Consider the following 57,285-nt stretch of genomic DNA (forward strand, 5'->3'; position numbering starts at 1 on the left):
GCTCGAGTACACGCTGAACACGGCTTCCCCGCACGCGCCGGACCGCTTCCGCAGCATCCTGTTCGAGCCCGGCGGCGACGACTTCTACGGCGTCATCCGCGCCGACGTCCTCCGCCGCGTCAAGCCGCTCGACAGCTACCACCACGCCGACCGGACCTACTCCGCGGAGATGGCCCTGCACGGTCCGTTCCACCAGGTGCCCGAACTGCTCTACTTCCGCCGCGACCACCCGGGCCGCGCGGAACGGGCCAACCCGACCATCCGGAGCCGGTGCGCGAATCTGGACCCGCGGCGCGCGAACCGGCTCCGGAACCCCACCGTCCGCCTGCTCGGCGAGTACGTCTTCGGGTTCGCGGACCTGATCCGCCGCGCGCCGATCTCGGCCGCCGACAAGCGCGAGTGCTTCGGCCACCTCGGCAACTGGCTGACCAACCGGGCCCGCTCCGGCCACGGCGAGCGCGTCGAGGACCGGGCGCCGACCGCCTCCGACGTCGCCACGGTCAACGAGATCGTGGCCGGCCGCGAAGGCAGGCTCGCGTGAAGCGTGCCCCGCGCGTCGGCGTCTTCGGCCTCCTCGGCTCGGGGAACCTCGGCAACGACGGTTCCCTCGAAGCCGTGCTCGGGTACCTGCGTGCCGAGTACCCGGACGCGGTCCTGACCGGCCTGGTGGGCGGCCCGGACCTCGTCCGCGAGCGCTACGGCGTCGACACCACGCCCCTGCACTGGAACCAGGCCGAGTACGAGACGGCGTCCGGCCTCCGGTCGATCGTCCTCAAGGGACTCGGCAAGCTGGTCGACGTCGGCCGCACGGCCGCGTGGGTCCGCAAGCAGGACGTCGTCATCGTGCCCGGCATGGGCGTCCTCGAAGCGACGCTTCCGCTGCGTCCGTGGGGTTTCCCGTATTCGCTCTTCCTCCTTTCCGCCACCGGGCGCCTCTTCGGTACCAAGGTGGCACTCGTGTGCGTCGGCGCGAACCACATCAGCGCGCGGGCGACCCGGACGCTGGTCCGCTGGGCCGGCCGTCTCGCCGCCTACCGCTCCTACCGGGACGACATCTCCCGCGACGCCATGCGCGCCATGGGCGTCGACACCAGCCGCGACGAGGTCTACCCCGACCTCGCGTTCTCCCTCCCCACCCCGGCCGCCGACGGCGTGCCGGGCACCGTCGGCGTCGGCGTGATGGCCTACTACGGCGGCAACGACGACCGCGCCGACGGCGACCGCATCTACCGCCACTACGTCGACACGATGAACCGTTTCGTCGCGTGGCTCGTTGACCAGGGCAGACCCGTCCGGCTGTTCATCGGCGATCAGATCGACCGGCAGGTCGTCGACGAGATCATCGAGAAGACCGCTTCCCCGCTGGTGACGGCGGCTTCGGCGGAGACCCTGGACGAGCTGATGCACGAGATGGCCGCGGTGGACAGCGTGGTGGCCACGCGCTACCACAACGTGCTCTGCGCCCTGAAGGTCGCGAAGCCGACCGTCGCGATCGGGTACGCGCCGAAGAACGACGTGCTGATGGCGGAGCTGGGCCTCGACGGTTTCACCCAGCGGGCGAAGGACGTCAGCTTCGACAAGCTCGTCGAACAATTCACCGAACTGGAGAACCGTTCGGCGGAACTTCGCCAAACGCTCCGGGAACGGAACGAGATGAACGCGCAACGGCTCAAGGACCAGTTCGCCGCCCTTTCGGCGGCCCTCTTCGGGGGTGGGCGATGAAGGCCATTCCGGTGCCCGAGATCGAGGGCGCGTATCTCTTCGAACCGACTCCGCACGGTGACCGGCGCGGCTTCTTCAGCCGGACGTTCGACCGGGACGTCGTCGCGTCGGTCGGGATCGACCCGGACGGCTTCGTCCAGGACAGCCTTTCCCGCTCCCGCAAGGGAGTCGTCCGCGGGATGCACCTGCGCGGCGGCGCCGGCGAGGCGAAGCTGGTGCGGTGCTCGCACGGCGCGGTCTTCGACGTCGTCGTGGATCTCCGACCGGATTCGCCGACATTCCGGAATGTCAAAACCTTCGAACTTTCCGGTGAGACACAGGTTTCCGTGTACATCCCCGCGGGGTGCGCGCACGGATTCCAGTCACTCACGGACCCCTCGGATGTTGCGTACCGTATCGATCGCGCGCATGATCCGTCCGAAGACATTACGATTTCGTACAAAGACCCTGAATTGGACATTTCGTGGCCACTGTCGGTCACAATGGTCAGTGACCGAGACGAACGTGCGCCGTCTCTCGGAGAGGCGTTGAAACCAACGAGGTGACCCACATGGGAACGAACTTGCCCCGCTCCACGCAGGCGAACGAGCGGCTGCACCGGGTCGTCCCGGGTGGTGCGCACACTTACGCCAAGGGCTCGGACCAGTATCCCGCAGGGATGGCTCCGGTCATCTCCCACGGCCTCGGCGGCCACGTCTGGGACGTCGACGGCAACGAGTACGTCGAGTACGGCGCCGGGCTGAGAGCGGTCAGCCTGGGCCACGCCCACCCGAGGGTCCTGGAAGCGGTCCGGGCCGAGCTCGGCAAGGGCAGCAACTTCATCCGCCCGTCGATCATCGAGGCCGAGGCCGCCGAGCGGTTCCTGGAGAACGTGCCGACGGCCGAGATGGTGAAGTTCACCAAGAACGGTTCGGACGCGACGACGGCCGCGGTCCGGCTGGCCCGCGCGGCGACCGGTCGCCGGCTCGTCGCCAAGTGCGCCGACCACGCCTTCTTCTCGACCGACGACTGGTTCATCGGCACGACGGCGATGAACGCGGGCATCCCGGACGAGACGACGGAAGCGACGGTGTCCTTCCCGTACGGCGACCTGCAGGCCGCGGAGGAGCTGCTGCAGCGCCACGAGGGCGAGATCGCGTGCCTGATCCTGGAGGCCGCGGCGGCGGTGGAGCCGCCGCCGGGGTACCTGCAGGGCCTGCGCGAGCTCGCCACCCGCCACGGCGTCGTGCTGGTCTTCGACGAGATGATCACCGGCTTCCGCTGGTCCGCCCAGGGCGCCCAGGGCCTGTACGGCGTGACGCCCGACCTCTCGACGTTCGGCAAGGCCCTCGGCAACGGCTTCGCGGTGTCCGCGCTCGCGGGCAAGCGGGAGCTGATGGAGCTCGGCGGGCTGCGCACCGACCGCGAGCGGGTGTTCCTGCTCTCGACGACGCACGGCGCGGAGACCCACTCGCTGGCGGCCGCGATGGCGGTGATGGACATCTACCGCGACGAGGACGTGATCGGCCGCATGCACGCCCTCGGCGACCGGCTCGCCACCGGCGTCCGCGAGGTGGCGGCCGGGATCGGCGTGGAGGACCACGTGGTCGTCCGCGGCCGGGCGAGCAACCTGGTCTTCGGCACGCTCGACGAGCAGGGCAAGCCGTCCCAGCCGTACCGCACGCTGTTCCTGCGCGAGCTGATCGGCGGCGGGGTGCTCGGACCGTCCTTCGTGGTCAGCGCGGCGCTCACCGAGGCCGACATCGACAAGACGATCGACGTGGTCGCGCAGGCGTGCACGGTGTACCGGAAGGCCCTCGACGCCAACGACCCGACGCCGTGGATGGGTGGCCGGCCGGTGCAGCCGGTGTTCCGCAAGTTCGCTTGACCGCCCGGCCGGCCGGGGAACGCTTCCCGGCCGGCCGGGTTCACCGTCGGCCGCCAGTCCCCGCTCGAGCGGGCCGGATTCACTCCACGGGTCCGATGAGGACACTCCAGGGTGACTGTTTTCCGGCCCGATCGTGCGTAACTTCCTGCCATGGGCAGATCCCGTGCGGTCCTCGTCGCCGCTTGCTCGCTCCTGATCGCCGTGGCCTGCCCGGTGGTCGCGCGGGCCACCGACGGGCCCGGGCCGGTGTGCGACCACCAGCCCGCGGAGCACGAGGAAGCGCCTCCCGGGGCCGTCTCCGTCGATCCGGGCGTCGACGGAGACCTCTCGGCCAAGACGGCGGCGAACCCGCCCGGCACGACGTTCTGGCTCCGCCCCGGCACCCACACGCTCGGCACCGACGAGTTCGGTCAGGTCGCCCCGAAGGACGGCGACGTCTACCTCGGCGCGCCGGGCGCGATCGTCGACGGCCGCGGCGTCAACCGCGCCGCCTTCACCCAGCGCGCCCGGGACGTCGAGCTCCACGGGCTCACCGTCCGCGGGTTCGCCGCGCTCCAGGACCAGGGCGTGGTGAACCACGACTCCGGCGACGGCTGGCTCATCGAGAACACGACCATCGAGGACAACGCCGGCGCGGGGCTGATGGCCGGCGCGCGCCAGGTCGTCCGGCACTCCTGCCTGCGGAACAACGGCCAGTACGGGCTGAACGCCTACCAGGCGGGCGACGGCATCACCGGGCTCGTGCTGGAGGGCAACGAGATCACCGGCAACAACACCGGCGACTGGGAGGCCAAGGTGCCGGGCTGCGGGTGCAGCGGCGGCGCCAAGTTCTGGGCCGTGAACGGGGCCGACATCACCGGCAACTGGGTGCACGGCAACCACGGCGCCGGCCTCTGGGCCGACACCAACAACAACGACTTCCTCGTCGAGGACAACCTCTTCGAGGCCAACGACGCCGAGGCGCTGTTCTACGAGACCAGCTACAACCTCGTGCTGCGCGGCAACACCTTCCGGCGCAACACCGTGGTGCAGGGCCGCGCGTTCGCGGCGCGCGGCGACAACTTCCCCGCGGCGACGGTGTACCTGTCGGAGTCGGGCGGCGAGCCGCGCGTACCGGCGCGGACGTCGTCGATCGACATCAGCGGCAACACCTTCGAGGACAACTGGGCCGGGATCACGGTGTGGGAGAACGCCGACCGCTTCTGCAACAGCCCGGCGAACACCTCCACCGGCTATTGCACCAAGGTGACGGCCAAGTCTTCGTGCGTGGCGGGCACGATCGAGAAACCACCGGCGTACGACGACTGCCGCTGGAAGTCCCAGCGCGTGGAGGTGCACGGCAACACGTTCCGGTTCGATCCCGGGCGGGTCGGCTGCACGAGCCTCTGCGGGCGGATGGCCCTGCTGTCGAACTACGGGACGTTCCCGGACTGGTCGCCCTACAAGGGAACCGTCGTCGAAGAGGCGATCACCTTCCGGCAGGGCAACCGATGGCACGGCAACTCCTATGCCGGGCCGTGGACCTTCGTCGTGCATGACACCTCCAAGACGGTCGACCCTGCGGGCTGGCGGGCGGAGCCCTACTCGCAGGACGAGTGTTCTTCGTTCGACGGCGGGACCGCCGGCTGCTGATCAGGAGCTTGCCGAGGGGGTCCGACAGTTTTTGCCGCGACCCGTGCCACCGGTAGAGGTTTTCCTTGCTGTCAAAGGAAAAAGTCGCGAACGGAGAATTTCGGACAGCCTGCACATCACCCGTTTCAGCGATGGCGTTCGCACGCGTGTTCGGTACCGTCGGAGACATGCCCGCCATTCCCGCACCCCTCCACCGAGACGCGATCGACGTCGTCCTGTTCGACGCGATGGGCGTCCTCTACACACCCGCCGACGACGTCGGCGAGCTGCTCGTCCCCTACCTCCGCAGTCACGGCTGCGTACTGCTCCGGGCCGAAATCGCGCAGCTGTACCAGGAATGCAGCCTCGGCAAGATGTCCTCCGCGGACTTCTGGGCGATGTCCGGCGCGTCCGGGGCGTCGGACGAGGAGTACTGCCGGAAGCACCGCCTGACCGAAGGCGTGGTCGCGCTCCTCGCCGAACTCGACGCCACCGAGGTGCGGCTCGGCTGCCTGAGCAACGACGTCAGCGAGTGGTCGAAGCTGCTGCGTGAACGCTTCGGCCTCGGCGAGTACCTGACCGACTGGTTCATCAGCGGCGACACCGGCGTGCGCAAGCCGGCGCCGGAGGCGTTCACGATCCTGTGCCAGCGCTTGGAGGTGGTACCGGACCGGATCCTCCTCATCGACGACCGCGCCGACAACGTCGCGGCCGCGCGAGCCGCCGGGCTGCAGGCGTTGCGGTACGGCACGGATCAACTGTCCACAATGGATCAACTGCGAAAGGAACTCAGACCGTGGTGAAGCGCGCGCTCGGCTCGCCCCGAAGACGTCCGGCCGGCAGCCGCCGGTTGCAGAGGACCAGGAGCAGATCCTGGGCCAGTCCGGTGACCGGAGTCCCGGTGCCGTACGACCAGTCGAGGTCGTCGGCACGCAGGCAGACTCCGCTCAGGTCGGTACCGAAGTACTTCACCTGCTTCAGCTTGATCCCGCCGAGAACGATTTCGAGCCGTTCCGAAGGCACGCGCCGGTCCAGCCCGAGGGCGGTGGTGATGTCGAGGCCGTGGATCACGTCGTGGCTGAGAGCACCCGCCGGCCCACCGCCGGGCGGCTGCCAGGGATGGCCGGCGTTGTCCCGCAGCGAGGCGATCAGCTCGTCCCGTGACAGCTTGGCGGCTTCCTCGCGAGCCAGGCGGTCGGCCATCCGGTTGAAGCGCCCGCCGGACTTCACCATCTCGCGCACGAACCGCCCGGTCGAGAACCGGAAGGGCATGGTCACGTGGGCGACGACTTCGGCAACCCGCCAGCCCGAGCACAGGGTCGGCGACGCCCACTCGGCCGTCGAAAGGTCACCAAGCAGCGCGGCCATCTCCCGCCGCTCGGCGGCGATCAGGTCAGGGATCATGGGTCTCTTCCTTCGCAGGTAGGTCACCCCACCGACGAACAGCCTTCGCCCGGACAGACACCCCGAAACCAGCCGGCTAGCGAGCACGATCCCGGTTCGCTCACCTGAACCAAGCGGTCGCCCGGTCGGTCAATCGCCGCAGCGCCGGACCATGGCCTCCACCGCCGGGCAGTGCGGCTGCTGGAGCGATTCGGGGCCATCTGGTCGGAAGGCTCGAGCCAAAGCGGGAGTCGGCGAGCCGATCCCTCCCCGACCCCACCAACTCGACCGCCGCCAGAAGTGGACCCGTGCATTCTGACCGGCGCGAGAGGCGCCACGGCGAGGCCGGCGCGCGGCGACTCAAACGCCACCGCCGTCGCGAAGGCGGCGCTCCCCTGCAGCCGCGGCGTCAGAGCCGGTCGGCCGCCCGGTCCACCAACCACCCCGTCACCGGAACCGCGGCCAGCGCCGCACAAAACCCGCCCATGGCATCCGTCGGGTAGTGCGCCCCCAACGCCACCTCAGCCCACCCCATCGCCACCCCGGCGACCAAAGCCAGTCCCAGGACCAAAACCACCCCAGCCACCCGGCCCAACCCCAGCCGGTCGACCAGCAACAGCCCGATCACCAACGCCAGCGCGGTGGCCAACGCCGTGTGCCCGCTCGGATACGAAAGGAACTCGCCATGGATCGTGCGGCCCACGATCGGCTTCAGCACCGTCGTCACCGCCACCGTGACCACCACGCCGAGCACCGTCAACACAGCCGTCCGGAGCCGGTGGACCAGGAAGCACACCGCCGCGAGCAGCGCGACCAGGACCGTCGATCCCACCGGTTCGCCACCGAAGTCGATGACCAGCGCCACGTACCGCCACGGCGGCTGGACGCCGTCGATCGACGGGAGCACCGCCGCGTCGATTCCGGTCAAGCCCGAGTCGTGGAAGTGGAGGATGCCGAGCGCCACCAGGACCGCCGTTGCCAAGGCAGCCGTCATCGCCAGCGGGGCGCGCAACACGGCCGGCATGGCCGCGGGCGCCGCCCGGACCTGCTGCCTCACCCGTGCGCCTCGATCGCTGCCTCGTACCCGGCGATCAACCGGTCGAGCCCCACCGCCGGGGTGAAGTCCTTCTCGTACCGGACGCGGGCCGCGTCGCCCATCTCGCCGTTGCGGTCGCCGACCACCGCTCGCAACCGGTCCGCGAGCGATGCCTCGTCGTTCGGGGCGTGCAGGAGCCCCGTCACGCCGTCGTCCACCAGTTCCGGGAAGGCGCCGTGGGCCGCCGCGACCGTGGGCACTCCCGCGGCCATCGCCTCGACCACCACCAGGCCGAACGCCTCCAGCCAGGTCGACGGCGCCACCACCGCCACCGCGTCGGCCGTCAGGGCCCGGCACTGCGCCTTGTTCTGGAGGCCGACGTACGACACGTCAGCGCGGCGGGCCGCCCAGGTCGCGACCTCGTCCTGCATCGGGCCGGTGCCGGCGATGACCAGCGGCACGCCCAGGGCGCCGCCGAGGCGGTCCCACGCCCGCATCAACAAGCCGACCCCCTTTTCCTCGGTGACGCGGCCGAGGAACAGCACGTGCTTGCCGTCGCCGGTGCGGCGGACGCCGGGGTCGGTGACGAAGTTGTGCTTCACCGCCATCCGCTCGCCGGGCATCCCGGCCGACACCAGGAGGTCACGTTGGGCCGCCGAAATGCAGAAGAACCGCGAAACGCCCGTCCACCACCGGCGGCGGTTCGCGGCCGTGCTCGCCGCCATCGGGAGCGTCGCGACGCGCGAACCGCGGTAGCAGCCGTGCTGGACCGCCGGTAGCGGTGCGCCGCCGACGCAGTCGGTGCAGATGCGGCCGTCGCGGTGGAGCGTGCCGGGTGGGCAGACCATTCCGTAGTTGTGCAGGGTCGCGACCGCGGGGATCCCCGCGTCCGCGCAGGCCGCGACCACCGACGGCGACAGCAGCGGGAACGTGTTGTGGATGTGCACGACGTCCGGGCGCGAGGCCTGCAGCCGGGCGGCGAGCTCCTTGCGCACCGCCGGGTTCCACGGCACGGTCAGCGGCACCGCGGCCTTGCGGACCGTCGGCATCGACGAGATGTCGTCGCTGCGGCGTTCGAACAGCGACACCTGGTGCCCGCCCTCGGCGAGCAGCGTCACCTCGGCGTCGACGACGTTGTTCTCGCCGCTCGGCTGCTCGGACCGGTACCGGTTGTGCACCACGAGCACCTTCACGCGACTGTCCCCTTCGCCGGGATGAATGCTTCTTCGTCGGACTGCGGCGCCCCGCGGACCAGCAGCGACGCGGCCACGGCCAGGTGCAGCAGGTACGGCGACGCGTCGCCGAGGCCGGCTTCGGTGTAGGAGGCCGAAAGGCAGTAGGTGATCAGGAAGATCGCGCACGCGCGAGCCAGCGACGGCGGCCGCAGCACGGCCACCACCACCAACGTGAGGAGGAACCCCGCCACCAGCGCGATCCCGACGAACCCCTGCTCGTGGTAGATCGCGAGCCAGCTGTTGTCGATCGGGAGGCCGTCGTAGGACTTGTCCGTCAGCCCGACCCCGAAGATGTACTCCGACGTCGTCCGCGGGGCCTCCAGCAGCGCGTCCCACACCTTCGCACGGCCGGTCAGGCTGGAGAAGTTGTCCGCGCTCTGCCCGCGCAGGAACCACGTCTGCAACGCGCCCGCCAGCACGACGCCGGCGACGCCGCCGACGCCGACCGTCCACGCGAACACCTTCCGCGCGCGGGCGCTGGTCAGCAGCATCGACAGGAAGGCCACGGCCAGCCCGGCGACCAGGCCGAGCGTCGCCGTGCGGGTGTGCGTGAGCATCAGCAGCCCCACCACCGGCACCACGATGAACACCGCGCTGCGCCACGTCGTGCGGCGCCCGAACCAGAGGAGGAGCGTGAGCCCGGCGATGACCGCCGCGTACTGGCCGATCTGCGGCGGGGTCAGCGGCCAGATCGCGCCCGAAAGCCGGCCGCCGTAGATGTCCGGCATCGCGTTGCCCGGGGAGATCACCAGGCCGATCGCCACCGACGCGAGCACGATGCCGTACGTCCGGATGTGGTAGCGGACGAAGCTGAACCCGCCGTCCCACCAGCGGGTCAGCAACCAGAGCGTGGAGACGAACACCGTGAGCCGGAAGCACCGGAACAGCGCGCCGGCGCCCTCCTTGAGGTCGATGCTGGCGAGGATGCTCGACCCCAGCAGCAACGTCAGGAGGAGCAGGTACGCGCTCGGGCGGATCCGCAGGTGCTTGTTCAGCACCAGCGCGATCACGAACGCCGTCATGAGCGAACCCATGGTCACCAGCTGGCTGACCGACCGCGGGAGCGGGATGACCGTCTTCGCGCCGGTCGAGCCGAGCGTGTTGAGGATCAGCAGCGCCCACGCCAGGCCTGCCCACTTCGGCGTCGCCGAGGCGGGTTCGGCCGCGGCGTCGCCGCGGATGCCCGCGATGCCGGTGTGCGTCGCCATGTCAGCCCCCGCCCTGCGCGGTGAACGTGCTGCCGGTGTCCTGCGAGTACGGCGAGCCTTCCCACTCGCCGATCTCGAGGACGCGGTCGGTGGTGTACGCGATGAACGTCCACGGGCCGGCGTAGCTGTTGTCGTGCCAGTGGTTGTCCTGCTTGTAGGTGATCGCCTCCTGGACCGCCTCGCCCTTGTACGGCGACCAGTCCGGGTAGCTGCCGAAGTTCGACAGCAGGCCCATCCGCCCGCACGAAGCCTGGCAGCCGACCACGGCCGGGTCGAGGACGAACTTGTTGTCGTGGATGTCGACGTGCTGGGTCTTCCAGCGGCAGTCGCTCAGCAGCGGCCCGCTCGCGATGGCCGGGTCCGCGCACTGCTTCACGTTCGGGACCAGCCGGGTGCAGTCGCCGGAGGAGGTGTTCGCCGGGCTGTTGCAGTAGCGGTCGGCGTTCTCCCACAGCGTGATCCCGGACCAGTTGTTCTCCAGGTAGTTGCGGGAGATCTCGATCTTCGCCGTCCGCGCCTTGATCCGCGGCTCGCCGCCGGACTCGGAGATGTAGATCGCCGGGGTCGGGAAGTTGTCGCCCTTGTCGGCGTACCGGCGGCCGTCGACCCAGTTGTTCTTGCGGATCGTGTTGTCGCGGATGACCGCGTTGTAGCTGATCTCGTAGATGAGCGCGGCGCTGTCGTTGTTCTCGATGAGGTTGCCCTCGATGAGGAAGTCGTTGTTGTTCGTGTCGGCCCACAGCCCGGTGCCGTGGTTGTCGTGCACCCAGTTGCCGCGCACGTCGGCGCCGTTGACGTCCCAGAACTTGACGCCGCCGGTGCAGCCGCAGCCGTCGATCTTCGCTTCCCAGTCGCCGGTGTTGTTGCCGGCGATCTCGTTGCCCTCGACGACCAGCGCGGTGATCGGCGTGCTGCCGGAGAAGGCGTTGATCCCGTACTGGCCGTTGCGGCGCAGGCAGTTGCCGCGCACCTGCTGGCGCGCGCCCGCCATCAGGCCGGCGCCGTCGTTGTCCTGGATGGTCGAGTGCTCGATCACCCAGCCGTCGCCGGAGTCGTGGTTGACCACGCCCTCGTCGCGGGGCGCCGCGAAGCCCTGGACGGTCAGGTAGGTGAGCTTGACGTTCTGGCCGTGGCCGGTGAACGCGTACTGGTTGATCTTGCGGCCGTCGACGACCGCACCGGGGGCGCCGATGTAGGCGTCTCCGTCCTTCGGAGTCACCTGGTCGTACTTGTCGTCGCCGAGGATGTGCTTGCCCGGCTTGAGCCAGAACGTCGTGCCCGGGCCGGCCGCCCGCGTCTTCGTGGCGAGGTCGCCCGGCACGGCCGGGTCGACGATGACCGCGCCCGCCGGCGCCGCGGCCGGGCCGGCCGGCTCCTTGTCGCACACCGCCGCGACCGACCCGCTGGGTGCCGGGGTCGCCTGCGCCGGGCCTTCGGTGTCGGGCCCGCTCGAGCATGCCGCGACCGTGAGGAGGACGCCGAGCAGCGGAGCGGCACGGCGGAGTCGGAGGCGGCGGGCTGTCACGGGCGGGTCCTAACTGAAGCGGAGCAGGGTGGTGAGGTGTCCGGGGGGTCCGGAGCCGACCAGTGTGGTCGACGGTTCCTTGCGGCCGAACCCCGCGGAGTACCAGCCGAGGGGCGGCTCGATCTCACCGCGGTGAGCGGTCCACGACAACTCGGCGGGCAGTTCCATGACCGCGGTGTGCACCGGGGCCACGGAACCCGTGGCGGTCCCCTCCCAGCTCAGGTGGGCCACGTTCCCCTCGACCCGCGCGGTGATCGCCGGGCCGAGGTGGAACGCCAGGCGCGCGGCCGGGCGGGTGTCGCCGAGCACTTCGTCGACGATCTTCAGCACGTCGCCGTCGAGCTCGACCGTGCGGCGGTGGACCGCGGGCGCGTAGCCGTCGTGGGCCGCCGTCCAGCGGGAAGGCCCGCTCGACGGGGTCTCGACGGCCAGCACCTTCGTGACCGCGTGCCGCGTCCACAGGAACGGGCCGCCGGACACCGACTGGTCGGTCCCGCCCAGCTCGAGGGTGTTGTGGCCGAGCGTCGAGCGGAAGTACGACCGCCACCGCGGCTCGCCGTGGTAGCAGAAGGTGCCCGGGTCGGCGAGAACGTCGACGCCGTCGTGGCGGACCTCGACCGACAGCGCGTCGGCGTGGGCGTGCGCGGCGATCGAGAGGAAGCCGTGCGGCCCGCCGTCGCAGCGGGCCCAGACGCGGCCCGAGCGCAGGATCGTCATGCCCGCGTCCCGCAGGTGCGCGGGCCGGCGGGCAGGCCGGACGCCCGAGGCCCGCGGTGTCCGGGAGACCAGGGAAGCCAGCAGCGGCGTGCGGACGTCGTCGGCAGGCACCGGCGGCCACCAGTCCAGACGGCCGAACAGCGCTTCGCCGGTCGCCAGCAGCGACGCCCAGCGGTCGGTCTCGTCGCCGTCGACGATCAGGCCGAAGCCGTCGTCGGCGTCGCCCTGCCGCGGCGGGCGGAATCGGTTGTCCACAATGGACGCGAGGGCGTCGGTCATCCGGAGCAGGACGTCCCACGTCGAGTCCGGCACCGGCGTGCCGGCCGCGTCGGCTTCCACCGCAGCCGCGAGGCCGAGCTCGAGCACCAGGCCGTGGTACTCGGACGCCAGTTCGGCGTTGAGCCCGGAGGGAAAGGTGTTGCGGGCGAGCTGGACGTCCAGCGACCGCATCGCCTCGGTCCGCCAGCCCGCGGACTCCGGGAACCAGCCGAACGCGCAGGCAGCGGCGAGCAGCCCGGCGTCCTCGGCGATGACGTGGTTGTTGGCCGACGAGCCGTGGCTGCGCAGGGTCGCCAGCCAGTTCTGGTGGTGCCACAGCTGGAGGTGGAAGTCCGGGTTGTCCTCGAACAGGTCCGCGACGCCGTCCCAGCCGTCGAGCAGGCGGCGCGTCCAGACCCAGGACAGGAGCCGGATGCCCAGCTCGATGCCGCTGATCCAGTGCGGGCCGCGCAACGGCGGGTTCTCCCGCCACCAGGACCGCAGGTGCTCGGCCACGCGTTCCGCATAGGCCGCGGAGCCGGTCAGGGCGAACGCCGCGGCCAGCACGGTCAGGTGCTGGTGGCGCGAGGGTTCCCAGATCTGCTTGATGTCGCCGACCGTGTCTTCCGACCGGTAGGGCACATCGAAGGCGTAGGGCTCGCCCGGCGCCCGGCGGCCGGTTTTGGGGTCGAGGAACCAGTCCGGCGCATCGAGGTCCGCGCGGACCACGCCGAAGTACTCGGCGCGGCCGGCGAGCAGCTCGTCAGCGGTGGCGAGCAGCCGCTTGACGGCCTCGCCGGACACCTGGTCGAGCGCGCCGGAGGGGAGCACGGCGGTGAAGCGCGGGTGCGACGGCCAGTCGGGAGGGGTCGGCAGCGCGGTCCGCCACTGCCGCTGGACGAGGGCGTGCCGAGCACGCCCGACGACCTCCGCCGGCCCCATCCGCGAGAGGCGGCGCAGGTACCAGCCGGGACCCATCACGGCCGTGCACCTGCCTTCGGCAGCAACGCCAGCCGAACCGGGACCGCGCTCAGCAAGCGCGGGGCCGGGGCCTTCGGCAGCAGGCGGAGCGGTGCCTCGCCCGGCATGGCCGCGCGCAGCACCTTCACCCCGCTCGAGGCGACACTTCTCATGCCGGGGCACCCGCCTTCGTCGGCAGCTCGATCCGGACCGGGGCCGCGTTCGCGACGCTCGTCTGCGCCGCCAACGTCGCCAGCGTCGTCGCCGCCAGCGAGGCCACCGAGATCGGCATCGGCCCACCCGTCCGCACTGCCTCCAGGAACGCGTTGACCTCCGCGGCCTGCCCCTTGTCGCGGCCCTTCGGGATGCGCGAGCTCGCCCACTTCTTGCGCGAGTACACCGATGCGCGCACGAAGTCGTCGAACTTCAGGACCTTGCCGTCGGCCGTCACGTCCAGGGTCTCCTTCGGGAAGCCCGATGAGCCCGTCTCCGCGTACGTGATCACCGCCGTCGAGCCGTCCGGGTAGCCGAGGGTCACCTGGAGGTCCCCTGTCGCGTACACCGAGACCGGGTCGGCGTCGAGGAGCCAGCTCACCGTGTCGATGAAGTGCCCGCCCTCGCCCGCGAAACGGGAACCTTCCGAATCCGTCTGGTTGTACCAGCTGCCGTGGTCGAGGCGACCCGCGTTGACCAGGTACCGAACCGTCGCCGGGCCGACTCGGGGGCCGAACTGGTCGCGGGCCTCGTGCAACAGCGGTGCGAACCGGCGGTTGAAGCCGACCTGCAGGCGGTCGTTGCCCGACTCTTCGATCGCGTCCAGGACCTTCTGCAGCTCCGCCGGCGACAGCGCCAGCGGCTTCTCGACGAACACCGTCTTGCCCGCCAGCAGCGCCTGACGGGTCAGCTCCGCGTGCGAACTGTGGCGCGTCACGACGAACACCGCGTCGATCGAGGAGTCGCCCAGCACGTCGTCGATGTCCGTCGACGCCGCCGCGAAGCCGAACTTGCGGCGCGCGTTGGCGCCCGACAGCGCCGACGTCGTCGCGACGTGCTTGAGCTGCACGTCCGAGCGCTCGACCAGGTGCGGCAACAGCATCGACGACGCGTAGTTGCCCGCCCCGATGAAGCCCAGGCGCACCGGCTGCCCCGCCGGCAACGCAGCGGCCGCCGAAGACGACGTCACCCCGACCCGCGCCGACGTGACCACCGGCTCGGTCCGGGCGACCGCGTCCGGGTAGCGGAACAGCACCGCCACGGCCTTCAAAGCGCCCTCGTTCAAGGACTTGTACGTTTCGACAGCCGAAGAAAAGTCCGAGACGTGCGTGATCAGCGGCTCGACGTCCAGCCGGTCGCGCGCGATCAGGTCGAGGACGCACTCGAGGTTGCGGCGCTCGGTCCAGCGGACCTGGCCGATCGGGTAGTCACGGCCTTCGAGCTCGTACGACGGGTCGTAGCGGCCCGGCCCGTACGACCGCGAGAACCGGACGTCCAGTTCCTTCTCGTAGTACGCGTTCCACGGCAGGTCGAGCTTGCACTTGCCGATGTCGATCACGCGGCCGCGGTCGCGGGACAGCTTCGCCGCCAGCTCCACCGGGTCGTTCGTGTTGCCGCCGGCGGCGAGGTACGTCTGGTCGACGCCCGCGCCGTGGGTCAGCTCGTCCACCGCCGTGTCGACGATGCCGGACGCCGGGTGCGCGCAGGTCAGCGCGCCGAGGCTCTCGGCGAGCTTGCAGCGCTCCGGGTCGGGGTCGACGCCGACCACGCGCACGCCGGACGACGTCAGCAGCTGCACGACCAGCTGGCCGATCAGGCCGAGCCCGATCACCAGGGCGACGTCGCCGATCTGCGGCTCGCCGCGGCGGACGCCCTGCATGGCGATCGACCCGACGGTGCCGAACGCCGCGTGCCGCGGGTCGACGCCGGCGGGCACGCGCGAGTAGAGGTTCTTGGGCACCCAGTTCAGCTCGGAGTGCAGCGCGTGCTCGTTGCCCGCGCAGGCGACGAGGTCTCCGACCGCGACGTCGGTGATGCCGTCGCCGACCTGCTCGACGATGCCGCACAGCGAGTAGCCCAGCGGGGTGTAGGAGTCCAGTTTGGACGTGACCTTGCGGTAGGTCGCCGACAGGCCGTTCGTGGCGACGCTCTGCATCACCTTCGCCACCTGGTCGGGGCGGGCCTTCGCCTTGCCCACCAGGGACATGCTCGCCTCGGACACCTTCATCATCTCGGTGCCGGTCGAGATCAGCGAGTACACCGTCCGCACCAGCACGCCACCCGGCTTGCAGGCGGGCTCGGGGACCTCGAGGAGCGCCAGCTCACCGCTCTTGTAGTTCTGGACTACCTGCTTCACTTCGCTCCCGCTCCAGACATCGCGTTCCGGTACCAGTACTCAAGGGTCAAGACGTGCCAGAGGTGCTTGCCGCGGTCTTCCTGACCGGCGGCGTCCTCGGCGACCATGCGCTGCAACGCCTCCCGCTGCAGGAAACCGGAGGAAACGAGCACGCCGTCGTTGACGACTTCGCGCACCAACGGCGCCAGGTCGCGGCTCATCCAGGCCCGCAGCGGCGCGCTGAACAGGCCCTTCGGCCGGTGCACGATCTCGCCGGGCAGGATGTTCTCGGCCGCCTTCTTCAGTGCCACCTTGCCCGCCCGGCCGACGATCTTCTTGTTCCCCGGGATCTTGAACGCCGCCCGCACGACCTCGACGTCGACGAACGGCGTCCGCACCTCGGTGGACGCCGCCATCGTCGAACGGTCCGTGTAGGTCAGGTTCAGCCCGGGCAGGAACAGCCGCGAGTCGGCCAGGCACATGCGGTTGACGAAGTCGTCCAGCGCCTGGTCGTGGTACGTGTCGGCGTGCTCGGTCAGGACGTCGTCGACGACCGGCGCGAGGTCCGGGTTGACCAGGGACAACAGCTCGGCGCGGTCGTACATCGTGTAGCTGCGCCGGAACGCCGTCTCCTCCGGCAGGCCCGCGAAGGACAGGAACCGCTTGGCGAACCGCACCGACCGGTACCCGCGCTTGGCCGACGCCACCGGCAGCCGGTCCACAATGGACTCGACCGGCTTGCGCACCGCGCCCGGCACCTTGTGGTAGCGCAGCGCGATCAGGTTCGCGAGGTGCTTGCGGTAGCCGGCGAACAGCTCGTCGGCGCCCATCCCCGACAGCATCACCTTGACGCCCGCGTCGCGCGCGGCCGTGCAGATCAGGAACGAGTTGATCGCCGCCGGGTCGCCGATCGGCTCGTCGAGGTGGTAGGTCATCTTCGGCAGCAGGTCGAGCACCTGCGGCGCGATCTCGATCTCGTGCAGGTCGACACCGAACTTCTCGGCCACGATCCGGGCGTACTTGAGGTCGTCCGGCATGGCCTCGAACTTGGCGTCCTCGGCGCGGAACCCGATGGTGTACGCCGAAATCCCGGGCCGGGACCGCGCGGCCAGCGCCGTCAGGTAGCTGGAGTCCAGGCCGCCCGAGAGGAACGTCGCCACCGGGACGTCCGAGATCAGGTGCTTGGCGGTCGACTCGGCGATCACGGCGTGCAGGTCGACGTCGCCGTGGAAGGCCGCGCCCTCCTCGGCGACCTCCCGCAGCGACCAGAACCGGCCGCGGTCGACCTGGCCGTCCGGGCGGCAGCGCAGCCACGTGCCCGGCGGCAGCTTCTCCGCGCCCTGGTAGGCGCACCGGCTGTCGGGCACCCAGTAGTAGAGCAGCGACGCGATCAGCGCCCCGCTGTCGACCTGCAGCGACCCGCCGAGCTCACCGGCCAGCGCCTTCAGCTCGGACGCGAACGCGACCCCGCCGCCCCGCTGGACGAAGAACAGCGGCTTGATGCCCAGCTGGTCGCGGACCAGGAACAGCTCGCCGGTGCCCTCCTCGAACATGGCGAACGCGAACATCCCGCGCAGCTTCGGCAGGCAGTCGGTGCCCCAGCGCCGCCACGCCTGCAGCAGCACCTCCGTGTCGGACGTCCCGCGGAAGCGGACACCGGCCGCGGAAAGCTCGGCCCGCAGCTCGGGCGCGTTGTACAGCTCGCCGTTGTAGCTCAGCGCGAGGCCGTCGAGGACCATCGGCTGGGCGCCGGTCTCGGTCAGGTCGACGATCGAGAGCCGGCGGTGTCCCAAGTGGACGGACCCGGCGCCCACGGCGTGGTCGTAGCGGCCAGAGCCGTCCGGCCCGCGGTGGGCCAGCGTCTTGGTCAGCCGGTCGGTGAGCGGCCCGCCGTCCGGCCAGAGGTAGGTGCCTGCGATGCCGCACATCTCGAGTGGGTCCCCTTCATTCGCGGCGCGCGGGGGGTCAGGAGACCTCCGCGCTCTTTTCTGGCTCGAGCCCGGCGTTCAACTCGCCTTTGTGCGTCGGTTCGCCGTGGTCGCGCTTGAACGGCGTCGGCCGCTTCGGCGGCTTGACCGGGGCGAACTTCTTCGTCGGCGCATCCAGGTGGTCGCCGACGCTGACCTTCCCGGGTTCCGGCAGCGGCACGGCCGGCGGCTTGGCCAGTGCCGGCGGCACGACCGGCCGGACCGGCGCGATCCGCCGCGTCGGCGGCTCGACCACCGCGACGCGCTCGGCGATGCGGGCGGCCAGTTCGTCGATGCGGTCCTCGTGCTCGACGACCGAGACGCGGTGCACCGAGGGCGCCGACTTCGCCCGGCCGCGCAGCGCTGTGTGCAGGCCGTCCCACAGCGTGCCGTCGGACTTGTCGCGCGGGTCCGGGTCGACCAGCACCACGCCGACGATCGGGATCTGCTGGTCGGCGAGCTGCCGAGCCACCGTGTGCAGCCACAGCGTGTTCGCGTGCCCGGCCTTGACGACCAGCACGGTCTCCGTGCCGAGGTGCTCCAGGTCGGTCCACGCCGTGCCCGGCGACACCGTCCCGACGCCGACCCGGCGCTCGTCCGGCTCGGCGGCCGGGTCGCCCGCGCCGACGACGGCGACCTCGCTCTTCGTCTCGGTGACGAGCTTGCGGACGTCCTCGTTCGGCAGGTCGTCGAGGACGCTCGCCTTGCCGTCGGCGGCCAGTTCCTCGGCGATGTCGAGGGCGAGCGCGGCGGCGACCTTCGGCGCGCCGAGCTCCAGCAACGACACCTGGGGCTTGTCCTTCTTGATCGCGCGCACCAGCGTCGTGGCGACGCGCTTGCGTTCGGACACCGCGCGGGAGCGCCGCCACAGCCGCGCCGGGCCGCGCGGCTTCGACGGCAGCTGCGCGAGCACGGACGCGCCGAGGTGCGTGGAGATCTCGCGGCGCAGCACCGGCCGGTCGCGCGAGACCGCGCCGACGGCGGCGAACGCGAGCCCCACGGCCAAGCCGAGCGCGAAGCCGATGCCGGCGTTGGTCGCGGTGGTCTTGAGGAACGCCTTCGGCAGCGCACGCGGCGCGTCGACGATCTGGGTGCCCGCGGCGACCTGCGGGCTGCCGATGCCGGCCTGCTGGGCGCGGGAGTCGAAGTCGGAGATCTGCGACGCGAGCGCGGCGCGGCGGCCGTAGAGGCCTTCGAGGGTGCTGGCGTTGGCGTTGCGGCCCTTGCCGGTCTCGTCGGCGATCTGCTGGTCGACCTTGGTCAGCTCGTCCTGGGCGTTCTTCCGCTGGTCGAGGATGGCCTTCGACTGCGCGGCCGCGGCGGCCTGGCTGCGCTGGACGTGGTCGGCGATGAACACCTCGGCCAGCGCCTGCGCCTGCGCCACGGCCTCTTCGTTGCTCTTGGCCTTGACGGTGATCTGCATGACGTTGTTGGTCAGGCCGAGCCCGGCGTAGTTCTTCATGAACTCTTCGGCCGGCTCGGTGCTGCCCAGCTTCTTCAGCGCGCCTTCGGCGATCTGGGTCGTCGACAGCACGGCGACGTCGGTGCGCATCAGCGTGCCGCTGTCGGTCGGCGAGTCGTCCTGGTGGACCACGATCACCTTGGTGACCGCGGTCGGCGGCGCCGGCAGCACGACTGCCAGCGCGGCGCCGGCGATCAGCCCGAGTAGGGCCGTCGCCAGCCACAAGCGCTTGCGGCGGCGGATGGCGACGAAGAGGCGCTGGAGATCGACCAGCGGCGCCGTTTCCGTGGAAGTGCTCACGCCGAACCTGCCAGGGCTTTCTCGGGGGCTTCCGCCGCGGGTTCGGGTGCCTCCGGCCCGGCCGGCCGGACGGCGTGGGTGAGGACGGCGCCGACGACCTCTTGGCCAGCGTCGGCACAGGCCTCGGCGAGCCGGACGAGCTCCCACGCGGTGCGGGAGCCGGCGCTGAGCACCACCAGGACGCCGGAGCCGGGACCGGCGTCCGGCACCGTCGGCCGCCCGGCGGTGAACTCGAAGATCCGCAGCGGTACCGACAGCCGGTCGGCCAGCTCGGCGAGCTGACCGGCGGCGAGCTTGCCGGTCTCGTCGTCGTCGGCCACGAGCAGCAGGACGTCGGCGGGGCCGGTGGCCAGCCGGGCCAGCACGCGGCGGTAGCGGATGTCGCGGTTGACCTCGTCGGCCGACGTCGCGACCGGCGGCAGCAGCCAGGGCCGGTCGCTGCCGAGCAGCCGCCGCACGGTGCCGAGCAGGCCGGCCGCCGGAAGGCGGTCGCCCTGCGGGGTGGTGACGTCGACGCCGGCGAGGATCGGCGAGCCGAGCGCCGAGGCGATCTCCGGCTCGCCGCGCAGCCGCCGGTCGGACCGGGCGGCGAACAGGTGGCCGATCACGCCGGCGAGGAAGAACAGCATCGCGCCGCCGGCGACCAGCTGCACCAGCGTCGGGGCGGCCGGCCCGGTCGGGCGCTCGGACGGTCCGAGCACGACGGTGTTGCCGATGCCGGTCGCCAGGTCGGCCTGGTTGAGGTCGTTGATGGCCTGCTCCAGCGACGTCCGCAGGCCTTCGAGCTGCGTGCGGACCTGGACGCTTTCGACGGTCAGGTCGCCGCCGACGCCCTTGGCGATGTCGCTGATCTTCTCGGTGGTCAGCTTGACCTGGTTGCGCAGCGACTCGCGCTGCTCCTGGGCCAGCTGCACCGAGGCGTCCGCGGAGTTGCTGGCCAGCTGCGTCGAGTACTTGACGAACTGCTGCGCGACCTGGTCGGCGAGCTGCTGGGCGTGCTCGGCGGTATCGGCCGAGACGGTGATCGACACGACGTTGCCGTTCGCGACGGACGTGGTGACCTGCTTCTTCAGGTCGGCGCCGCTCGGGTGCCAGGCCAGCTGCGCGGCGGCGCGGTCGAGGACGACCGAGCTGGTCGCGACCTCGGCCTGCGTCAGCAGCTCGTCCGCCTGCCGCGGTCCCTGCAGCAGGACGCTCGACGACGTCTTGTAGCCGGGCGAGAGCAGCAGCGAAGCGCCCGCGCCCACCAGCGCTCCCAGGACGGCGAGGGCGGCCAGCAGCCGCCATCGCCGTTTCAGAACCTGCCCGACCAGGGCCAGGCGCACCGTGTCGTCAGTCAACGGCGGTATCTCCATTCCTGAGCCGGGTACGCCGAACGGATCTCAGTTGATCGGCCGGTTACCCGAACCGTCGTCGGACCGGGAGCTTTGGTTACACGTCCGGTGAGTTCTTGACCTAACGGCGATCAGGACTTCACAGCGTGCTCATATGCGGCGATGAGGTTCTTCGCCGAGTTCTCCCACGAGAGCGCGCCGGCGACCCGGGCCTGGCCGAGCTTGCCCATGCGAACCCGCTCCTCCGGGTCGTCGAGCAGCTGCGATACGAGCTTCGCGAACGCCGACTCGTCGTTGGCCGGGGCGTAGACCGCCGCGTCGCCGGCCGAGACGCGCGCTTCGCGCAGTTCGAACGAGACGATCGGCTTGCTCATCGCCATGTACTCCATGACCTTGTTCATCGTGGAGACGTCGTTGAGCGGGTTCAGCGGGTCCGGCGACAGGCAGACGTCGGCGGTGGACAGGTAGCGGACGAGGTCCTCGTCGGGGATCCGGCCGGTGAACTCGACTTGGTTGGCCAGCCCGAGCTTCGCCGAGAGCGCGACCATGTCGTCGAAGGCGTCGCCGGAGCCGACGAACACCGCGTGCCAGTCGGTGCGCCCGACCTCGTCACGCAGCTTCGCGAGCGCGCGCAACGCGTAGTCGACGCCGTCCTGCGGGCCCATCACGCCGAGGTAGGCCAGCAGGTGCGGCTTGCCCTTCTTCAGCTCGGGCTCGACGGGAACTTCGTGGAACCGCTCGACGACCGGGGCGCTGCGCACCACGAAGACGTCTTCGGGCTTCTTGCCGCCGCGGATCCGGGCGACCTGCTTGTAGCTCTCGTTCGTCGAGATCACGACGTCGGCGGCGCGGTAGGTGGCGCGTTCGAGCGCGCACACCCCGCGGTAGAGCAGGTCCTGCCCGCGGTCGAACCGCGAGAGGTACAGCTCCGGGCACAGGTCGTGCTGGTCGAAGATGAACCGCGCGCCCTGGCGCTTAAGCACCTTCGCGACCAGGTACAGCAGGTCCGGCGGGTTGCAGGCGTGCACGACGTCGACCGGCCCGACCTTGCGGGCCAGCCGCAGTGTGTGCCACAGCGCGCTGCCGTACTCCTGCAGGTAGCCGGCGGGGCCGCCGGTCGCCGCCTTCAGCGGGTAGCGGTGGATGTGGACGCCGTCGACGACGGCTTCGGCCTCGGTGTCGCGCTTCGTGCCCTGCGGGCAGATCACGTGGACTTCCCACCCGGCGTCGCGCAGGGTCGTGGACTCCTGCCACACGCGGCGGTCGAAGGGGACGGAGAGATTTTCGACGAGGATGAGCGCTTTACCAGGCAAGGCCGGCGTATCCCTCTTCAAGGCGACGCTCGGCGGCGTCGGGCAGGCGGACGAGGTCGACGATCTCCCGGTCGCCGCCGTGCGGCAGCGCCGCCAGGACGTCCGGGTCCTTGGTGCCGACGAGCAGGACGTCGGCGTGGTCCATGACTTCTTCGACGGACCCGGCGAGCAGCTGGCCGAGGTGCGGCAGGCGCCCCTCGATGTACTCGCGGTTGGCGCCCATCAGCCGCGAGAGGCTGACGTTGGCGTCGTAGATCTTGAGGTCGTAGCCCTTGCCGAGCAGCTTCTCGGCCAGCTCGACCAGCGGCGACTCGCGCAGGTCGTCGGTGCCCGGCTTGAACGACAGCCCGAACAGCCCGACCTTGCGCTTGCCGGTGCGCGCGACCAGGTCGAACGCGCGCTGCAGGTGGTCGGCGTTGGATGCGAGGACGTGCGACAGGATCGGCACGCTGACGTCGGCGCGGTGCGCGGCGTAGACCAGCCCGCGCAGGTCCTTCGGCAGGCACGAGCCGCCGAACGCGAACCCGGGCTTGAGGTAGGCGGGGCTGATGTTGAGCTTGGTGTCGGCGAGGAAGACGTCGATCACCTGGTGCGAGTCGAGCCCGAGCGCCCGGCAGACCGCGCCGAGCTCGTTCGCGAACCCGATCTTGAGGCCGTGGAACGAGTTGTCGGCGTACTTCGTCATCTCCGCGACCGGGATCGGCACGCGGAAGACCGGGCCGGGCAGCCCCTCGTACAGCCCGGCGACGGCGTCCCCGCTGGCGGTGTCGATCTCGCCGATGACGGTCTTCGGCGGGTCGAAGAAGTCGCGGACGCTGGTGCCCTCGCGCAGGAACTCGGGGTTCACCGCGACGCCGAAGTCGACGCCGGCCGTGCGGCCCGAGGACTTCTCGAGGATCGGAATCAGCAGGTCCAGGCAGGTGCCCGGCAGCATCGTGCTGCGGAAGACGACGGTGTGCCGCTCGCTCTTGTTCGCGATCGCCTCGCCGATCTCCTCGGCGACGCGCTCGAGGTAGACAGTCGAAAGGCTGCCGTTCGGCGCCGACGGCGTGCCGACGCAGACCAGCGAGATCTCGCTGTCGGCGACGGCTTCCGCGACGTCGGTCGTGGCTCTCAGCGCGCCGCTCGCGACGACTTCGGCGGTCAGCTCGCCGATCCGCTCCTCGACCACCGGGGCCTTGCCCTGGGTGATGAGGTCGATCTTGACCGGGTTGACGTCCACGCCGACCACCCGGTGCCCTTGCCCCGCCAGGCACGCGGCGGAGACACAGCCCACGTAACCGAGCCCGAAGACACTGATCTTCACGCCAAAACCTCCGCTATTCCGCGCGACCCTCAAGTTGGTCGGCGGGGCCCCCTGGATCGTTACCGGGAGGGCGGCGAACGGGGTAAAAGGTGAGACGGCCGTTAGGCGTAACGGTTTTCGCGTAAAAATCGGGTCTCGAATTGCATGTTGCAGTGGGCGGGCAACGCGGTCGGCACGGTTGTCGTCAGCGGGTCCCGAGGAGGCGTTTCCGTTCCGGCGTGTAGGTCCACCACGGCCGCGGCGGCGCGCCGTCCGCTTGGTCGACGGCAGACATGAACGTGTCGAGCACGCAGGGGTCGTGCCGCACGCCGTCCAGCTCGCAGAGCCGTTCGTACAGCTCGACGGCGTCGCGGCCGGCCAGCTGGGCGGGCTCGGTGATGCCGAGGCGGGCGAAGTCGCGGACCATCGCGGGTCCGATGTTGGCGAGTTTCCGCAGTTCCTTGCTCATGTCCCCAGCACAGCAGCCGGGGCCGGTCCGCGTCTTGAACGGATCGGCCCCGGCGCGCGTGCGTCAGTTGTTGTTCACGAACGTGGTGGCGAGGCTCTGCCCCTTGCTCGTCGCGGCCGAGTGGTTCTCGATCGGCGAGACCGTCGAGTTCTTGAAGCAGATGTAGGTGACGCCGGAGTCGGTGCCGCCGTTGGACGGGTCGGGGTTGATGCCGAGGTCCTTCGCCGTCGCGTACGACGCTTCACCGATGATCTGCGACGGGCCGGTGTCGCCGATGACCGCGTACTCGACCTTGCCGTTGTAGATCACGGCGCAGGATCCGCCGCCCTTCAGCTGGGACGAGCTGTACTTCCAGATGCTGCTCGAGCTCGGCACGACGATGTAGGGCAGCTTCGCGGCGTTGAGCGGCTTGCCGTCGGACTGGTGGAACGCCGTGTCGTCCTGGTAGCAGCAGTCGGTGTCCTCGTTGCACTGCGAGCTGCGCTGGCCGTCGCAGTCGATGTCCATGTCGGCCTTCCAGAAGACCGCGCCGTTCGCGTCGCAGACGGCGACCGTCTTGGCCGAGACGTCCTCGTCGGTCTTGTACTTGCCGTTGGAGATCTGCTTGCAGCTGTTCGTCTTCGCGAGCAGCTGCGCCGCGGTCGGGGCGGCCGCGGTGGTGGCGGGCGCGGCGGGGGCCGGCGCCTGCGCCGCGGACGCGAGGGCCGACGGCATGACGGCCGCGGCGAGCGCCATGGTCGCGAGCAGGATCAGTTTCCGCATTCCTGGTGCTCCCTTTAGTTAGGAAACTTTCCTTACGGCGGCGAGGCGACCAGGATGCACCCGGGAAGTGGTCTGGACAAGAGGATCCGGTGCGGGAATTTCCCATCATGCGGCCGGTCTTGACGAAAACGCTGCTCACCGGGCACCGGCGGGAAACCGGCCTGTGCCGATCACCGGGAAGCGGCTCGACGGATTTCAGCCGCGACGGAACAGGCGGCCCGCCCAGCTCCCCCGCCGGCGGCCGGCCGCGAGCACGCCGTCGAGCGACTCGCCGTCGAGGTCGTGCCGCAGCTCGGTCCGCGCCTGCAGCCAGCCGTCCCGGCTCGCCGGACCGCCGCTGCTCGTGTAGACGCGCGTCGCGCCCGCCTGCCGCAACCGCGTCAGGACGCGGCGGTCGTACGCGCCGAACGGCAGCGAGTAGCGCCGGACCGGGCGGCCGCACAGGTCGCCGAGCAGCTTCGGGGCCTCCGTCAGCTCGCGGCTCGCCTGGCGGTCGTCGAGGCGGCGCCAGTCGCGCGGCTCCCAGCCGTGCGAGCCGATCTCCATGCCGGCGCGCGTGAGCTCGCGCAGCCCGTCGCGGTCGAGGTAGCCGCGTTGCCCGAGGCGGCCGGCGAGCGGGAAGAACTCCGCCGTCAGCCCGTGGTCGACGAGCCGCGGCAGGGCGATCTCGACGTCGGACTCGTTGCCGTCGTCGAACGTGAGGTGGACGTCGTCGCGCTCGGCGACGACGTCCAGCACCCGCTCGAACTGCTCGACCGTCACCCAGCGCTCGTCCTCGCCGGGGTCGAGCTGCCGGGCCGGCCGGCCGATCCCGTGCAGGGCGAGGTTCACCGCCACCATTCCCACCGCCTGCCACCGCGAGTAGTCGATTTGTTACTTCGATTAATCGCGGTGGCAAACGGGTGAGTTACAGGTTTCGGCGTTGTTCACCCTTTGCGGATTTCCAGGGTGCAGCACTTCGGGCCGCCGCCGGCTTTCCGCAGCTCGGAGATGTCCACGTAGACCGGCTCGTAGCCACGATCGGTGAGCAGTTCACCCAGTCGGGTGGCCTCGACGGGCAGGACGACGTTGCGGCCATCGGACACGCCGTTGAGGCCGAAGCACTCGGCGTCCTCACGCGTCGCCAGCACGGCGTCCGGGAACAGCCGCTCGAGCACGCGTCGCGAACCGGTCGAGAACGCCTCGGGGTAGTAGACAATCTGCGCGCGTGTGGTGTCCGTCGCCTCGGCGAGGACGAAGAGCGCGGTGTCGAGGTGGTAGTAGCGCGGGTCGACCAGGTGCAGCGAGACGACCGGGACGCCGAGGACCTCCTGGGCTTCGGCGTGCGCGGCCGGATCGGTGCGGAAGCCGGTGCCGGCGAGCAGCAGGGTGCCGGTCCAGGCGAAGTCGCCCTCGGCCTCGTTGATCTTCTCGGGCATGGTGATGTCGCGGTAGCCGTGCTCGACGAACCAGCGGCGGAAGTGCTCGGCTTCGGCGGCCCGCTGCGGCGCGCGGAACCGCGAGCCGAGGACGCGGCCGTCGACGACGGTGCCGGAGTTCGCGGCGAAGACCATGTCGGGCAGGCCGGGCTGGGCGTCGATCTCCTCGACGGTGTGGCCGAGGCGGCGGTAGGTGTCGCGCAGCTCGGTCCACTGCGCCATCGCGGTGTCGGCGCTGACCGGCTGGGTCGGGTCCATCCAGGGGTTGATCACGTAGTCCACCGCGAAGTGGCGTGGGGGACACATGAGGTATCGACGGGTGGTCGGTACGCGCATCTCCTGCATGGTTGCAGGGTAAGGGGCGCCTAATATCGCAATCAATCGCTGTTCGCTGCGCGTATCTGTGCTATCTGTTGCGTGTGAACACCATCGACCAGCGAATCGTTTCGTGTCTCGTGGCGAACGCGCGATCAAGCTACGCGGAGATCGGCAAGGTGGTCGGCCTGTCCGCGCCGGCGGTGAAGCGGCGGGTGGACCGGCTGCTGGAAACGGGCATCCTGCGTGGCTTCACGGCGGTGGTCGACCCGGAGGCGCTGGGCTGGGGAACAGAGGCGTTCGTCGAGGTCACGTGCCAGGGCAACATCACGCCGGCCCGGATCCGGGCGCGGTTGGAGCCGCTGCCGGAGGTGGTGGCGGCGTACACGGTGTCGGGCGCGGCGGACGCGATCGTCCACCTGCGGGCGGCGGACATCCATCACCTGGAGACGGCGCTGGAGCGGCTGCGGGGGTTGGAGATCGTGGACCGGACGGTGTCGACGGTCGTGTTGTCACGGCTGTTGGAGCGGCCGCCCACGCCGGAGAGCTGACGCCTCCGGCCCCCGTCTTCCAGCTTAACGGCGGGGCGGACAGTTTCGGGCCGGTGCGCGGGCGAGGCCGCCAGTCATCCACAGACCCTGCGGGTTGTGGAGCAACGGCGGTCACGAGCCGCCGAGCGCACAGGACTGTCGGCCTCCGCCGTTACGCTGGCGACCGGGGGCCGGAGGCCATCCTCAGCCCGTCACCGCGCGCAGGACCAGTGGCGCTTCGTCCGGGCGCAGCCGCAGCCCGATGCGGCCGCCCGCCGCCTGGGACGCCACCGCCGTGATCTCCGGCTTGCGCACCTCGACGGAGCAGCGGGTCTTGGCGCGCCGGAACTTACCGGAACCAGCCGGGAAGCCGGCCCGCCGCGCGAGACCGGGGACCCGTCCTCAGCCCGCGAAGGCCTGCAGGACTACCGGTGCCTCGCCCAGGTGCGGCCGCAGCTCGGTCCGCCCTCCGCGTGCAACGTCACCGCCGCGGTTCTCGACGGCGCACCGGGTCCAGGCACGCTGGAACCGCCCGACCCACATTACGAACGCGACCGTCCCGGCGAACGGAGCCCGGCCGACTGCGCGAGGCCCTCAACCCGCCAACGCCCGCAAAACCAACGGTGCCTCGTCCGGGTGCAGCCGCAGCTCGGTCCGCCCGCCCGCCGCGTGGAACGTCACCGCCTGGCGGTCCACCGCCTGCATCGTCAACTCGCCCGGCTCGAACGCCACCGGCGAACCACCCGGCACCCGCCACGTCGCCGGCCCCTCACCGACCCCGAGCCACCCTCGCCGCTCACGACCGGATGTCACCTCGTCGGACCGCAGCACGCACGGGAACTCGACCCGCGAGCCCCGCGCGAAAGCCGCCGCCCGGGACCGGCGGCGACGGGCGCCGAACAGCTCCGACATGTCGATCATCGTCAGCAGGTTGCCGACCAGCACCACCAGCAGTTCCCCCACACCCCACTAATACCCTGACCCGATGACCGACAGCATCGTCAGCGAGCACTCGGCCGGCATCGCGCTGCTGACCGTCGACGCCCCCGGCAGCCGCAACGCGCTCACCCTCGAGCTCTCCGCCCAGCTCGCCGCCGCCGTCGAAGCCGCGGAACGGGACGAGACCGTCCACGCCGTCGTCGTCACCGGGACGCCGCCCGCCTTCTGCGCCGGCGCCGACCTCTCCGCGCTCGGCCGGGCCGACGAGACCGGCCTGCGCGCCATCTACGAAGGCTTCCTCGCCGTCGCGCGCTGCAGCCTGCCCACCATCGCCGCGGTCAACGGCGCCGCCGTCGGGGCCGGGCTCAACCTCGCCCTCGCCGCCGACGTGCGGCTGGCCGGGCCGCGCGCGAAGTTCGTCGCCCGGTTCCTCGAGCTCGGGCTGCACCCCGGCGGCGGCATGACGTGGATGACGCAGCGGCTCGCCGGCCCGCAGGTGGCCGCCGCGATGACGTTGTTCGGGCAGCCGCTCGACGCCGAAGCCGCCGTCCGGGCCGGGCTCGCACTGAGCATCGAGAACGACGTCGTCGCCGCCGCGAAAGAGCTCGCCGCCCCCGCCGTCGCCGCGCCGCGCGAGGCGCTGCTGGCCACCAAGCGCAGCCTCCGGACGACCGCCTCGCTGGCCGCCCACGCCGACGCCGTCGACGTCGAGATCCAGCCGCAGCTCGCGTCGCTGGCCTCGCCCGGGTTCGCCGAGCGGCTGGCGGGTATCCAGGCTCGGATCCGCTCCCACCCCTGATCCCAGCAGGTGGACCCCTGAGTCGGAGACCCGCGTCACAACGAAGACTGGGGTCTACCCGTTACCATCGGTCACAGGTATTTGTCGGACCAGCACAGAAGAACCGTCATCGCAGTTATGAGGTCGTTCCGGACCCCGGGTCTCTAGGAACATCGTTGTTCAGCGCGAGCTAACCTCGTGGTAGGGCCTGGTGATCCGCGTGTCACTGCACCGGGCAGGCGACCGATGGCCGCAACGTCGGGAGAGAGGGAATCCCTGACCCATGAGCACGAGTGCGAACGGCAACGGCGCTGGTCACGGCTCGCTCGCCGCGACCAGGCCGACCGAGGTCAGCAAGCTGGACCGGGTCGTGATCCGGTTCGCCGGCGACTCGGGTGACGGCATGCAGCTGACCGGCGACCGCTTCACGTCCGAGGCCGCCGCGTTCGGCAACGACCTGTCGACGATGCCGAACTTCCCCGCCGAGATCCGCGCGCCGCAGGGCACCATCCCCGGTGTCTCGAGCTTCCAGGTGCACTTCGCCGACTACGACATCCTCACCCCCGGCGACCGCCCGGACGTCCTCGTCGCGATGAACCCGGCCGCGCTCAAGGCGAACCTGGGCGACGTCCCGCACGGTGGGACGATCATCCTGAACACCGACGACTTCATCAAGCGGAACCTGACCAAGGTCGGCTACGCGACCGATCCGCTCGACGACGACACGCTCGCGCCCTACCAGGTGCACCGGGTCGCCATGTCGACGCTGACCCAGGGCGCGCTCGCCGACACCGGCCTCGGCAAGAAGGACGCCGAGCGCTGCAAGAACATGTTCGCCCTCGGCCTGCTGTCGTGGATGTACCACCGGCCCACCGAGGGCACCGAGCAGTTCCTGCGCGAGAAGTTCGCGAAGAAGCCGGACATCGCCGAGGCGAACATCCTGGCCTTCCGGGCGGGCTGGAACTACGGCGAGACGACCGAGTCGTTCGCGACGACGTTCCAGGTCGCCCCGGCCAAGCTGAAGCAGGGCACCTACCGGCAGATCACCGGCAACACCGCGCTGGCCTACGGGATCGTCGCCGCCGGGCAGCGCTCCGGCCTGCAGATCCTGCTCGGCACGTACCCGATCACGCCGGCGTCGGACATCCTCCACGAGCTGTCCAAGCACAAGAACTTCGGCATCATCACCTTCCAGGCCGAGGACGAGATCGCCGGCATCGGCGCCGCGCTCGGCGCGTCCTACGGCGGCGCGCTCGGCGTCACCTCGACGTCCGGCCCCGGGGTCGCGCTGAAGTCCGAAGCCGTCGGCCTCGGCGTGATGGTCGAGCTGCCGCTGGTCGTCATCGACGTCCAGCGCGGTGGCCCGTCGACCGGCCTGCCGACCAAGACCGAGCAGGCCGACCTGCTGCAGGCGATGTTCGGCCGCAACGGCGAGTCGCCGGTCCCGATCGTCGCGCCGCTGTCCCCCGCGGACTGCTTCGACGCGGCCGTCGAGGCCACCCGGATCGCGCTGAAGTACCGCACCCCGGTGCTCCTGCTCTCGGACGGCGCGATCGCCAACGGCTCCGAGCCGTGGCTGATCCCGGACGTCGAAACGCTGCCCGACCTGCACGTCGACTTCGCGTCCGAGCCGAACGCCGACAACGGCTCCGGCGAGTTCTGGCCGTACGTGCGCGACCCCGAGACGCTCGCCCGCGCGTGGGCGGTCCCGGGCACGCCGGGCCTGCAGCACCGCATCGGCGGGCTGGAGAAGGCCGACAAGACCGGCCACATCTCCTACGACCCGGCCAACCACGAGAAGATGGTCCGGCTGCGGCAGGCGAAGGTCGACGGCATCGACGTCCCGGACGTCGTGGTCGACGACCCGTCCGGTGGCAAGGCGCGCGTGCTGGCCCTGGGCTGGGGCTCGTCCTACGGCCCGATCGGCGCCGCGTGCCGCCGGGTGCGCAAGCTCGGCCTGCCGATCGCGCAGGCGCACCTGCGCCACCTCAACCCGCTGCCGGCCAACCTCGGCGACGTCCTGCGCAGCTACGACAAGGTCGTGGTGCCGGAGATGAACCTGGGCCAGCTCGCGCTGCTGCTGCGAGCGAAGTACCTCGTGGACGTCCACTCGCACACCAAGGTCGCCGGGATGGCGTTCAAGGCGGAAGAGCTGCAGAACCTGTTCTCGGAGATCATCACTACGGAGGCGGCGAAATGACCGCGATCGACATCGGGCTCCCGACCGTCGGCGGCCTCGACCTTGTGCCGACGACCGACGAGCCGCAGAAGGCCAAGGACTACAAGTCCGACCAGGAAGTCCGCTGGTGCCCCGGCTGCGGCGACTACGTCGTGCTGAACGCCGTGCAGTCCTTCTTGCCGACGCTCGGCCTCAAGCGCGAGAACATCGTCTTCATCTCGGGCATCGGCTGCTCGTCGCGCTTCCCGTACTACCTCAACACCTACGGCATGCACTCGATCCACGGCCGCGCGCCGTCGATCGCGACGGGCCTCGCGACCACGCGCCCGGACCTGTCGGTGTGGGTCGTCACCGGCGACGGCGACGCGCTGTCCATCGGCGGCAACCACCTGATCCACGCGCTGCGCCGCAACGTGAACATCAAGATCCTGCTGTTCAACAACCGGATCTACGGCCTGACCAAGGGCCAGTACTCCCCGACGTCCGGCCAGGGCATGGTCACCAAGTCGACGCCGATGGGGTCGGTGGACACGCCGTTCAACCCGCTCTCGCTGGCGATCGGCGCCGAGGCGTCGTTCGTGGGCCGCGCGATGGACTCCGACCGCAAGGGCCTCACCGAGGTGCTGCAGGCCGCGGCCGAGCACCGCGGGTCGGCGCTGGTGGAGATCTACCAGAACTGCCCGATCTTCAACGACGGCGCGTTCGACGTCCTCAAGGACGCCGACGAGGCCGCCGCCCGGCTGATCCCGCTGCGCGCCGGCGAGCCGATCCGCTTCGGCCCGAACCAGGAGTTCGGCGTCAAGCGCGGCGACTGGGGCGGCTTGGACGTCGCGAAGGTCGCCGACATCGGCGAGGACAACGTGGTGGTGCACGACCCGTCGATCACCGACACGTCGTACGCCTTCGCGCTGTCGCGCCTCGGCGACCAGAACCTCAACCACGTCCCGACGGGCATCCTCCGCCAGGTCGAGCGCCCGACGTACGACGACGGCGCCCGCGCCCAGGTCGAGCAGGCCCGCGCGGCCCGCACGCCGGACCTGCAGGCCCTGCTGCGCGGCAAGGACACCTGGACGGTCGCTTAGTTTTCGTCTGCCGAAGGCCGCCACGCCCTGGTGCGTGGCGGCCTTCGTCGTTTCGGGGGCTTGCCTGTTTGGGACACGTGTCCTAAGTTTTGGGTCATGCGACCTTTCGTGTTTTTCGACGTCCGGACGTCCGATGTGGACGGCACCAAGCGGTTCTTCGCCGACCTGCTGGGCTGGGAGTCGTCCGGCGCGCTGCTCACCGACGGCGGCGCGCCTTGGGGCGGCCTGACCGAGCTGGCGCCGGACGACGACCGCGCGCCGCAGTGGCTGCCCTACGCACCGGTGTCCGATGTGGACGCCGCGGCGGCGAAAGCCGTGGCGCTGGGCGGAAAGGTGGTGCGGGGCCGCACCGACCTCCCCGTCGGCTCACTGGTGGTCGTCACCGATCCCGGCGGCGCGGCGATGGTCCTGTTCCAAGCGGCCTGAAGTCAGCTGAGCGGGCGGAACCCGACGCGCTCGGCGTCCTCGGCGGTGCGGAACCACACCTCGGCCACCATCTTCGGGAACTGCGCCGATTCCTCGGTGCAGTACCGCAACGCCGTCACGCTGGCCTTGACCTCGAACGCGTCGCTCGGCCGGCCGCCACCGGGCCGCGGCATCGCCGAGCCGGGGCCGAACGGGCCGGGCGGCACGGCGTCGCCGGCCGCCTGCCGCGCGGGCGGCGGCTCCGGCGCCGCGACGGCCGCCTGGTTCGGCTGCACCGACGGCTCGAACAGCGAACCGCTGTGAGCGCCGGCCAGGTCGGTCTCGCGCCGCTCGACCGTGCGCATCGACGGCTGGATCGGCTGCGGCGAGTCGAACCCGCCGCGCAGCGCCTCGCGCGGCTGCCGCTTGGGCAGCACCTGCGTCGCCTCGGCCGGGGTCTCCGGCGGCACGTCCAGATCGCCGTTCGCCGCCTCGTCGCCGCCGAACGCGTACTGCGGCTGCGGCGCCTCTTCGGCTTCTTCGGGTGCTTCGGGGGCTTCGACCGAACCGAGGTAGCGCGTGCGCTCCACCGGCTCCTCGAACGCCGAGCGCTCGGAGGGCACGTCGTCGTCGAACCAGTCCGGCGCCTGCTGGTGCGCGTCGTCCGCGGGGGTCTGGAACAGCGAACCGGCGGCGGGCTCCGGGTCGAGCTGCTGCTCGAGCCGGGAGAGCGCCGGCGTCGCGGGCTCGGGCTCGTCCTCCGGAGTCAGGTACTCGGTCGCGGCGGCGCGGTACGGGTCGTCGTCCGGCTGGGCGACCGACGGCATGATCTGCGTCTCCGACGCCTGGTAGGAAGCGTCTTCCTGGGGCTCGGGCCGGAAGGCCTCGTCGGGGTCGTGCGTCCCCGGCGGCACCTGCGAGTCCAGCTCGGCGAAGTCCGCGTCGATGTCGTCGTGGACGTCGTCGCGGTTGAACGGCCCCGCGGCGACCAGCGTGCCGGGGTAGGAGGTCTCCTCGCGCGCCGGCACCGGCTCGGGCCGCGGCTCCGGCCGGGTGAACACCTCGGTGCCCGGCGAAGCGAGCCCGGCGGCGTTCGCGGGCGTGCGCGCGGCGTCGGCGTGGGCCTGCGCCAGCGAACTCTCCAGCTTGCGGACGCTCTTGCGGAGCGGCAGCACCAGCACCAGCCAGGTGAGCAGCACCCCGACGAAGAACGCCGCGAGACTCCACAGCCAAACTTGTCCGAAAATGGACATCTCTTTCCTGCCCCTGTTTAGTGCGTGCGCGCGACCAGGTAGTCGGCGACCGACTCGCACGCGTCCCGGGCGGGTGACGCGGGCAACGCGGCTAGCTCGGCTCGCGCGCGCTGAGCGTAGTCGGAAAGGGTGACGCGTGCGCGTTCGAGTCCGCTACTGGCGCGCAGCAGCTCCAGCGCCTCCTGGACCAGGGCGTCGTCGGCGATCGGGCCGGACAGCAGCTCGACCAGGCGCGGGTCGGTGCCCGGGTCGGCCAGCGCGTACAGCATCGGCAGCGTCCGGACGCCTTCCCGCAGGTCGGTGCCCTGCGCCTTGCCGAGCTCGTCGGACGGCGACGCGATGTCGATGATGTCGTCGGAGATCTGGAACGCGGCGCCGATGATGTCGCCGAAGCGGCGCAGCGCCTGGATGTGCTCCTCGGCGGCGCCGGACATCATGCCGCCGAAGCGGCCGGAGGTGGCGATCAGCGAGCCGGTCTTCTGCCCGATCACGGTGAGGTAGTGCGCGACGGCGTCGTCACCCGGTCCGGGGCCGACGGTCTCGCGCATCTGGCCGGTGACCAGCTCGCCGAAGGTCTCGGCGATGATCCGCGCCGCGTCCGTGCCGAGGTCGGCGACCAGGCGCGAGGCGTGCGCGAAGAGGAAGTCGCCGGTGAGGATGGCGATGGTGTTGTCCCAGCGCGCGTTGACGCTGGCGGCGCCGCGGCGCATGTCCGCCTCGTCCATGACGTCGTCGTGGTAGAGCGTGGCGAGGTGCACCAGCTCGACCGCGGCGGCGGCGATCACGACGTGGTCGTCCTGCTTGGGGCCGAACTGCGCGGACAGCAGGGTGAAGAGCGGACGAAAACGTTTGCCCCCCGCCTCGACCAGGTGCAACGCGGCGTCGTTGACGGCCTGCACGTCGCTGCGGACGACCTCGCGCAGCAGCTTCTCGACGTCGGCCAGGCCGCCGGCGATGGCGCGCAGCAGGGTCTCGTCGGCGATCTGCAGGCCAACCGACGCGCGCAGGTCCTCGAGGGCGCCACCCGGCGCAGCGGGGAGGGATCCCGCCCCGGGGGCTGGGGAAGGCACAGACACGTCGGCTCCGCTCTACTCGTGCACCGGTCGGGTTATGCCTTGAGCGTAGTGGCTACCCCGCGCGGTCGTTTACCCGCTGTCCAGCGGAAACGGTGATGAACACGACACCCCGTCCCCCGCCACCGACGGGTGGTTCGCGATCCCCGAAGGGGTGATCAGCGTTTTCGGGCGCAACGGACGTCTCCGGCGGGCGGATATTGCCCTCAGGGAGATCACTCAAGGAGGAGTCGGAATGCGCAAGACGATCGCCCGGTGGGGCGGGCTCGCCGGAACAACGCTGGTAGCCGTGCTGTGCGCGGGCGTCACGCCGGCCCACGCCGACCCGCAGCCGGGGGTGGCCAACATCGGCTCGGCGTCGTTCACGAAGGCGGGCTCGACGACCACGGTGCCGACCCAGGGTCATTGTTCGGTGGACGGCCCGACGAGCGCAACGGCCCAGGTGGTGACGAAGACGGGCATCACGTTCGGCGGCGGGACGTCGTCCTGCACGACAACGGTGACGGACCCTCAGTCGGACGCGACGACTACGACCTCGACGGCAACGGGCAAGAACTTCGAGCTGTCGGCCCTGGTGAGCGCGGGCGGCCCGCGCGTCAAGCTGTCGACGTTCACGGTGAAGTGCGTGGCGACCCAGACGCAGACGAACGCGAACTGGAGTTACGGAGGGATGTCGGGCATCCCGAACCCGCCGAGCCCGGTGCCGGTGGGGTACGTGTCGCCGATCAAGAAGTCGAATGGGACGGTGCTGGCGAACGCGGTGTTCAACATCCAGAACCTCCCGGGCGACGGGAGCATCGGGTTGACGATGTTGCGGATCGACTTCCTGCCGGCGTCGGGGGTGAGTGGACAGGTGGTGCTGGGTCACACTTCCTGTTCCCCGACGCCGTAGCGGCTTCGGGGGCCGCGGCCGGGGAGCGCATTCGAGAGGACGGCCGCGGCCCTCGTTCGGGTTTTAGGGGGTGGGAACCCTGGTAATGTGCTGGCCGTCGGATACGCAGGGTGTTGGGGTTGGAGCACGCTGCAAGCTAGGGGAGAGCTGATGACGACGGGGCCGGTTTACGACCCACATGGGACACGTCGGGCGCCGCTGCGTCCGATTTCGCGTCCTGCGGGGTCTTATGGGGATGGGGGTTCCGCTGGGGGTGGGGCGGGGTTCCAGTACGACGAGGCCACGCTGCACGAGCTGGTGCGTGAATGGAACGACCTGGCGAACGAGTTCACGGACGACCTGAGCAGAGCACGTGTGATCGCCACCACCGAAGGCCCCGGTCTCGAGTACGCCAGCGACGGCAATGCCGAATTGATTCGCCAGTCTGGTTCAGCGCTCACGGCCACGCTCTATGAGCGCGCGGCGTACTGCCGGGGCATGGCTGCGAAATTTCGGATAGCACTGGGCAAATACGCGACCGCCGAAGAGACGCACTCTACTGAGCTCAAACAGACGGGAGGCAGTCTGTGAAACGCACCCTGCTGTTTGGACTAGGCGGGACGATGCTACTGGTGGCTGCCTGCACCACCACGCAGACTGGGACTGCCACGCCCTCCTCCGTCGACGCGAGCCCCTCGTCGGCCGGCGACCCGAATTCACAATTGCCAGGAGAAGGCGTGCCCGAGGTGGTGACCCCCATCGATACTGCGAAGTTCCAGCAGGAGCCCTGCACGACGCTCACCGACACACAGATCGCCGAACTTCTTGGCCCGGACGTGAAACCCAAGGAAGACCCCAACGACGTGGCCGGCCCGAGCTGCTATTGGCATCCGACTTCGGTCACCCAGGCCACCGTCTCAGTCATCTACGCCACCAAAAACCGACGCGGCCTTACTTCGATCTACCAGCAGCAAGGGACAACGTTTCCCTTGTTCGTTCCCATGGATCCGATCGATGGCTACCCGACCGTGGCGTACGGACAGGCTGATCTGCGCTCCAAGGGCACCTGCGCGATTGCGCTGGGAACCAGCAATCAGGACATCGTCGACGTTTCGGTGGCTCTTTCCGAAGGCAACATCGGCAAAAAAGATCCCTGCGCCGCAGCCCACGAGGTCACGGTGACCGTATTGAACAATCTCCGGGCCAGGTGAATGATGGCTACCGAAGGACCCCTTACCGCCGCACAGATCTATGAGCAGATCACCGGAGGAAGAGGAAGCCAGTCATTGGGTGATGCTCAAGACAACGCGACCCAGCTGAGCAATCGGATGGTTGAGCGGGCTCAGCGGATCAGCGCTCTCCGGGCCAAGACCTTGGCCGGGTGGCAAGGCCGTGCCGGGGAGGCTGCTGCTGATGCCACCCTTCCCCTTGTTCGAGCCGCCGCTGACGACGCCGTTCATCTCAAGACCGCTCAAACCGCTGTTGGCTCTCAAATGGATGCCTTCGGGACCGCCAAGAACTCCGTCAAACCCGTTGCTCCTCAGCCTCCCGAACTCACCGCTCAAGACATTCTTCACGTTTTCAACGGGGAAGGCACGGGCTCCTACGCCACCAAAGTGGCCAACTGGCAGGCCGATAGCCAGGCCAATATCGAAGCCTTCAGTGCCTACCACTCCGCCAGCAGCACCAACGGCGTTCAGATGCCCGCCCAATACGCGCAGCTCAGCGACTCCGGGGCGCCCGTCTCCATGGCCACCCCCGGGGATGGGACGCAGAGCAAGACCACTGCCAGCAAGACCGCCGGGCCCACCGATACCGGCGAGTGGGCCAGGAACCCGAACCAACCGCGAGTTCCCGCGCAGCAGACCCGGCAGATCGTGCAACCTGGACAGCAGACGGATCAAAACCACGTCGCCAACCAAACCCAGAACCAATTCCACAACCAAGACCACGTCCAACAGCCAGGCACCGACACCACTCACGCCAACAGCTACGTTCCCAAGCCCGTCACACCTCCCGCCGCCCAAGGTGGGTATCAGTTCGGGCCCACCGGGCAGCCCGTCAGCAACCTCGGCGACAACTACGGCGGCGGCTACGCCAGCGGGTTCGGGCCCGGGACCGGCGGCTACGGAAGCAACACCGGCACCGGATACCGGCCCGGCACGGGAACAGCACCAGGAACCGGGACAACGCCAGGGACGGGCCGAGGGACAAACCCAGGACCAGGCCTACGCGGCCCAGGTCCCAACACCGGCGCCCGCCTTCCGGAAGAACGGCTTCCCGCCAACAACCCCTCCCGCGCCGCCGCCGGCCCTCGGGGTGCCAACGGCATGCCCATGGGTACCCCCGTCAACGGCCGCGGCAAGGAAGAAGACCGGGAAAAGAAAAAGGCACCCTACCTCCGAAACCCCGATCCCGACGAAACCTTCGGCGGCTTCACCGAAAAGCCGATGCCGCCGGTGATCGGGGAGAACCGGCCCAAGAAGTGATCCACGCCGAATTCTCGCTCACCACTCTGCTCGCCGCCCTGCGGGACGCCGGCTGCGGGGATCCGCACCCCGTCCTCGCCGGTGGGCTCCGGTATGTTCCTCCGTCGGCCGAAAAACGCGTCAACCGGCAAGTCTTCGAAGAACTCAGCGAATACGGCCTCACCCAAGGCGACGGCTTCACACCCGAATTCGAAGACGTCCTGCACCGCGTCGACAATCCCCGGTTCCACGCCTACGCCCGGGATGAAACCGGGCAGCTCGGCATTCTCTCCGCAACCGGTGTGGTCCTCGTCTGCCGGGGTGATCGCGTCACAATACGAACCCTCGACGCCCACCCCGCCGACGCCCTCGTCGCCAAGCTTCCCCCGTACCACCCCGCGAACATCAAGCCCTTCACCCTGTCCAAAGAGGACTTCGCAGGTCCCCGAACAGTCAGTGATGTCTTCGACGACGCCCCCGCGCGCAGCCGCGAGGCCCAGGAACTCGACGCCCTCTTCCAACGACCTCACCTGGGACTCGGGCAGCTCTACGCCGACGACAACACCGTCAGCTACCTCGATCTCGATGAAGGACGCGTCGGCATCGCACTGCAGGACGGCTACATCAGCGTCGTGCCCGGGGAGAACAAACAACTGAGCCACAAACTAAAGGCCGCCACCCTCTGACAGAGAGGGTGGCGGCCGAAGAGAAACCTCAGGAAGCGAAACCGCCCGCGCCGGCCCAGCCCAGTGCGAAGGCCGGGACCAGGCCCAGCACCAGCGTCACCGCCGTGCCGAGGAAGATCGCCGTTCCCGTGCCGAAGCCCGGGACCGAGACCGACGGCCCGTCCGCTGCCGGCTCGGAGAAGTACATCAACACGATCACCCGCAGGTAGAAGAACGCCGCCACCGCGCTGAACACCAGCGCCACGACCACCAGCGGGGCCATTCCGTCCGACAGCGCCGCCGAGAACACCACGAACTTGCCGACGAAACCGGACGTCAACGGAATGCCCGCCAAGGCCAAGAGCAAGAACGTGAAGACGCCCGCGAGCAACGGCGACCGCTTGGCCAAACCGGCCCACGCCGAGAGATGCGTTGCCTCGCCTGAAGAATCGCGGACCAGGCTGATCACGCCGAACGCCGCCAGCGTCGTGAAGCCGTACGCCAGCAAGTAGAACAGCGTGCTGGACAACCCATCGCGCGTCATCGCGATCGCGCCCACCAGCAGGAACCCCGCGTGGGCGATCGACGAGTACGCCACCATACGCTTGACGTCCGTCTGCGTCAGACCGAGCACCGCGCCGATCACCATCGAGATGATCGCCACGCCCCACAGCACTCCGCGCCACTCCCACGAAGTCGACGAGAACGCCACCGACAGCACCCGCAGGATCCCGCCGAACGCCGCCACCTTCGTGCATGCCGCCATGAACGCCGTCACCGGGGTCGGCGCGCCCTGGTAGACGTCCGGGGTCCACGTGTGGAACGGGCCGACCGAACCCTTGAACAGCAGGCCGACCACCAGCAGACCCAGCCCGGCGAACAGCAGCGTGTCCGAGCGGTCCGAACCCGCCGCCGCGGCCGCGATGTCCGCCAGCTTCACCGAGTTCGCGTAGCCGTACAGCAGCGCGAGTCCATAGAGGAAGAACGCCGACGAGAACGCGCCCAGCAGGAAGTACTTGACCGCCGCTTCCTGCGACAACAACCGCCGGCGCCGCGCGAGGCCGCACATCAGGTACAGCGGCAGCGACAGCACTTCCAGCGCGATGAACATCGTCAGCAGGTCGTTCGCCGCGCAGAACGCCATCATGCCGCCGAGCGCGAACAGCGTCAGCGGGAACACCTCGGTCTGCATGACCGTCGCCGTCTGGGCGCGGTCCTGGACCGTGCCCGGGCGGATGCCGGCCTGCGCGACCAGCGCGCCGCCCGGCTCGACCACGCGGTCGGAGATCAGCAGCACCGCGCCGACCGCCAGCGCCAGCAGCGTGCCCCAGAGGAACAGCGCCGGCTTGTCGATCGAGATCGCTCCGCTGAACGTCTTGACGCCGCCCGCGGGCGCGCTGCCCGTCGCGTAGAGGATCAGGCTGACGCCGGCCGCGACGATCGCCGCCAGGCTCAGCCCGACCTGCAGACCGAACCGCGAGCGCTTCGAAGCGAACGCCTCGACCAGCACGCTCACGCACGCCGCGCCGAAGACGATCAGCATCGGCAGCACGGCCGGGTAGTCGACCGACGGCACCTGCACCGCCTCCGGCGCCTGCGTCAGGAGGATGTCGAGCACGGTTACTTGCCTCCCTGGACCGCGGACAGCGTCTGCTGCACCGTCGGGCTGACTGTGTCGAGCACCGGCTTCGGGTAGAAGCCGAGGACGAGGACCAGCACGACCAGCGGGGCGAGGATCGCGATTTCCTTACCACCAAGGTCGCGGATGGCCTTCTTCGCGCCCAGTTCCGGCGCGATGGCAGTACCAGGACCGCCGCCGACGCCGATCAGGGCGTCACCGCGGACCGGGCCCTGCATGACGCGCTGGTAGAGCCAAAGCACGTACGCCGCGGCCAGGACCATGCCGACCGTGGCGAGGATCGTGTACACCGGCTGGTCCACGAACGCCCCGATCAGCACCAGGAACTCGGAGACGAACGAGTTGGTGCCCGGCAGGGACAATGTGGACAGACCCGCGAGCAGGAACAGCCCGGCCAGCAACGGGGTCACCTTGGCCATGCCGCCGTAGTCCGAAATGCGGGACGACCCGCCGCGCGCGATCACCAGGCCGATCACCACGATCAGCATGCCGGTCGCGATGCTGTGGTTCAGCATGTACGTCGCCGAGCCGACCATCGCCTGCTCGTTGAACGCGAAGATGCCGAGCGAGATGAACCCGAAGTGGGCGATCGAGACGTAGGCGATGAACCGCTTCATGTCCCGCTGCCCGGCGGCGAGGATCGATCCATAAAGGACACCGATCACCGAGAGCACCAGCACCAGCGGCGCCAGCGTCTTGCTCGCGTCCGGGAACATCGGCAGGCAGTAGCGCAGGAACCCGAACGTGCCGACCTTGTCCAGCACGCCGACCAGCAGGACGGCGACGCCGATCGGCGCCTCCCCCGCCGCGTCCGGCAGCCAGGTGTGGAACGGCACCAGCGGCGCCTTGATCGCGAACGCCAGGAAGAACCCGAGGAACAGCCAGATCTGCGTGGACAGCGGCGCGTCGCGCACCACCGTCACCAGCGTGGCCCAGTCGAACGTGCCCTTGCCGAGCTTGTCCGACGCCAGCGAGTACGCCCCGATCGCCGACGCCAGCATGATCAGGCCGCCGAGGAACGAGTACAGGAAGAACTTCACCGCCGCGTACTGCCGGTTCGCGCCGCCGTAGCCGCCGATGAGGAAGTACATCGGGATCAGCATGATCTCGAACAGCACGTAGAACAGGAAGACGTCGGTCGCGGCGAACACGCCGATCGTGAGCGCTTCCTGCAGCAGGATCAGCGAGAGGAACCCGCCCGCGCTGCGGCCCGGCGGCAGCTTGTCCAACGTGCCGAGGCCGCCGACGACGATCGGCACCAGCAGCGCGATCACCGCGATCATGATCAGCGAGATGCCGTCGGTGCCGAACGCGATGTGCACCCCGAAGCTGGGGATCCAGTCGAAGCTCGACGTCTGCTGCAGCCGCGCGCCGGACGGCGAGTAGCTCGCCCAGAACGGGATCACCAGCAGGAGCTCGAGGATCGAGAACCCCAGCGCGGCCAGCACCGCGGCGCGGTCGTTCCCCTTGAGGAACGCCAGCACCAGGGAGCCGGCCAGCGGCACCAGGATGAGGATGAGCAACCAGGTCATCAGGAGAACCTCACCAGCAGGAGAGCCGCCAGAAGCAGGAACGTGCCGCCCAGCATCGACAGCGCGTAGGACCGGACGAACCCGGTCTGCAGCCGCCGCAGCCGGCCGGATCCGCCGCCGAGACCGGCGGCCAGGCCGTTGACCGCGCCGTCGACGCCGCGGTTGTCGACGAACACCAGCGCCCGCGAGAGCCAGGTGCCCGGGCGGGCGACCAGCGTCTCGTTGAGGGTGTTGCCGTACAGGTCGTTGCGGGCGGCGCGGGTGACGAACGAGACCCGCTCCGGCCGCTCGACCGGGACGTCACGGCGGAAGATCAGGTACGCGATCAGCACGCCGAGCACCGAGAACACGATCGCGCCCGCCGAGATCACCCCGGCGTTCAGCGGCGAGTGGTGCGCTTCCTCCAGCTCGCCGACCGACGGGGTCAGCCAGTGGGCGAAGCGGTCACCGAGGGCGAAGAACGCACCGGCGCCGACCGAGCCGACCGCCAGGACGGCCATCGGGACCCACATGACCGCTTTCGACTCGTGCGGGTGGAAGTCGTGGCCGTCGGCGGACTTGATGTCCTTCCAGCGCTCCTTGCCGAAGAACGTCATCATCATCAGGCGGGTCATGTAGAACGCGGTGAGCCCGGCACCCAGCAGGGCCGCGCCGCCCATGACCCAGCCGCGCCAGCCGCCCTGGCTGAACGCCGCTTCGATGATCGCGTCCTTGGTGAAGAAGCCCGACAGCGGCGGGATGCCGATCAGGGCCAGGTAACCGAGGCCGAAGGTGATGAACGTGATCGGCATGTGCTTGCGCAGGCCGCCGAACTTCCGCATGTCGACCTCGTCGTTCATGCCGTGCATGACCGACCCGGCCCCGAGGAAGAGCCCGGCCTTGAAGAAGCCGTGCGCGACCAGGTGCATGATGCCGAGCGCGTACGCGATGGGCCCGAGGCCGACCGCGAGCATCATGTAGCCGATCTGGCTGACCGTGGAGTACGCGAGGACCTTCTTGATGTCGTCGTACGCGCAGCCGATGATGCACCCGAGCAGCAGCGTCACCGTGCCGACCAGCGTGACGATCAGGCGGCCGTCTTCGGTGGCGTTGAAGATGTCCTTCGAGCGGGCCACCAGGTAGACACCGGCGGTCACCATCGTTGCCGCGTGGATCAGGGCCGACACCGGGGTCGGGCCCTCCATCGCGTCCGGGAGCCAGGCCTGCAGCGGGAACTGGCCGGACTTACCGCAGGCGCCCAGCAGGAGCAGGATCGCCATCGCGGTGATCGCGCCCGGCGAGAACTTGCCGTCGCCGACCGCCTGGAAGACCTGCGCGTAGCCGGTCGAGCCCGCGTACTTGAACATGATGAAGATCGCCAGCGCGAGCCCGACGTCACCGACGCGGTTCATCAGGAACGCCTTCTTCGCCGCGGTCGCGGCGGACGGGCGGCCCTGGTACCAGCCGATGAGCAGGTAGGACGCGAGACCCACGCCTTCCCAGCCGAGGTACAGCGTCACGAAGCTGTTGCCCAGCACCAGGATCAGCATCGAGGCGACGAAGAGGTTGAGGTACGCGAAGAAGCGGTACCGGCCCTCGTCGTCGGCCATGTAGCCGATCGAGTAGTAGTGGATCAGCATGCCGACGCCGGTGATGAGCAGCACGAACGTCAGCGACAGCGCGTCGATCCGCAGCCCGAAGTCCACCTGCAGCGCCCCGACCGGGATCCACGAGTACACCTTGACGTCGGTCGCCGTGCTCGTGTTCGCGCTGAAGAACAGGATCAGCCCGTAGATGAAAGCCAGGGTGACGGTGGCACAGCCGAGCAGATGCCCCCACGCCTTCGCGCGCTTACCCGCCAACAGCAGGATCAGGGCGCCGAGGGCAGGGAGGGCCACCAGCAGCCACGATGATGCGGTCACTCGGTGTCTCCTAGTACTTCAGCAGGTTGGTGTCGTCGACCGAGGCCGAGCGCCGGGTGCGGAAGATGGCCATGATGATCGCCAGGCCGACCACGACCTCGGCGGCCGCGACGACCATGACGAAGAACGCCATGATCTGGCCGTCGAGCCCGCCGTTGATCCGGGCGAAGGTGACCAGCGACAGGTTCACGGCGTTGAGCATCAGCTCGATGCACATGAACACGACGATCGCGTTGCGCCGCACCAGCACGCCGACCGCGCCGAGCGCGAACAGCAGCGCCGACAGCAGCAGGTAGTACGTCGGGGTCATGCCTTCTCCCCTTCCGAGCCTTCCGAAGCGGCTTCGGAGCCGACCAGCGCGTGCGCGTCCGGGTGCGGGGTGTCGTCCGCCACCAGCTTGCGTTCCTTCGCCAGCTCGATCGCCGACGTCGACTCGATGATCGCCGAGAGCGACTCCGGGGCGACCGAACCGTCCGGCAGCAGCGCCGGCGTCGCCACCGAGTTGGCGGTGGCGAAGACACCCGGGCCGGGCAGCGGCGAAGGCCGGTCGTGCTCGCCGCGGAAGCGGGCGACGACCAGTTCCTTCTGCGTCTGCTTGCCGCCCTTGCCGTGGCGGTCGGTGAAGGCCAGCACCATCGCGCCGATGGCGGCGGTGATGAGCAGCGCCGACGTCAGCTCGAACGGGAACAGGTAGTCGGTGAAGATCAGCTTGCCGAGCCCCTTGGGACCGCCGCCGGCCGACGTCGTCGAGTCCAGCGGCGTCGCCGGGGCGACGTTCTCCATCGCCCGGTAGATCCCGGTGGCCAGCAGCGCGGCCATCCCGATGCCGAGCACCGTCGCCGCCAGCCGCTGGCCGCGGAGGACTTCGACGACCGAGTCGGAGCTTTCGCGGCCGACCAGCATCAGCACGAACAGGAACAGCATCATGATCGCGCCGGTGTAGACGATGATCTGCGTGAAGCCCAGGAACGGCGCCGACTGGATCATGTACAGCGCGCCCAGGCTCAGCATCGTCAGCACCAGCCACAGCGCCGAGTGCACGGCGTTGCGGGAGAAGATCATGCCGAGCGCGCCGAGCAGCGAAAGCGGGCCGAGGATCCAGAACGCGACGGCCTCACCGGTGGTGACACCGGCGGCGGCCCCGGTCGGGGCCTGGGCCAGGAGGGCGGCGATCACTTGACGCCCTCCCCACGGGCCAGTTCGGGGCCGTTCACGTAGTAGTCCTGCTCGTTCTCGCCGAGCCGCATCGGGTGCGGCGGCTGCTCCATGCCGGGCAGCAGCGGGGCGAGCAGGTCTTCCTTCGTGTAGATCAGCCGCTGGCGGTCGTCGTCGGCCAGCTCGTAGAAGTTGATCATCGTCAGCGACCGCGTCGGGCACGCCTCGATGCAGAGGCCGCAGCCGATGCAGCGCAGGTAGTTGATCTGGTAGTCCGCGCCGTACCGCTCGCCCGGCGAGTACCGGGCCTCCTCGGTGTTGTCACCGCCCTCGACGAAGATCGCGTCCGCCGGGCACGCCCAGGCGCACAGCTCGCAGCCGACGCACTTCTCGAGGCCGTCCGGGTGGCGGTTCAGCTGGTGCCGGCCGTGGTAGCGCGGGGCGGCGGGCGCGCCCGCCTCCGGGTACTCCTCGGTGGCGACCTTCTTGAACATCATCCCGAAGGTGACGCCGAAGCCCTTGACGGGATCAAGAAACCCCATCTTGCGCTCCTTCCTTTGCGGTACCGACGGCCGCCGGCTTGCGGCGGGCCGCCTTCGCCTCGGCCTTGGCCAGGGCCTTCTGACGCGGGGTGGTCTGCGGGACCTTGAGGTCCAGCGGCGGGACCGGGAAACCGCCGCCGGTCACCGGGATCGTCTCGCTCTCCTCTTCGCGGCCCGCGGCGCGGACGTAGAAGAACAGGGCGACGACGATGAAGATGGCGACCGCGGCGATGATGATGGACGCGGTGTTCCACGTGATGACCTTCGCGAAGGTCACCATGATGATCCACACCAGGTTCAGCGGGACCAGGACCTTCCAGCCCAGGCGCATGAACTGGTCGTAGCGCAGGCGGGGCAGCGTGCCGCGCAGCCAGATGAACCCGAAGAGCAGGATGAACATCTTCGCGAAGAACCACAGCACCGGCCACCAGCCGGTGTTGAGGACGTTGTTCCCGATCAGCGACAGCGGCCACGGGGCCATCCAGCCGCCGAGGAACAGCGTGGTCGCGAACGCCGAGACGATCACCATGTTGACGTACTCGGCGAGGAAGAACATCGCGAACTTCATCGAGCTGTACTCGGTGTGGAAGCCGCCGACCAGCTCCGACTCGGCCTCGGGGAGGTCGAACGGGGCGCGGTTGGTCTCGCCGACCATCGAGATCAGGTAGATCACGAAGCTCGGGACCAGGTAGAGGAACCACACCTTGTGCTGCGCGCCGACGATGTCGGCCAGGTTCAGCGAGCCGGCCTGCAGGATCACCGCGACGATCGAGAGCCCCATCGCGATCTCGTAGGAGATCACCTGGGCCGCGCTGCGCATGCCGCCGAGCAGCGGGTACGGCGAGCCCGACGACCAGCCGGCGAGCACGATGCCGTAGACGCCGATCGAGGAGCAGGCCAGGATCACCAGCGCGCTGACCGGAAGGTCGAGCAGCTGCAGCACGGTCCGCTCGCCGAAGATCGACACGACCGGGCCGAACGGGATGGCCGACAGCGCGATCAGCGACGGCACCACGCACATCACCGGGGCGAGGAAGTACACCTTGCGGTCGGCGGTGTCCGGGATGATCTGTTCCTTGAACGGCAGCTTGATCGCGTCCGCCAGGGACTGCAGGTAGCCGCCCGGGCCGACCCGGTTGGGGCCGGGCCGGTTCTGCATCCGGCCGACCGCCTTGCGCTCCCAGACGATCAGGAAGATCGTCATGATCGGCCCGATCAGCAGGATGACCACGCACTTGAGCAGGATCAGCCACAACGGGTCGTCCGCCAGCAGCGCCGCCCGCGTCGCCGCGTCGGGCACGCTCCCGACGGCGGCCTCGGTCAGCAACGGAGTCACAGTTCACCCCCAGCGAGGTTCACGACGGCGCCGTGCCCGGCACCGAGCGTCTTGAACACGGCGGAGCCGTCGGAGTTGCCCGGCAGCCACACGACGCCGTCGGGCAGGTCCGCGATCTCCACCGGCAGCGTGATCGCACCGCGTTCGGTGCTCACCTTCACGGTGGTGCCCAGCCCTTCCGCGGTCTTCGCGGACAGCCGCGCGACCGGCGTGCGCTGGGTGCCCTTGAGGTGCGGCTCGCCATCCTGCAGGGACCCGTTGTCGATGAGCTGGCGCCAGGTCGACAGGACCGCCTGGCCCGCACCCGGGGCCTTCGTGGCTCCGCCGGTCGCCGCTTCGACGGGACCCCAGCGCAGCGCCGAGGCCGGGCCGAGCTTCTCGAAGTCGCCGCGGGCGGCGGCCGGTGTCTGCGTGAACAGGTCGGCGTCCATCTCGACGGCGAGGGTGTCGAGCACCCGGCAGTCCGGCAGGGCGCCGGTGCCTTCGAGGGTGACGTCGAACGGGCGGGTGCGGCCCTCCCAGTTGAGGTAGCTGCCCGCCTTCTCGTCGGACGCGGCCACCGGGAGCACGACGTCCGCGCGCTCGGTCACCGCGCTGTGGCGGAGTTCGAGGCTGACGACGAAGCCGGCGTTGTCCAGCGCGCGCAGCGCGAGGTCCGGGTCCGGCAGGTCGAACGGGTCGACGCCGCCGACGACCAGGCCGCCGAGCTCGCGGGCCGAAGCCGCCTGCAGGATGCCGGTGGTGTCGCGGCCCGGCGTGGCCGGGATCGGGACGCCCCAGGCGTTTTCGACGGCGACGCGGGCGGCGTCGTCGCCGACCCGGTGCCCGCCCGGCAGCAGCGTCGGCACGCAGCCCGTGGCCAGCGCGCCGCGGTCGCCGGCGCGGCGCGGGATCCACGCGAGCCGGACGCCGGTGCGCTCCACCAGGTCGTGCAGCGCCGAGAACAGGCCGGGCACCTGGGCGGCGCGCTCGCCGACCAGGACGACAGCGCCTTCGCCGCGCAGGGCCTCGTCGAGGTCCGGCGCGTGCTTGGCGATGCCTTCGACGGCCGCGGCCTCCTGGCCGGGGACGCAAGCGAGCAGTTCGCCGAACGTCTTGCGCACCGACGACGTCGTCCACTGTCCCAAGTGGACGACCCGGGTGCGGTTCTTCCGGGCCGCCTTGCGCAGCCGCAGGAACACGATCGGGGCTTCGTCCTCGGGCTCGAAGGCGACGCACAGCACCGTGCGGGCCCGCTCGATCTCCCCGAAGGTGACGCCGGACTCCGGCGTCACGCCCACGACGTGCGAGGTGAGGAACGCGAGCTCCTCGGCCGAGTGCGGGCGGGCGCGGAAGTCGACGTCGTTGGTCTGCAGGGCGACGCGGGCGAACTTCGAGTACGCGTAGGCGTCCTCGACGGTCAGCCGGCCACCGGGCAGGACGCCGACGCCACCGTTGGAACGAGCCGCGGTGAGGCCCTCGGCAGCGGCGCGCAGCGCGTCGGTCCAGGACGCTTCTTCCAGCTCACCGGTCTCGCGGTTGCGGACCAGCGGACGCCGGATGCGGTCCTCGGCGCCGGTGTAGCGGAAGGCGAACCGGCCCTTGTCGCAGATCCACTCTTCGTTGACTTCCGGGTCGTCGCCGGCCAGCTTGCGCTGGACCTTGCCGCGCCGGAAGTCGGTGCGCTCGGCGCAGCCGGACGAGCAGTGCTCGCAGACGCTCGGCGAGGACACCAGGTCGAACGGCCGCGACCGGAAGCGGTAGGCCGCGCTCGTCAAAGCACCGACCGGGCAGATCTGGATGACGTTGCCGGAGAAGTAGGACTGGAACGGCTGGCCGGACGTCGTCCGCGACGCCATGTCGAGCACGTCCGCCGTCTCCGCGGTGCCGATCTGCTGGTGGGCGCCGCGTTCGAGGAGCTCGATGAACGGGTCGCCGGCGATCTCGCGGGAGAACCGGGTGCAGCGCTGGCAGAGCACGCAGCGCTCGCGGTCCAGCAGCACCTGCGTGGAGATCGGCAGCGGCTTCGGGAACGTCCGCTTGGTGTCGACGAACCGCGACTCCGCGCGGCCGTGGGCCAGCGCCTGGTTCTGCAGCGGGCACTCGCCGCCCTTGTCGCAGATCGGACAATCCAGGGGGTGGTTGATGAGCAGCAGCTCCATCACGCCCTGCTGGGCCTTGTCCGCGACCGGCGACGTCAGCTGGGTCTTGACGACCATGCCGTCGGCGACGGTCATCGTGCAGGACGCCTGCGGCTTCGGCATCGGCCGGCCGCCCATCTCGACCTCGACCAGGCACTGGCGGCAGGCGCCCGCCGGGTCGAGGAGCGGGTGGTCGCAGAACCGCGGGATGACCGTGCCGAGGCGTTCGGCCGTGCGGATGAGGAGCTCGCCCTTGGGGGCGATGACCTCTTCGCCGTCGATGACCAGCTTGACGTGGCCCTCGGGGACCGGCGTCTCGGTGGTCTCGGGCTTGTCGGGCGCGATCGTCATGCCTGCGCTCCCACGAGTTCGGGCTTCGTCTGTTCGTGGCGGTTCGCTTCGCACAGCGCGAGGAACTCCTCGCGGAAGTACTTGATGCCGCTCTGGATCGGCGACACCGCGCCGTCGCCGAGGGCGCAGAACGACCGGCCGAGGATGTTGTCGCAGACGTCGAGGAGGGTGTCGATGTCCTCCTCGGTGCCGTGGCCCTCGACCATCCGCTCGAGGATCTGCGCCAGCCAGTACGTGCCCTCGCGGCACGGCGTGCACTTGCCGCAGGACTCGTGCTCGTAGAACTGTGTCCACTTCATCACGGCCCACGGCACCGACACGGTCTCGTTGAAGACCTGGACGGCGGTGGTGCCCAGCATCGACCCGGCTTCCGCCGCGCCCTCGAAGTCCAGGGGAACGTCGAGGTGCTCGGCGGTGAACATCGGGGTGGACGAGCCGCCCGGGGTCCAGAACTTGAGCGGGATGCCGTCCTTCATGCCGCCCGCCATGTCGAGCAGCTCGCGCAGGGTGGTGCCGAGCGGGCACTCGTACTGGCCGGGCTTCTCGACGTGGCCGGAGATCGAGTAGATCTTCGGGCCGGGCGACTTCTCGCGGCCCATCTCGCGGAACCAGCTCGACCCGCCGTTGACGATGAACGGCGCGCTCGCGATGGTCTCGACGTTGTTGACCGTGGTCGGCGCGGCGTAGAGGCCGGCGGCCGCGGGGAACGGCGGCTTGAGCCGCGGCTGGCCACGACGGCCTTCCAGCGAGTCGAGCAGCGCCGTCTCTTCACCGCAGATGTACGCGCCCGCGCCCGCGTGGACCGTGATCTTGAGGTCGAAACCCGAGCCCAGGATGTTCTCGCCCAGGTAGCCCGCCGCTTCGGCTTCGCCCACGGCCGCGTTGAGGCGGCGGATGCAGTGCAGCGCCTCGCCGCGGACGTAGATGAAGCAGTGGTTGGACCGCATCGCGTACGAGGCGATGATGCAGCCCTCGATGAGCGAGTGCGGGTCCGCCATCATCAGCGGGATGTCCTTGCACGTACCGGGTTCGCCCTCGTCGGCGTTGATCACCAGGTAGTGCGGCTTGTCGAAGTTCGGCGGCATGAACGACCACTTGATGCCGGCCGGGAAGCCCGCGCCGCCGCGGCCGCGCAGGCCGGAGTCCTTGACCAGCTGGACGAGCTGCTCCGGCGTCCCGGCCAGGGCCTTGCGGACGGCGGTGTAGCCCTCGAGTGCCTCGTACGTCCCGATCTGCCAGGAGTTCGGCGACAGCCAGCGCTTGGTCAGAACCGGAGTGATGGGGTCAGCCATTACTTCTTCTCCACTTCTGGGAGCGGAACGTCCTGCGCGACCGGGGCGACCCAGCCGCGGTCCTGCGCGAGCTTCGCGCCCCGCAGCGTCTCGACGGCCTGCGACGGGCCGTCGACGTCCCGGCGGTAAGCGGCTTCGTCCTCCGGGAAGAACCCGGCGAGCTGCAGCTCGGCGCCCTTGAAGCTCGACAGCGGCGCGCCGCGCGTCGGGGCGGGCTTCTTGCCCGCCTGCAGCGCGTCGACCAGCGCGACGGCCTTGTCCTCGGTCTGGTTGTCGAAGTACTCGTAGTTGACCTGGATGACCGGCGCGAGGTCGCAGGCCGCGAGGCACTCGGCGTGCTCGAGGGTGATCGAGCCCGGCTCGTTCGGCGTGCCCGCGGTCTCGTTGTGCCCCAGCGGTTCCGCTTCGGAACCCAGGTGCGTCTGGAGCCGCTTGTAGATCGCGTCGCCGCCCATGGCCGCGCAGAGCGTGTTGGTGCAGACGCTCACGAGGTGCTCGCCGCACGGCTTGCGCTTGTACATCGTGTAGAACGTCGCGACCGCGCTGACCTCGGCGTCGGACAGGTCGAGCTGCTTCGCGCAGAACGCGATGCCCTCCTGGCTGACGTACCCCTGCACCGACTGCACGAGGTGCAGCAGCGGCAGCAGCGCCGAGCGGGACATCGGGTAGCGCGCGATCAGTTCCTGCGCCTTCGCGTGGATGTCCGCGTCGAAGATGTCCTCCAGCGGCGTCTCGGTGATGATGCCGGCGGCGACTTCCGGGTCGGGCGCGATGGCGACGACGTCGGTGTCGGGCCCGGCCGCGGCGTACGTCGTCGCCGCGTCCTTCGAGCCCGGCTCGGGAACTGCTGTGCTCATCGGTCCACTCCCCCCATGACGGGGTCGATCGAGGCGATCGCGGCGATCACGTCCGCGACCAGGCCGCCTTCGGCCATTGCGGGCATCGACTGCAGGTTCACGAAGCTCGGTTCGCGCACGTGGACCCGCAGCGGCCGGGTGCCGCCGTCGGAGACCAGGTGCGCGCCCAGCTCGCCGCGCGGCGACTCGACGGAGGTGTAGACCTGTCCGGCCGGCACCTTGAAGCCCTCGGTGACCAGCTTGAAGTGGTGGATCAGGGACTCCATCGACTGGCCCATGATCTTCTTGACGTGTTCGAGGGAGTTGCCCATGCCGTCGCTGCCGATGGACAGCTGGGCGGGCCACGCGATCTTCTTGTCCTCGACCATGACCGGGCCCGGCTCGAGCTTCTCGAGGCACTGCTCGATGATCTTGAGGCTCTCGTGCATCTCGTGGACGCGGATCAGGTAGCGCGACCAGCAGTCGGCGCCGTTGTCCACGGGCACGTCGAAGTCGAACTCGTCGTAGCAGGAGTACGGCTCGGTCTTGCGCAGGTCCCACGGGAGGCCGGCGGACCGCAGCACCGGGCCGGTGACGCCGAGCGCGAGGCACGCGTCGACCGGCAGGTACCCGACGCCCTTCAGCCGGTTGCGCCAGATCGGCTGACCGGTGAAGAGCTTGTCGTACAGCGGAAGGCGCTGCTTCATCGTCTTGACGAACTCGGTGACCTTCTCGCGGTAGTCCGCCGGCATGTCCTGCGCAAGGCCGCCGGGGCGGATGAACGCGTGGTTCATCCGCAGGCCGGTCAGGTGCTCCAGCAGGTGCAGCACCTCTTCGCGCTCGCGGAAGCCGAGCGTCATCGCGGTGGTGGCGCCGAGCTCCATGCCGCCGGTGGCGATGTAGACCAGGTGCGAGCCGATCCGGTTGATCTCCAGCAGCAGCACGCGCAGCAGCTGCGCGCGCCGCGGGGCCTCGATCTGCAGCAGCTTCTCGACGCCGAGGCAGTACGCCATCTCCGTCGAAAGCGGGGCCAGGTAGTCCATGCGCGTCACGAAGGTGACGCCCTGGGTCCAGGTCCGGTACTCGCAGTTCTTCTCGATTCCGGTGTGCAGGTAGCCGATGACCGACCGCAGCTGCGTGACGGTCTCGCCCTCCATCTCCAGCACGAGCCGGAGCACGCCGTGCGTCGACGGGTGCTGCGGGCCCATGTTGATGACCATGCGCTCGTCGTGCGCCGCGTCGGCGATGACGTCGTCCCAGTCGCCGCCGGAGACCGAGTAGACGCGGCCTTCGGTGGTGTCACGGGAATCGGCGTAGTTGACGTCGTCGGTGCTGTCGCTGCCTTCGGGCGTGGTCGAGGTTCCCGTGGTGACGTCGGACAGGTTCTCGGTGCTCACGAGTACGACCTCCGCTGGTCCGGCGGCGGGATCTCCGCGCCCTTGTATTCGACCGGGATCCCGCCGAGCGGGTAGTCCTTGCGCTGGGGGTGGCCGTCCCAGTCGTCCGGCATGAGGATCCGGGTCAGGGCCGGGTGGCCGTCGAAGACGATGCCGAACATGTCCCAGGCCTCGCGCTCCTGCCAGTCGGCGGTCGGGTAGATCCCGACCAGCGACGGCACGTGCGCGTCCTCGACGTCGAGGGTGACCTCGAGGCGGATCCGGCGGCGGTAGGTCAGCGACGTGAAGTGGTAGACCGCGTGCAGCCGCTGCGGGACGTCGACGCCGTAGTCCACGCCGGACACCGAGGACAGCAGCTCGAAGCGCAGGCCGCCGTCGTCGCGCAGGACCTTCGCGATCTCCGCCAGCTTCTCGCGGTCGACGTAGAAGGTGATCTCGCCGCGGTCGACCGTCGTCTGCAGGATCGACTCGGCGGGGATCTTGTTGTCCGACAGGGCCGCGTAGAACTCGTCGGCGAACTGGTCGAACCAGCCGCCGTACGGGCGCTCGGCCGGCGCGGGGCTGTAGGCCGGGAGCCGGACGCCGCCGTAGCCGGAGGTGTCGCCGGTGCCGTGGACGCCGAACATGCCCTGGCGCTCGCGACCGGTGACCACCGGTTCGGCCGCGCCCGGGCCCTTCGCCGTCAGGCCGGTTTCGGCTCGCTCGGCGCTCGACTGCTCGTCGCCGGGTTGGGGGTTCTCAGTCATCGCTCTACTTCTTCGCGTACTTGATCGACGACGCGACGAGCTCGGTGCGCGCCCCGCTGGCGGCGCGGATGGCGGCGCGGCGGGCGTTGATCGGCTCGTCCTGGATCTTGGCGTGCAGCTTGAGGATCGCGTCCAGCAGCATCTCCGGCCGCGGCGGGCAGCCGGGCAGGTACATGTCGACCGGCACGATGTGGTCGACGCCCTGGACCACGGCGTAGTTGTTGAACATGCCGCCGGAGGAGGCGCAGACGCCCATGGCGAGCACCCAGCGCGGCTCGGCCATCTGGTCGTAGATCTGGCGCAGGACCGGGGCCATCTTCTGCGTGACGCGCCCGGCGACGATCATCAGGTCGGCCTGCCGCGGCGTCGCGCTGAAGCGCTCCATGCCGAAGCGGGCGATGTCGTAGCGGGAACCGCCGACCGTCATCATCTCGATCGCGCAGCAGGCGAGGCCGAAGGTCGCGGGCCACAGCGAGTTCTTGCGCGCCCAGTTGACGAGGCCTTCGAGGCTGGCCAGCAGGATGCCGTTGGGGAGTTTCTCTTCGAGGCCCATGGGTCTAGTTCCAATCCAGGCCGCCGCGCCGCCACACGTAGGCGTACGCGAAGCCGACCGTCGCGATGAACAGCAGGATCTCCACCAGGCCGAACGTGCCCAGCGCGTCCGCCTGCACGGCGAACGGGTAGAGGAAGACCATCTCGATGTCGAACAGGATGAACAGCATCGCGGTGATGTAGTACGCGACCGGCATCCGCCCGGCGCCGACGAGCGGCTGCGGGGACGGCTCGATGCCGCACTCGTAGGCGGAGAGCTTGGCCTTGTTGTACCGGCTGGGGCCGACGAGCGGGCCCAGCAGGACCGACAGCACGGCGAAGCCGAGCGCCAGGACGAACAAGATCACGATGGGCAGGTAGGGCTTCAGGCTGGGGGCCTCTTGCGCCAGCTGCACCGTGTCGGTTCGGGTCAGCAACGTCAGCACGGGGTCTTCGCCATCCTTTCCGCGCCGATGCGGTTGTGCTTGTGGTGGGGAACCGCTTGGCCTCGTCGGCACCCTAAGGGACCTGGGTCACACCGCCGAGGGTCAGGGTCTCCTTACGGCCCGTGGCTGGACCGAGCTCTGCTTGTGAAATAGTTCACAAGCCACTCGTCGCGGATGTGAAGGGATTCACAAAGCATGGGGGGAGTCTAGGACGCGACTCACACTCTTGTCCCTAGTACCCCGTGTTATAAGGGTCGCCTAACTTCCGCCGCCAACGTTGTCACGGCTCGGCAACGGCGCGCGTGCGACCTGCGCGAAGGCTGCGCAAGATCACTTAACGGCCGGACAAACCGGACATCGGGATGTGAGCTATCCCACTGACCGCACGGCCAACTTGTTAGGCCACTCGTGTGTCCGCGCGCGTCAGCGCGGGCTGGGAGCGACCTTCGCGAGCGCGGAGATCAGGCGGTCGACGCCGTCGCCGCCCTTGGCGTCGTAGCAGCCGGACAGGCCCTTGTAGACCAGCGGCAGCAGCTTGTTGATGCGCAGCCCGTACTTGGTGCACGCGTGCATGATCTTCGGCTTGCCGATGATCCGCGCAAAGACATTGCCCAGCTGGTAGTAGCCGCCCATCAGCTCACGCACCGCACGCGGGTACGCCTCCAGCGCCCGCTCACGCGAAGGCCCTTCGCGCCGCGCAAGCGCTTGCACGACGACCTCCGCCGCGATCTGCGCGGACTCCATCGCCGCCGAGATGCCTTCGCCGTTGAACGGGCTGACCATGCCGCCGGCGTCACCGAGCAGCAGGAGGCCGTCGCGGTAGTGCGGGGTGCGGTTGAAGCCCATCGGGAGGCCGGCGCCGCCGACCTTGCCGATCGCGTTCTCCTCGCGGTAGCCCCACTCCTCGGGTGTCCCGTCGAGCCACTGGCGCAGCAGCGCGCGGTAGTCGGTGTTCCGGAACGAGGCCGACGTCGAGAGCATGCCGAGGCCGACGTTGACCGTGCCGTCGCCGAGCGGGAAGGCCCAGCCGTAGCCCGGCAGCAGCTTCGGGTCACGCGGATCCGACTTGTCCCACAGCTCGAGGTGGCCCTCGATGAACGGGTCGTCGTGGCGCGGGCTCTTGTAGTACTGGCGCACGGCCACGCCCATCGGGCGCTTCTCGTTCTTCTGGATGCCGACGCTCAGCGCGAGCCGCGCGGAGACGCCGTCGCAGGCCAGGACGAGCGGCGCGCGGTAGTGCACCGGCGTCTTCTCCGGACCGACCTTCGCCTCGACGCCGACCACACGCCCGCTCGCGTTCGTGATCGCGCTGGTGACGGTGGTGCGCTCGTACAGCCGCGCGCCGGCCTTCACCGCGAGCTTCGCGAGGAGGTCGTCGAAGTCGTGGCGGGTGCGGGAAACGCCGTACGGCGGGTAGCTCGTCAGGTCCGGCCAGTCGAGTTCGAGCGTCAGGTCGCCGGTGAGGATCCGCAGGCCGCGGCTGTGCACCCAGCCCGCGTCCTCGCTGGTGTCGATGCCCAGGTCGATCAGCTGCTTGACGCCGCGCGGGGTCAGGCCGTCGCCGCAGACCTTCTCGCGGGGGAATTCGGTCTTCTCCAGCAGCAGGACGTCGACGCCCGCGCGGGCCAGGTAGGTGGCCACCGTGGAACCGGCGGGCCCGGCGCCGACGACGATGACTTCGGCGTCTTGGTCTGCGGTGCGTCGCGTCATGAACGCGAGTTTAGGCAGGCTTGCGCGCGCGGTGGATCGCCACGACGCCGAATGTGAGGTTCAACCACTCGACGTCGGTCCAGCCCGCGCTCGCGATGATCTCGCCGAGCGTGCGCTGGTCCGGCCAGGCCAGCATGGATTCGGCCAGGTAGGAGTAGGCCTCGGGGTTCGACGACGTCCGCTTGCCGATCCAGGTGAGCAGCTTCAGCATGAACCGCCGGTGGATGAACCGGATCGGGGCGAACGGCGGGGTCGAGACCTCGCAGATCACCAGGCGACCGCCGGGCTTGACCACCCGGGCGATCTCGGTGAGCGCGGCCTTGGTGTCGACGAAGTTGCGCAGGGCGAGCGAGATCGTCACCGCGTCGAAGCTGTCGTCCGCGAACGGCAGGTTGAGCGCGTCGGCCGCAACCATCGGCACGTTCCGGTGCTTGCCGGCGCGGAGCATGCCGAACGAGAAGTCCGCGGCCAGGCACCACGCGCCGCCGCGCGCGTACTCGACGGTGGACACGCCGGTGCCGGCGGCGAGGTCCAGGACCTTCTCGCCGCGGCGGGCGTCGAGCACGCGGGCGGTGGTGGTGCGCCAGCGCCGGTCGAAGCCGAAGGTCATGAACGAGTTCGCCCGGTCGTACCCGGACGCGACGCCGTCGAACATCGCGGCGACTTCGTGCGGGTCCTTGTCCAGGCTTGCGCGTGACATGTCCTGAGGTTAGTCCGCTGCCTCAGCTGAAGGTCGCCAGCATCCCGGCCACCGCCGCGGGCCAGGTGAACTCCTCCGCCCGCGCCCTCGCTGCCGCCCGGCGCAAGTCCTCCGGGCTCTCCAGCAGGTCTGTCACCGCCGTGGCGAACGCGGGCGCGTGGTCGTCCACCGCCGCACCACACCCCGGACGCACGATCTCCCGCAGCGCCGATGACGCCGACACCACCACCGGCGTCCCGGACGCCAGGGCCTCCAGCGCGGCGAGCCCGAACGTCTCGTGCGGTCCCGGCGCCAGGGAGACGTCCGCGCTGGCCAGCAGCCGGGCGACGTCG

General features: G+C 69.9%; 53 protein-coding genes (2 of these 53 only partly in view). 16 read left to right on the forward strand and 37 right to left on the reverse strand.

Annotated features, from left to right (window positions below; translation table 11 throughout):
* From ACERZO_RS40675 to ACERZO_RS40700, 6 genes are all read left to right on the forward strand, one after another.
* Positions 1-541 carry the 3' portion of a glycosyltransferase family 2 protein gene (locus ACERZO_RS40675; RefSeq protein ID WP_372671323.1) on the forward strand. The gene continues 404 nt to the left of window position 1, outside the view, so only the last 541 of its 945 coding nucleotides appear in the window; its start codon lies off the left edge, out of view; it ends in the stop codon at positions 539-541.
* Positions 538-1,722: a polysaccharide pyruvyl transferase family protein gene (locus ACERZO_RS40680; RefSeq protein WP_372671324.1), complete on the forward strand. Its 1,185-nt coding sequence runs from the start codon at positions 538-540 to the stop codon at positions 1,720-1,722. The genes ACERZO_RS40675 and ACERZO_RS40680 overlap by 4 nt, the downstream gene beginning before the upstream one ends.
* The gene (locus tag ACERZO_RS40685) at positions 1,719-2,267 is read left to right on the forward strand and encodes a dTDP-4-dehydrorhamnose 3,5-epimerase family protein (RefSeq protein WP_086676068.1); all 549 of its coding nucleotides are present in this window, start codon (positions 1,719-1,721) and stop codon (positions 2,265-2,267) included. Before ACERZO_RS40680 ends, ACERZO_RS40685 begins: the two co-directional genes overlap by 4 nt.
* Before the next feature lie 5 nt (positions 2,268-2,272).
* The gene (locus tag ACERZO_RS40690; protein ID WP_372671325.1) at positions 2,273-3,589 is read left to right on the forward strand and encodes a glutamate-1-semialdehyde 2,1-aminomutase; all 1,317 of its coding nucleotides are present in this window, start codon (positions 2,273-2,275) and stop codon (positions 3,587-3,589) included.
* Between the two features lie 150 nt (positions 3,590-3,739).
* The gene (locus ACERZO_RS40695) at positions 3,740-5,221 is read left to right on the forward strand and encodes a right-handed parallel beta-helix repeat-containing protein (protein ID WP_372671326.1); all 1,482 of its coding nucleotides are present in this window, start codon (positions 3,740-3,742) and stop codon (positions 5,219-5,221) included.
* 167 nt (positions 5,222-5,388) lie between these two features.
* Positions 5,389-6,003: an HAD family hydrolase gene (locus ACERZO_RS40700; RefSeq protein WP_372671327.1), complete on the forward strand. Its 615-nt coding sequence runs from the start codon at positions 5,389-5,391 to the stop codon at positions 6,001-6,003.
* Here ACERZO_RS40700 and ACERZO_RS40705 read toward each other — a convergent pair.
* The 17 genes from ACERZO_RS40705 to ddaH form a co-directional block, all read right to left on the reverse strand.
* Entirely contained in the window at positions 5,990-6,604 is a 615-nt protein-coding gene (locus tag ACERZO_RS40705) for a maleylpyruvate isomerase family mycothiol-dependent enzyme (RefSeq protein ID WP_372671328.1), read from the reverse strand. The genes ACERZO_RS40700 and ACERZO_RS40705 overlap by 14 nt on opposite strands.
* Positions 6,605-6,992: 388 nt before the next feature.
* Positions 6,993-7,640 carry a phosphatase PAP2 family protein gene (locus tag ACERZO_RS40710; protein WP_372671329.1) on the reverse strand — a complete coding sequence of 216 codons (648 nt, stop codon included), beginning with the start codon at positions 7,638-7,640 and terminating at the stop codon, positions 6,993-6,995.
* Positions 7,637-8,812 carry a glycosyltransferase gene (locus ACERZO_RS40715; RefSeq protein ID WP_372671330.1) on the reverse strand — a complete coding sequence of 392 codons (1,176 nt, stop codon included), beginning with the start codon at positions 8,810-8,812 and terminating at the stop codon, positions 7,637-7,639. Before ACERZO_RS40715 ends, ACERZO_RS40710 begins: the two co-directional genes overlap by 4 nt.
* Positions 8,809-10,062, reverse strand: coding sequence for an O-antigen ligase domain-containing protein (locus ACERZO_RS40720; protein ID WP_372671331.1), 1,254 nt, complete (start codon positions 10,060-10,062; stop codon positions 8,809-8,811). The genes ACERZO_RS40715 and ACERZO_RS40720 overlap by 4 nt, the downstream gene beginning before the upstream one ends.
* A gap of 1 nt (position 10,063) precedes the next feature.
* Positions 10,064-11,587, reverse strand: a complete 1,524-nt coding sequence (locus ACERZO_RS40725; RefSeq protein ID WP_372671332.1) for a right-handed parallel beta-helix repeat-containing protein — start codon at positions 11,585-11,587, stop codon at positions 10,064-10,066.
* 9 nt (positions 11,588-11,596) lie between these two features.
* Complete coding sequence (locus tag ACERZO_RS40730; protein WP_372671333.1) at positions 11,597-13,540, reverse strand: heparinase II/III family protein; 1,944 nt, start codon at positions 13,538-13,540, stop codon at positions 11,597-11,599.
* The gene (locus ACERZO_RS40735; RefSeq protein ID WP_372671334.1) at positions 13,540-13,695 is read right to left on the reverse strand and encodes a hypothetical protein; all 156 of its coding nucleotides are present in this window, start codon (positions 13,693-13,695) and stop codon (positions 13,540-13,542) included. The genes ACERZO_RS40730 and ACERZO_RS40735 overlap by 1 nt, the downstream gene beginning before the upstream one ends.
* Positions 13,692-15,872 carry a bi-domain-containing oxidoreductase gene (locus tag ACERZO_RS40740; RefSeq protein ID WP_372671335.1) on the reverse strand — a complete coding sequence of 727 codons (2,181 nt, stop codon included), beginning with the start codon at positions 15,870-15,872 and terminating at the stop codon, positions 13,692-13,694. The genes ACERZO_RS40735 and ACERZO_RS40740 overlap by 4 nt, the downstream gene beginning before the upstream one ends.
* Positions 15,869-17,779 carry an asparagine synthase (glutamine-hydrolyzing) gene (gene asnB, locus ACERZO_RS40745; RefSeq protein ID WP_372671336.1) on the reverse strand — a complete coding sequence of 637 codons (1,911 nt, stop codon included), beginning with the start codon at positions 17,777-17,779 and terminating at the stop codon, positions 15,869-15,871. The genes ACERZO_RS40740 and asnB overlap by 4 nt, the downstream gene beginning before the upstream one ends.
* A gap of 37 nt (positions 17,780-17,816) precedes the next feature.
* Complete coding sequence (locus tag ACERZO_RS40750; RefSeq protein ID WP_372671337.1) at positions 17,817-19,580, reverse strand: Wzz/FepE/Etk N-terminal domain-containing protein; 1,764 nt, start codon at positions 19,578-19,580, stop codon at positions 17,817-17,819.
* The gene (locus tag ACERZO_RS40755) at positions 19,577-20,935 is read right to left on the reverse strand and encodes an exopolysaccharide biosynthesis protein (RefSeq protein WP_372671338.1); all 1,359 of its coding nucleotides are present in this window, start codon (positions 20,933-20,935) and stop codon (positions 19,577-19,579) included. Before ACERZO_RS40755 ends, ACERZO_RS40750 begins: the two co-directional genes overlap by 4 nt.
* 110 nt (positions 20,936-21,045) lie before the next feature.
* Positions 21,046-22,227: a glycosyltransferase family 4 protein gene (locus tag ACERZO_RS40760; protein WP_372671339.1), complete on the reverse strand. Its 1,182-nt coding sequence runs from the start codon at positions 22,225-22,227 to the stop codon at positions 21,046-21,048.
* Positions 22,217-23,533, reverse strand: a complete 1,317-nt coding sequence (locus ACERZO_RS40765) for a nucleotide sugar dehydrogenase (protein WP_372671340.1) — start codon at positions 23,531-23,533, stop codon at positions 22,217-22,219. Before ACERZO_RS40765 ends, ACERZO_RS40760 begins: the two co-directional genes overlap by 11 nt.
* A 184-nt stretch (positions 23,534-23,717) precedes the next feature.
* Entirely contained in the window at positions 23,718-23,981 is a 264-nt protein-coding gene (locus ACERZO_RS40770; RefSeq protein ID WP_372671341.1) for a helix-hairpin-helix domain-containing protein, read from the reverse strand.
* 63 nt (positions 23,982-24,044) lie between these two features.
* Positions 24,045-24,743 carry a glycoside hydrolase family 75 protein gene (locus ACERZO_RS40775; RefSeq protein WP_372671342.1) on the reverse strand — a complete coding sequence of 233 codons (699 nt, stop codon included), beginning with the start codon at positions 24,741-24,743 and terminating at the stop codon, positions 24,045-24,047.
* Positions 24,744-24,938: 195 nt separating this feature from the next.
* Positions 24,939-25,583, reverse strand: a complete 645-nt coding sequence (locus ACERZO_RS40780; RefSeq protein WP_372671343.1) for a polysaccharide deacetylase family protein — start codon at positions 25,581-25,583, stop codon at positions 24,939-24,941.
* 86 nt (positions 25,584-25,669) lie between these two features.
* Complete coding sequence (ddaH, locus tag ACERZO_RS40785) at positions 25,670-26,497, reverse strand: dimethylargininase (RefSeq protein WP_372671533.1); 828 nt, start codon at positions 26,495-26,497, stop codon at positions 25,670-25,672.
* Between the two features lie 83 nt (positions 26,498-26,580).
* Here ddaH and ACERZO_RS40790 point away from each other — a divergent pair, with 83 nt between their 5' ends.
* On the forward strand, positions 26,581-27,027 hold the full coding sequence (locus ACERZO_RS40790) for an Lrp/AsnC family transcriptional regulator (RefSeq protein ID WP_155548792.1): 447 nt from the start codon (positions 26,581-26,583) through the stop codon (positions 27,025-27,027).
* 573 nt (positions 27,028-27,600) lie between these two features.
* Here the strand turns inward: ACERZO_RS40790 and ACERZO_RS40795 are convergent.
* Positions 27,601-27,969, reverse strand: a complete 369-nt coding sequence (locus tag ACERZO_RS40795) for a hypothetical protein (protein WP_372671344.1) — start codon at positions 27,967-27,969, stop codon at positions 27,601-27,603.
* A gap of 22 nt (positions 27,970-27,991) precedes the next feature.
* On the opposite strand from ACERZO_RS40795, the gene ACERZO_RS40800 reads away from it, so the two are divergent.
* From ACERZO_RS40800 to ACERZO_RS40815, 4 genes are all read left to right on the forward strand, one after another.
* Positions 27,992-28,744 (forward strand): enoyl-CoA hydratase, encoded by a 753-nt coding sequence (locus tag ACERZO_RS40800; RefSeq protein WP_372671345.1) that lies wholly within the window; start codon positions 27,992-27,994, stop codon positions 28,742-28,744.
* A gap of 262 nt (positions 28,745-29,006) precedes the next feature.
* Positions 29,007-30,923 (forward strand): 2-oxoacid:acceptor oxidoreductase subunit alpha, encoded by a 1,917-nt coding sequence (locus ACERZO_RS40805; RefSeq protein WP_372671346.1) that lies wholly within the window; start codon positions 29,007-29,009, stop codon positions 30,921-30,923.
* Positions 30,920-31,984 (forward strand): 2-oxoacid:ferredoxin oxidoreductase subunit beta, encoded by a 1,065-nt coding sequence (locus ACERZO_RS40810; protein ID WP_372671347.1) that lies wholly within the window; start codon positions 30,920-30,922, stop codon positions 31,982-31,984. Before ACERZO_RS40805 ends, ACERZO_RS40810 begins: the two co-directional genes overlap by 4 nt.
* Before the next feature lie 96 nt (positions 31,985-32,080).
* Positions 32,081-32,410: a VOC family protein gene (locus ACERZO_RS40815; RefSeq protein ID WP_372671348.1), complete on the forward strand. Its 330-nt coding sequence runs from the start codon at positions 32,081-32,083 to the stop codon at positions 32,408-32,410.
* A 2-nt stretch (positions 32,411-32,412) separates the two neighbouring features.
* On the opposite strand, the gene ACERZO_RS40820 is transcribed toward ACERZO_RS40815, so the two are convergent.
* Both ACERZO_RS40820 and ACERZO_RS40825 read right to left on the reverse strand, forming a co-directional pair.
* A complete protein-coding gene (locus ACERZO_RS40820; protein WP_372671349.1) occupies positions 32,413-33,642 on the reverse strand; it encodes a sunset domain-containing protein in 1,230 nt (409 codons plus the stop codon).
* A 17-nt stretch (positions 33,643-33,659) separates the two neighbouring features.
* Complete coding sequence (locus ACERZO_RS40825) at positions 33,660-34,712, reverse strand: polyprenyl synthetase family protein (protein WP_372671534.1); 1,053 nt, start codon at positions 34,710-34,712, stop codon at positions 33,660-33,662.
* A gap of 238 nt (positions 34,713-34,950) precedes the next feature.
* Here ACERZO_RS40825 and ACERZO_RS40830 point away from each other — a divergent pair, with 238 nt between their 5' ends.
* The 5 genes from ACERZO_RS40830 (at position 34,951) to ACERZO_RS40850 (ending at position 38,740) form a co-directional block, all read left to right on the forward strand.
* Positions 34,951-35,607, forward strand: coding sequence for a hypothetical protein (locus tag ACERZO_RS40830; RefSeq protein ID WP_372671350.1), 657 nt, complete (start codon positions 34,951-34,953; stop codon positions 35,605-35,607).
* A gap of 297 nt (positions 35,608-35,904) precedes the next feature.
* Positions 35,905-36,177, forward strand: coding sequence for a hypothetical protein (locus tag ACERZO_RS40835; protein ID WP_372671351.1), 273 nt, complete (start codon positions 35,905-35,907; stop codon positions 36,175-36,177).
* Positions 36,174-36,797 carry a DUF3558 domain-containing protein gene (locus tag ACERZO_RS40840; RefSeq protein WP_372671352.1) on the forward strand — a complete coding sequence of 208 codons (624 nt, stop codon included), beginning with the start codon at positions 36,174-36,176 and terminating at the stop codon, positions 36,795-36,797. Before ACERZO_RS40835 ends, ACERZO_RS40840 begins: the two co-directional genes overlap by 4 nt.
* A gap of 3 nt (positions 36,798-36,800) precedes the next feature.
* A complete protein-coding gene (locus ACERZO_RS40845; RefSeq protein ID WP_372671353.1) occupies positions 36,801-38,075 on the forward strand; it encodes a PPE domain-containing protein in 1,275 nt (424 codons plus the stop codon).
* Entirely contained in the window at positions 38,072-38,740 is a 669-nt protein-coding gene (locus ACERZO_RS40850; protein WP_372671354.1) for an ESX secretion-associated protein EspG, read from the forward strand. Before ACERZO_RS40845 ends, ACERZO_RS40850 begins: the two co-directional genes overlap by 4 nt.
* Positions 38,741-38,768: 28 nt before the next feature.
* Here ACERZO_RS40850 and nuoN read toward each other — a convergent pair whose 3' ends face one another.
* The 17 genes from nuoN to ACERZO_RS40935 form a co-directional block, all read right to left on the reverse strand.
* On the reverse strand, positions 38,769-40,337 hold the full coding sequence (nuoN, locus tag ACERZO_RS40855) for an NADH-quinone oxidoreductase subunit NuoN (protein ID WP_372671355.1): 1,569 nt from the start codon (positions 40,335-40,337) through the stop codon (positions 38,769-38,771).
* A gap of 2 nt (positions 40,338-40,339) precedes the next feature.
* Complete coding sequence (locus ACERZO_RS40860; protein WP_372671356.1) at positions 40,340-41,890, reverse strand: NADH-quinone oxidoreductase subunit M; 1,551 nt, start codon at positions 41,888-41,890, stop codon at positions 40,340-40,342.
* Positions 41,890-43,791 (reverse strand): NADH-quinone oxidoreductase subunit L, encoded by a 1,902-nt coding sequence (gene nuoL / locus ACERZO_RS40865; protein WP_372671357.1) that lies wholly within the window; start codon positions 43,789-43,791, stop codon positions 41,890-41,892. The genes ACERZO_RS40860 and nuoL overlap by 1 nt, the downstream gene beginning before the upstream one ends.
* 10 nt (positions 43,792-43,801) lie before the next feature.
* Positions 43,802-44,101: an NADH-quinone oxidoreductase subunit NuoK gene (gene nuoK, locus ACERZO_RS40870; RefSeq protein WP_003081840.1), complete on the reverse strand. Its 300-nt coding sequence runs from the start codon at positions 44,099-44,101 to the stop codon at positions 43,802-43,804.
* A complete protein-coding gene (locus tag ACERZO_RS40875; protein WP_372671358.1) occupies positions 44,098-44,967 on the reverse strand; it encodes an NADH-quinone oxidoreductase subunit J in 870 nt (289 codons plus the stop codon). Before ACERZO_RS40875 ends, nuoK begins: the two co-directional genes overlap by 4 nt.
* Positions 44,964-45,488, reverse strand: a complete 525-nt coding sequence (gene nuoI, locus ACERZO_RS40880) for an NADH-quinone oxidoreductase subunit NuoI (protein WP_003081846.1) — start codon at positions 45,486-45,488, stop codon at positions 44,964-44,966. The genes ACERZO_RS40875 and nuoI overlap by 4 nt, the downstream gene beginning before the upstream one ends.
* Positions 45,475-46,824 carry an NADH-quinone oxidoreductase subunit NuoH gene (nuoH, locus tag ACERZO_RS40885; RefSeq protein ID WP_372671359.1) on the reverse strand — a complete coding sequence of 450 codons (1,350 nt, stop codon included), beginning with the start codon at positions 46,822-46,824 and terminating at the stop codon, positions 45,475-45,477. The genes nuoI and nuoH overlap by 14 nt, the downstream gene beginning before the upstream one ends.
* Positions 46,821-49,295 (reverse strand): NADH-quinone oxidoreductase subunit G, encoded by a 2,475-nt coding sequence (locus ACERZO_RS40890; protein WP_372671360.1) that lies wholly within the window; start codon positions 49,293-49,295, stop codon positions 46,821-46,823. Before ACERZO_RS40890 ends, nuoH begins: the two co-directional genes overlap by 4 nt.
* Complete coding sequence (gene nuoF, locus ACERZO_RS40895; RefSeq protein WP_372671361.1) at positions 49,292-50,587, reverse strand: NADH-quinone oxidoreductase subunit NuoF; 1,296 nt, start codon at positions 50,585-50,587, stop codon at positions 49,292-49,294. Before nuoF ends, ACERZO_RS40890 begins: the two co-directional genes overlap by 4 nt.
* Positions 50,587-51,444, reverse strand: a complete 858-nt coding sequence (gene nuoE / locus ACERZO_RS40900) for an NADH-quinone oxidoreductase subunit NuoE (protein WP_372671362.1) — start codon at positions 51,442-51,444, stop codon at positions 50,587-50,589. The genes nuoF and nuoE overlap by 1 nt, the downstream gene beginning before the upstream one ends.
* Positions 51,441-52,820: an NADH-quinone oxidoreductase subunit D gene (locus ACERZO_RS40905; RefSeq protein WP_372671363.1), complete on the reverse strand. Its 1,380-nt coding sequence runs from the start codon at positions 52,818-52,820 to the stop codon at positions 51,441-51,443. The genes nuoE and ACERZO_RS40905 overlap by 4 nt, the downstream gene beginning before the upstream one ends.
* Positions 52,817-53,566, reverse strand: coding sequence for an NADH-quinone oxidoreductase subunit C (locus ACERZO_RS40910; protein WP_372671364.1), 750 nt, complete (start codon positions 53,564-53,566; stop codon positions 52,817-52,819). The genes ACERZO_RS40905 and ACERZO_RS40910 overlap by 4 nt, the downstream gene beginning before the upstream one ends.
* Positions 53,567-53,570: 4 nt before the next feature.
* A complete protein-coding gene (locus ACERZO_RS40915) occupies positions 53,571-54,119 on the reverse strand; it encodes a NuoB/complex I 20 kDa subunit family protein (protein ID WP_086678877.1) in 549 nt (182 codons plus the stop codon).
* A gap of 4 nt (positions 54,120-54,123) precedes the next feature.
* Positions 54,124-54,543, reverse strand: coding sequence for an NADH-quinone oxidoreductase subunit A (locus ACERZO_RS40920; protein WP_086838657.1), 420 nt, complete (start codon positions 54,541-54,543; stop codon positions 54,124-54,126).
* A gap of 423 nt (positions 54,544-54,966) precedes the next feature.
* On the reverse strand, positions 54,967-56,253 hold the full coding sequence (locus ACERZO_RS40925; RefSeq protein ID WP_372671365.1) for a geranylgeranyl reductase family protein: 1,287 nt from the start codon (positions 56,251-56,253) through the stop codon (positions 54,967-54,969).
* Between the two features lie 10 nt (positions 56,254-56,263).
* Positions 56,264-56,953, reverse strand: a complete 690-nt coding sequence (locus tag ACERZO_RS40930; RefSeq protein ID WP_372671366.1) for a demethylmenaquinone methyltransferase — start codon at positions 56,951-56,953, stop codon at positions 56,264-56,266.
* A 22-nt stretch (positions 56,954-56,975) separates the two neighbouring features.
* Positions 56,976-57,285: the final stretch of a glycosyltransferase family 4 protein gene (locus ACERZO_RS40935; RefSeq protein ID WP_372671367.1), read on the reverse strand. The gene runs 794 nt beyond the window's last position; only the last 310 of its 1,104 coding nucleotides appear in the window; its start codon lies off the right edge, out of view; it ends in the stop codon at positions 56,976-56,978.

The sequence above is a fragment of the Amycolatopsis kentuckyensis genome, assembly GCF_041679295.1.
GTDB lineage: Bacteria > Actinomycetota > Actinomycetes > Mycobacteriales > Pseudonocardiaceae > Amycolatopsis > Amycolatopsis kentuckyensis_A.

Excerpts from the sequence above, each read along its gene's own strand:
- nuoI (WP_003081846.1), bottom strand. The coding sequence starts at position 45,488 with ATGGGGTTTCTTGATCCCGTCAAGGGCTTCGGCGTCACCTTCGGGATG.
- asnB (WP_372671336.1), bottom strand. The coding sequence starts at position 17,779 with ATGTGCGGCATCGCAGGCACCTACCTCTGGCCGGACGGCGGGCCGCTC.
- ACERZO_RS40800 (WP_372671345.1), top strand. The coding sequence starts at position 27,992 with ATGACCGACAGCATCGTCAGCGAGCACTCGGCCGGCATCGCGCTGCTG.
- ACERZO_RS40815 (WP_372671348.1), top strand. The coding sequence starts at position 32,081 with ATGCGACCTTTCGTGTTTTTCGACGTCCGGACGTCCGATGTGGACGGC.
- ACERZO_RS40730 (WP_372671333.1), bottom strand. The coding sequence starts at position 13,540 with ATGGGTCCCGGCTGGTACCTGCGCCGCCTCTCGCGGATGGGGCCGGCG.
- ACERZO_RS40705 (WP_372671328.1), bottom strand. The coding sequence starts at position 6,604 with ATGATCCCTGACCTGATCGCCGCCGAGCGGCGGGAGATGGCCGCGCTG.
- ACERZO_RS40775 (WP_372671342.1), bottom strand. The coding sequence starts at position 24,743 with ATGCGGAAACTGATCCTGCTCGCGACCATGGCGCTCGCCGCGGCCGTC.
- ACERZO_RS40915 (WP_086678877.1), bottom strand. The coding sequence starts at position 54,119 with ATGGGCCTCGAAGAGAAACTCCCCAACGGCATCCTGCTGGCCAGCCTC.
- ACERZO_RS40735 (WP_372671334.1), bottom strand. The coding sequence starts at position 13,695 with ATGAGAAGTGTCGCCTCGAGCGGGGTGAAGGTGCTGCGCGCGGCCATG.
- ACERZO_RS40930 (WP_372671366.1), bottom strand. The coding sequence starts at position 56,953 with ATGTCACGCGCAAGCCTGGACAAGGACCCGCACGAAGTCGCCGCGATG.
- ACERZO_RS40700 (WP_372671327.1), top strand. The coding sequence starts at position 5,389 with ATGCCCGCCATTCCCGCACCCCTCCACCGAGACGCGATCGACGTCGTC.
- nuoK (WP_003081840.1), bottom strand. The coding sequence starts at position 44,101 with ATGACCCCGACGTACTACCTGCTGCTGTCGGCGCTGCTGTTCGCGCTC.
- ACERZO_RS40755 (WP_372671338.1), bottom strand. The coding sequence starts at position 20,935 with ATGGAGATACCGCCGTTGACTGACGACACGGTGCGCCTGGCCCTGGTC.
- ACERZO_RS40690 (WP_372671325.1), top strand. The coding sequence starts at position 2,273 with ATGGGAACGAACTTGCCCCGCTCCACGCAGGCGAACGAGCGGCTGCAC.
- ACERZO_RS40820 (WP_372671349.1), bottom strand. The coding sequence starts at position 33,642 with ATGTCCATTTTCGGACAAGTTTGGCTGTGGAGTCTCGCGGCGTTCTTC.
- ACERZO_RS40910 (WP_372671364.1), bottom strand. The coding sequence starts at position 53,566 with ATGACTGAGAACCCCCAACCCGGCGACGAGCAGTCGAGCGCCGAGCGA.
- ACERZO_RS40695 (WP_372671326.1), top strand. The coding sequence starts at position 3,740 with ATGGGCAGATCCCGTGCGGTCCTCGTCGCCGCTTGCTCGCTCCTGATC.
- ACERZO_RS40805 (WP_372671346.1), top strand. The coding sequence starts at position 29,007 with ATGAGCACGAGTGCGAACGGCAACGGCGCTGGTCACGGCTCGCTCGCC.
- ACERZO_RS40685 (WP_086676068.1), top strand. The coding sequence starts at position 1,719 with ATGAAGGCCATTCCGGTGCCCGAGATCGAGGGCGCGTATCTCTTCGAA.
- ACERZO_RS40890 (WP_372671360.1), bottom strand. The coding sequence starts at position 49,295 with ATGACGATCGCGCCCGACAAGCCCGAGACCACCGAGACGCCGGTCCCC.
- ACERZO_RS40925 (WP_372671365.1), bottom strand. The coding sequence starts at position 56,253 with ATGACGCGACGCACCGCAGACCAAGACGCCGAAGTCATCGTCGTCGGC.
- ACERZO_RS40720 (WP_372671331.1), bottom strand. The coding sequence starts at position 10,062 with ATGGCGACGCACACCGGCATCGCGGGCATCCGCGGCGACGCCGCGGCC.
- ddaH (WP_372671533.1), bottom strand. The coding sequence starts at position 26,497 with ATGCGCGTACCGACCACCCGTCGATACCTCATGTGTCCCCCACGCCAC.
- ACERZO_RS40845 (WP_372671353.1), top strand. The coding sequence starts at position 36,801 with ATGGCTACCGAAGGACCCCTTACCGCCGCACAGATCTATGAGCAGATC.
- nuoF (WP_372671361.1), bottom strand. The coding sequence starts at position 50,587 with ATGGCTGACCCCATCACTCCGGTTCTGACCAAGCGCTGGCTGTCGCCG.
- ACERZO_RS40860 (WP_372671356.1), bottom strand. The coding sequence starts at position 41,890 with ATGACCTGGTTGCTCATCCTCATCCTGGTGCCGCTGGCCGGCTCCCTG.
- ACERZO_RS40830 (WP_372671350.1), top strand. The coding sequence starts at position 34,951 with ATGCGCAAGACGATCGCCCGGTGGGGCGGGCTCGCCGGAACAACGCTG.
- ACERZO_RS40780 (WP_372671343.1), bottom strand. The coding sequence starts at position 25,583 with ATGGTGGCGGTGAACCTCGCCCTGCACGGGATCGGCCGGCCGGCCCGG.
- ACERZO_RS40810 (WP_372671347.1), top strand. The coding sequence starts at position 30,920 with ATGACCGCGATCGACATCGGGCTCCCGACCGTCGGCGGCCTCGACCTT.
- ACERZO_RS40770 (WP_372671341.1), bottom strand. The coding sequence starts at position 23,981 with ATGAGCAAGGAACTGCGGAAACTCGCCAACATCGGACCCGCGATGGTC.
- nuoE (WP_372671362.1), bottom strand. The coding sequence starts at position 51,444 with ATGAGCACAGCAGTTCCCGAGCCGGGCTCGAAGGACGCGGCGACGACG.